This window comes from Acetivibrio saccincola, from assembly GCF_002844395.1.
Classification (GTDB): domain Bacteria; phylum Bacillota; class Clostridia; order Acetivibrionales; family Acetivibrionaceae; genus Herbivorax; species Herbivorax saccincola.
Genome location: NZ_CP025197.1, coordinates 2537550 through 2595220, shown reverse-complemented (window position 1 = coordinate 2595220; position 57671 = coordinate 2537550). Strand labels below are relative to the sequence as shown.

56 protein-coding genes, 2 tRNA genes and 1 pseudogene (1 of these 59 only partly in view) are annotated in these 57671 nt (G+C 34.9%); 51 read left to right on the top strand and 8 right to left on the bottom strand.

The window, feature by feature from the left end; all coding sequences use genetic code 11:
* From HVS_RS11665 to HVS_RS11620, 11 genes are all read left to right on the top strand, one after another.
* On the top strand, positions 1-1000 hold the 3' portion of the coding sequence (locus HVS_RS11665) for a substrate-binding domain-containing protein (RefSeq protein WP_101302579.1). 698 nt of this gene lie to the left of the window's left edge; the window shows 1000 of its 1698 coding nt (coding positions 699-1698); its start codon lies beyond the left edge, outside the window; it ends in the stop codon at positions 998-1000.
* 74 nt (positions 1001-1074) lie between these two features.
* Positions 1075-2130 (top strand): type IV pilus twitching motility protein PilT, encoded by a 1056-nt coding sequence (locus tag HVS_RS11660; RefSeq protein WP_169926545.1) that lies wholly within the window; start codon positions 1075-1077, stop codon positions 2128-2130.
* A 224-nt stretch (positions 2131-2354) separates the two neighbouring features.
* Positions 2355-3413 carry a type IV pilus twitching motility protein PilT gene (locus tag HVS_RS11655; RefSeq protein ID WP_101302576.1) on the top strand — a complete coding sequence of 353 codons (1059 nt, stop codon included), beginning with the start codon at positions 2355-2357 and terminating at the stop codon, positions 3411-3413.
* Positions 3414-3526: 113 nt separating this feature from the next.
* A complete protein-coding gene (locus HVS_RS16585; protein ID WP_157943025.1) occupies positions 3527-3703 on the top strand; it encodes a hypothetical protein in 177 nt (58 codons plus the stop codon).
* Between the two features lie 153 nt (positions 3704-3856).
* A complete protein-coding gene (locus HVS_RS11650; RefSeq protein WP_159063450.1) occupies positions 3857-4969 on the top strand; it encodes a S41 family peptidase in 1113 nt (370 codons plus the stop codon).
* A 74-nt stretch (positions 4970-5043) separates the two neighbouring features.
* On the top strand, positions 5044-5355 hold the full coding sequence (locus tag HVS_RS11645) for a late competence development ComFB family protein (protein WP_101302572.1): 312 nt from the start codon (positions 5044-5046) through the stop codon (positions 5353-5355).
* Positions 5356-5556: 201 nt separating this feature from the next.
* Positions 5557-6858, top strand: coding sequence for a phosphopyruvate hydratase (eno, locus tag HVS_RS11640; protein WP_101302569.1), 1302 nt, complete (start codon positions 5557-5559; stop codon positions 6856-6858).
* A gap of 145 nt (positions 6859-7003) precedes the next feature.
* Complete coding sequence (gene secG, locus HVS_RS11635) at positions 7004-7243, top strand: preprotein translocase subunit SecG (RefSeq protein WP_101302567.1); 240 nt, start codon at positions 7004-7006, stop codon at positions 7241-7243.
* Positions 7244-7458: 215 nt separating this feature from the next.
* Positions 7459-8010: an HDIG domain-containing metalloprotein gene (locus tag HVS_RS11630; protein ID WP_101302564.1), complete on the top strand. Its 552-nt coding sequence runs from the start codon at positions 7459-7461 to the stop codon at positions 8008-8010.
* 149 nt (positions 8011-8159) lie between these two features.
* Positions 8160-10403 (top strand): ribonuclease R, encoded by a 2244-nt coding sequence (rnr, locus tag HVS_RS11625; protein WP_101304260.1) that lies wholly within the window; start codon positions 8160-8162, stop codon positions 10401-10403.
* Positions 10360-10851, top strand: a complete 492-nt coding sequence (locus tag HVS_RS11620) for a 2-thiouracil desulfurase family protein (protein WP_101302562.1) — start codon at positions 10360-10362, stop codon at positions 10849-10851. The genes rnr and HVS_RS11620 overlap by 44 nt, the downstream gene beginning before the upstream one ends.
* 119 nt (positions 10852-10970) lie before the next feature.
* Here the strand turns inward: HVS_RS11620 and HVS_RS11615 are convergent, their stop codons facing one another.
* Positions 10971-11198 (bottom strand): HPr family phosphocarrier protein, encoded by a 228-nt coding sequence (locus tag HVS_RS11615; RefSeq protein WP_101302559.1) that lies wholly within the window; start codon positions 11196-11198, stop codon positions 10971-10973.
* Positions 11199-11388: 190 nt separating this feature from the next.
* Between HVS_RS11615 and mtaB the strand changes: the two genes are divergently transcribed.
* From mtaB to yhbY, 14 genes and pseudogenes are all read left to right on the top strand, one after another.
* Positions 11389-12699, top strand: coding sequence for a tRNA (N(6)-L-threonylcarbamoyladenosine(37)-C(2))-methylthiotransferase MtaB (mtaB, locus tag HVS_RS11610; protein ID WP_101302556.1), 1311 nt, complete (start codon positions 11389-11391; stop codon positions 12697-12699).
* Between the two features lie 156 nt (positions 12700-12855).
* The gene (locus HVS_RS11605) at positions 12856-13128 is read left to right on the top strand and encodes an IreB family regulatory phosphoprotein (protein ID WP_101304258.1); all 273 of its coding nucleotides are present in this window, start codon (positions 12856-12858) and stop codon (positions 13126-13128) included.
* Between the two features lie 75 nt (positions 13129-13203).
* Positions 13204-14151: an aldo/keto reductase gene (locus HVS_RS11600; RefSeq protein ID WP_101304256.1), complete on the top strand. Its 948-nt coding sequence runs from the start codon at positions 13204-13206 to the stop codon at positions 14149-14151.
* A 25-nt stretch (positions 14152-14176) separates the two neighbouring features.
* Positions 14177-14599 (top strand): Holliday junction resolvase RuvX, encoded by a 423-nt coding sequence (gene ruvX, locus HVS_RS11595; protein WP_101302553.1) that lies wholly within the window; start codon positions 14177-14179, stop codon positions 14597-14599.
* Positions 14600-14744: 145 nt separating this feature from the next.
* Positions 14745-15035, top strand: coding sequence for a DUF1292 domain-containing protein (locus HVS_RS11590; RefSeq protein WP_101302550.1), 291 nt, complete (start codon positions 14745-14747; stop codon positions 15033-15035).
* Between the two features lie 107 nt (positions 15036-15142).
* A complete protein-coding gene (locus tag HVS_RS11585; RefSeq protein ID WP_101302547.1) occupies positions 15143-16219 on the top strand; it encodes a DUF3048 domain-containing protein in 1077 nt (358 codons plus the stop codon).
* Positions 16220-16423: 204 nt separating this feature from the next.
* A complete protein-coding gene (locus HVS_RS11580; RefSeq protein ID WP_101302545.1) occupies positions 16424-18271 on the top strand; it encodes a TIGR03960 family B12-binding radical SAM protein in 1848 nt (615 codons plus the stop codon).
* On the top strand, positions 18258-19079 hold the full coding sequence (locus HVS_RS11575; RefSeq protein ID WP_101302543.1) for a TIGR03936 family radical SAM-associated protein: 822 nt from the start codon (positions 18258-18260) through the stop codon (positions 19077-19079). The genes HVS_RS11580 and HVS_RS11575 overlap by 14 nt, the downstream gene beginning before the upstream one ends.
* Before the next feature lie 22 nt (positions 19080-19101).
* Positions 19102-20597, top strand: a pseudogene (locus tag HVS_RS11570) (Rne/Rng family ribonuclease).
* 116 nt (positions 20598-20713) lie between these two features.
* The gene (rplU, locus tag HVS_RS11565) at positions 20714-21025 is read left to right on the top strand and encodes a 50S ribosomal protein L21 (RefSeq protein ID WP_101302541.1); all 312 of its coding nucleotides are present in this window, start codon (positions 20714-20716) and stop codon (positions 21023-21025) included.
* Positions 21026-21052: 27 nt separating this feature from the next.
* Positions 21053-21382, top strand: a complete 330-nt coding sequence (locus HVS_RS11560; protein ID WP_101302539.1) for a ribosomal-processing cysteine protease Prp — start codon at positions 21053-21055, stop codon at positions 21380-21382.
* A gap of 9 nt (positions 21383-21391) precedes the next feature.
* On the top strand, positions 21392-21670 hold the full coding sequence (gene rpmA, locus HVS_RS11555; protein WP_101304254.1) for a 50S ribosomal protein L27: 279 nt from the start codon (positions 21392-21394) through the stop codon (positions 21668-21670).
* A gap of 90 nt (positions 21671-21760) precedes the next feature.
* A complete protein-coding gene (gene obgE / locus HVS_RS11550; protein ID WP_101302537.1) occupies positions 21761-23035 on the top strand; it encodes a GTPase ObgE in 1275 nt (424 codons plus the stop codon).
* Positions 23036-23076: 41 nt separating this feature from the next.
* Positions 23077-23370, top strand: coding sequence for a ribosome assembly RNA-binding protein YhbY (yhbY, locus tag HVS_RS11545; RefSeq protein ID WP_101302535.1), 294 nt, complete (start codon positions 23077-23079; stop codon positions 23368-23370).
* Between the two features lie 16 nt (positions 23371-23386).
* Here the strand turns inward: yhbY and HVS_RS11540 are convergent, their stop codons facing one another.
* On the bottom strand, positions 23387-23923 hold the full coding sequence (locus HVS_RS11540; RefSeq protein ID WP_101302533.1) for a DUF4364 family protein: 537 nt from the start codon (positions 23921-23923) through the stop codon (positions 23387-23389).
* Between the two features lie 207 nt (positions 23924-24130).
* Here HVS_RS11540 and HVS_RS11535 point away from each other — a divergent pair, with 207 nt between their 5' ends.
* The 17 genes from HVS_RS11535 (at position 24131) to HVS_RS11460 (ending at position 40227) form a co-directional block, all read left to right on the top strand.
* Positions 24131-24814 (top strand): 4Fe-4S double cluster binding domain-containing protein, encoded by a 684-nt coding sequence (locus tag HVS_RS11535; RefSeq protein ID WP_101302530.1) that lies wholly within the window; start codon positions 24131-24133, stop codon positions 24812-24814.
* Positions 24815-24893: 79 nt separating this feature from the next.
* Positions 24894-26045 (top strand): polysaccharide deacetylase family protein, encoded by a 1152-nt coding sequence (locus HVS_RS11530; RefSeq protein WP_101302528.1) that lies wholly within the window; start codon positions 24894-24896, stop codon positions 26043-26045.
* A 367-nt stretch (positions 26046-26412) separates the two neighbouring features.
* On the top strand, positions 26413-26748 hold the full coding sequence (locus HVS_RS11525) for a hypothetical protein (protein WP_101302525.1): 336 nt from the start codon (positions 26413-26415) through the stop codon (positions 26746-26748).
* A 123-nt stretch (positions 26749-26871) separates the two neighbouring features.
* The gene (locus HVS_RS16580) at positions 26872-27033 is read left to right on the top strand and encodes a hypothetical protein (RefSeq protein WP_157943023.1); all 162 of its coding nucleotides are present in this window, start codon (positions 26872-26874) and stop codon (positions 27031-27033) included.
* Positions 27034-27243: 210 nt separating this feature from the next.
* Positions 27244-27732, top strand: coding sequence for a crossover junction endodeoxyribonuclease RuvC (gene ruvC, locus HVS_RS11520; RefSeq protein WP_101302523.1), 489 nt, complete (start codon positions 27244-27246; stop codon positions 27730-27732).
* A gap of 79 nt (positions 27733-27811) precedes the next feature.
* Complete coding sequence (gene ruvA, locus HVS_RS11515; protein ID WP_101302521.1) at positions 27812-28420, top strand: Holliday junction branch migration protein RuvA; 609 nt, start codon at positions 27812-27814, stop codon at positions 28418-28420.
* Positions 28421-28534: 114 nt separating this feature from the next.
* Positions 28535-29527: a Holliday junction branch migration DNA helicase RuvB gene (gene ruvB, locus HVS_RS11510; RefSeq protein ID WP_101302518.1), complete on the top strand. Its 993-nt coding sequence runs from the start codon at positions 28535-28537 to the stop codon at positions 29525-29527.
* Positions 29528-30234: 707 nt separating this feature from the next.
* The gene (gene pilM, locus HVS_RS11505) at positions 30235-31338 is read left to right on the top strand and encodes a type IV pilus assembly protein PilM (RefSeq protein ID WP_101302516.1); all 1104 of its coding nucleotides are present in this window, start codon (positions 30235-30237) and stop codon (positions 31336-31338) included.
* 298 nt (positions 31339-31636) lie between these two features.
* On the top strand, positions 31637-34507 hold the full coding sequence (locus HVS_RS11500) for an N-acetylmuramoyl-L-alanine amidase (RefSeq protein WP_101302514.1): 2871 nt from the start codon (positions 31637-31639) through the stop codon (positions 34505-34507).
* A 168-nt stretch (positions 34508-34675) separates the two neighbouring features.
* Positions 34676-35665, top strand: coding sequence for a UDP-glucose 4-epimerase GalE (gene galE / locus HVS_RS11495; protein WP_101302512.1), 990 nt, complete (start codon positions 34676-34678; stop codon positions 35663-35665).
* Positions 35666-35738: 73 nt separating this feature from the next.
* Complete coding sequence (locus tag HVS_RS11490) at positions 35739-36875, top strand: GerMN domain-containing protein (protein WP_101302509.1); 1137 nt, start codon at positions 35739-35741, stop codon at positions 36873-36875.
* Between the two features lie 21 nt (positions 36876-36896).
* The gene (gene rph, locus HVS_RS11485; RefSeq protein WP_101302507.1) at positions 36897-37688 is read left to right on the top strand and encodes a ribonuclease PH; all 792 of its coding nucleotides are present in this window, start codon (positions 36897-36899) and stop codon (positions 37686-37688) included.
* Complete coding sequence (locus HVS_RS11480) at positions 37645-38244, top strand: XTP/dITP diphosphatase (protein WP_101302505.1); 600 nt, start codon at positions 37645-37647, stop codon at positions 38242-38244. The genes rph and HVS_RS11480 overlap by 44 nt, the downstream gene beginning before the upstream one ends.
* Positions 38245-38392: 148 nt before the next feature.
* Positions 38393-38466, top strand: a tRNA-Gly gene (locus HVS_RS11475).
* A gap of 5 nt (positions 38467-38471) precedes the next feature.
* Positions 38472-38548 (top strand) — tRNA-Arg (locus HVS_RS11470).
* A 168-nt stretch (positions 38549-38716) separates the two neighbouring features.
* Positions 38717-38941: a hypothetical protein gene (locus tag HVS_RS11465; RefSeq protein ID WP_101302503.1), complete on the top strand. Its 225-nt coding sequence runs from the start codon at positions 38717-38719 to the stop codon at positions 38939-38941.
* A 599-nt stretch (positions 38942-39540) separates the two neighbouring features.
* Entirely contained in the window at positions 39541-40227 is a 687-nt protein-coding gene (locus tag HVS_RS11460) for a hypothetical protein (RefSeq protein WP_101302501.1), read from the top strand.
* 59 nt (positions 40228-40286) lie between these two features.
* On the opposite strand, the gene HVS_RS11455 is transcribed toward HVS_RS11460, so the two are convergent.
* The 4 genes from HVS_RS11455 to HVS_RS11440 all read right to left on the bottom strand — a co-directional run bounded on the left by HVS_RS11455 (position 40287) and on the right by HVS_RS11440 (position 44731).
* A complete protein-coding gene (locus HVS_RS11455) occupies positions 40287-42068 on the bottom strand; it encodes an NADH-dependent [FeFe] hydrogenase, group A6 (protein ID WP_101302499.1) in 1782 nt (593 codons plus the stop codon).
* A gap of 21 nt (positions 42069-42089) precedes the next feature.
* Positions 42090-43736: an NADH-quinone oxidoreductase subunit NuoF gene (gene nuoF / locus HVS_RS11450; protein ID WP_101302496.1), complete on the bottom strand. Its 1647-nt coding sequence runs from the start codon at positions 43734-43736 to the stop codon at positions 42090-42092.
* 62 nt (positions 43737-43798) lie between these two features.
* Complete coding sequence (locus HVS_RS11445; protein ID WP_101302493.1) at positions 43799-44191, bottom strand: (2Fe-2S) ferredoxin domain-containing protein; 393 nt, start codon at positions 44189-44191, stop codon at positions 43799-43801.
* 12 nt (positions 44192-44203) lie between these two features.
* Positions 44204-44731: an NADH-quinone oxidoreductase subunit NuoE family protein gene (locus tag HVS_RS11440; RefSeq protein WP_101302491.1), complete on the bottom strand. Its 528-nt coding sequence runs from the start codon at positions 44729-44731 to the stop codon at positions 44204-44206.
* Between the two features lie 603 nt (positions 44732-45334).
* Here HVS_RS11440 and HVS_RS17555 point away from each other — a divergent pair.
* The 4 genes from HVS_RS17555 (at position 45335) to HVS_RS11420 (ending at position 50231) form a co-directional block, all read left to right on the top strand.
* On the top strand, positions 45335-45466 hold the full coding sequence (locus tag HVS_RS17555) for a hypothetical protein (protein WP_268876591.1): 132 nt from the start codon (positions 45335-45337) through the stop codon (positions 45464-45466).
* A gap of 148 nt (positions 45467-45614) precedes the next feature.
* Complete coding sequence (locus HVS_RS11435; protein ID WP_242971551.1) at positions 45615-47363, top strand: methyl-accepting chemotaxis protein; 1749 nt, start codon at positions 45615-45617, stop codon at positions 47361-47363.
* A 514-nt stretch (positions 47364-47877) separates the two neighbouring features.
* A complete protein-coding gene (locus tag HVS_RS11425) occupies positions 47878-49956 on the top strand; it encodes a UvrD-helicase domain-containing protein (protein ID WP_235827699.1) in 2079 nt (692 codons plus the stop codon).
* 83 nt (positions 49957-50039) lie between these two features.
* Complete coding sequence (locus HVS_RS11420) at positions 50040-50231, top strand: DUF6199 family natural product biosynthesis protein (RefSeq protein ID WP_101302484.1); 192 nt, start codon at positions 50040-50042, stop codon at positions 50229-50231.
* Between the two features lie 121 nt (positions 50232-50352).
* Here the strand turns inward: HVS_RS11420 and HVS_RS11415 are convergent, their stop codons facing one another.
* Complete coding sequence (locus tag HVS_RS11415; RefSeq protein ID WP_101302482.1) at positions 50353-50919, bottom strand: hypothetical protein; 567 nt, start codon at positions 50917-50919, stop codon at positions 50353-50355.
* A 73-nt stretch (positions 50920-50992) separates the two neighbouring features.
* Positions 50993-51283: a hypothetical protein gene (locus HVS_RS11410; RefSeq protein ID WP_101302480.1), complete on the bottom strand. Its 291-nt coding sequence runs from the start codon at positions 51281-51283 to the stop codon at positions 50993-50995.
* 193 nt (positions 51284-51476) lie between these two features.
* On the opposite strand from HVS_RS11410, the gene HVS_RS11405 reads away from it, so the two are divergent.
* From HVS_RS11405 to HVS_RS11380, 5 genes are all read left to right on the top strand, one after another.
* Positions 51477-53780, top strand: a complete 2304-nt coding sequence (locus HVS_RS11405; RefSeq protein ID WP_101302478.1) for an ATP-dependent helicase — start codon at positions 51477-51479, stop codon at positions 53778-53780.
* The gene (locus HVS_RS11400; protein WP_101302476.1) at positions 53777-54607 is read left to right on the top strand and encodes a PD-(D/E)XK nuclease family protein; all 831 of its coding nucleotides are present in this window, start codon (positions 53777-53779) and stop codon (positions 54605-54607) included. The genes HVS_RS11405 and HVS_RS11400 overlap by 4 nt, the downstream gene beginning before the upstream one ends.
* Before the next feature lie 3 nt (positions 54608-54610).
* Complete coding sequence (recJ, locus tag HVS_RS16710) at positions 54611-56905, top strand: single-stranded-DNA-specific exonuclease RecJ (RefSeq protein ID WP_169926544.1); 2295 nt, start codon at positions 54611-54613, stop codon at positions 56903-56905.
* A gap of 161 nt (positions 56906-57066) precedes the next feature.
* Positions 57067-57285: a hypothetical protein gene (locus tag HVS_RS11385; protein ID WP_101302474.1), complete on the top strand. Its 219-nt coding sequence runs from the start codon at positions 57067-57069 to the stop codon at positions 57283-57285.
* A complete protein-coding gene (locus HVS_RS11380; protein ID WP_101302472.1) occupies positions 57266-57577 on the top strand; it encodes a YbjQ family protein in 312 nt (103 codons plus the stop codon). The genes HVS_RS11385 and HVS_RS11380 overlap by 20 nt, the downstream gene beginning before the upstream one ends.
* Positions 57578-57671: the final 94 nt, after the last annotated feature.

Below are 57671 nucleotides of genomic sequence, written 5' to 3'. Positions count from 1 at the left end.
CTCAATTAATTTAAAATTTACAAAGCCTTATATTACAACGGTAAGACAGCCCTTTGAAGAAATATGCAACCTTTCATTAAAAGCATTGCTTGATAAAATTGACGGCAAAGGGAAGGAAAAAGTTTATATAGTTCCTTCTGTTTTAGTAATAAGGGAAAGTTGCGGGTGTAAATCAGAAAAAAATCTAAGTGATATTTCCGATAATAATATATTAGATAATTACCTGAAATCATCTAATATAATGCTGGATGAAAATGTACAAACTTACTCATTAGAAGAGTTATACGATAGAATTACTAAACTTTTAAAACTGTGCAATTTAAACAGCCTTTTTATCTCAAAGTATGTGGGAGGTACAATTTTATATAAGGATGAATATTTATTTAATGTATCTTATGATATACCTGAAAAGTCTGAACTTTTATATGCTTTTTACAATGGGGAGAGGATTGATTGTATAAAAGAAGATATTAAATATTTTGATACTAAAGATGTGGTGCCTGATTCTTATATTCCTTTTGAAAAAAGATTCATTTATCTTTTAACACCTTTATTTTTTGACAGGGAACACTTAGGCATTATGTGTGTTGATGCCACAAATGCTAACCCACTTGAATTGCAGATGTTAAAAATACAGGTGAGCAATTCATTAAAAGGTGCCCTTATGCTTTTAGAAAGGGGAAATGTGAAAAGGTTGTTACCTGAAAATGAAAGTTTAGCTTTGTTGGGGCATTTGTTAGGAAATGTTTCTCACGACCTTATGACGCCTATTATGTCCATATCCGGTGCTGCCACAGTTTTAGAAGATTTGGTGGATGAATACAAAGACTCAATAGGCGACAGGGATGTAACTATTGAAGACCATCACGAAATATCTAACGAAATGAAAAAATGGATAAAGAGAATAAAAGATTTTAATTCACATATTTCAAAAGCCGTTTCCACAGTCAAAAACCAGGCAGTCCGACTGGGTTTAGATATTACAAATAAATTATCCTGACTATAAAATAATAAGCCCATTCTTCCGATAAAGTATAAAGGATGCTGAAATTCAAAAAGAAGGAGAATGCTGTTATGATTGAACTAAAGGAACTATTAAGAATGGGTGTTGAAAAAAAGGCATCGGATATACACATAACCGTCGGAAGAGCCCCTTCTTTTAGAATTAACGGAGAGATGGCACCAATTGATGCAGAGGAACTTACACCGGAGCAAACTAAACAGTATGCAAGGGAATGTCTGGGAAAAGAAAAATTTGATGAGCTTGTGGCGGAGGGAGAAGTAGACTGTTCAATGACAGTTCCCGGAGTTTCCAGATTCCGTGTAAATGCTTTTTACCAGCGAGGTTCCATAGCAATAGTCTTCAGGGTATTAGCTTCTGATATTCCTACAATTGATAGTCTAAACCTCCCGCCTATAATCAGGGAACTGTGCAAAACAAAGGAAGGTTTGATATTGGTTACAGGTCCTACAGGTAGTGGTAAGTCTACAACTATGGCAGCTATAATAAATGAAATAAACCGGAATAAATGCGGGCATATTTTAACGTTAGAAGACCCAATAGAATATATATTTAAACATGAAAAATGTATTGTAAACCAAAGGGAAATGGGTCAGGACAGCAAAACATATGCAAAAGCTTTGAGGGCATCCTTAAGGGAAGACCCGGATGTAATATTTATAGGTGAGATGAGGGATATAGAGTCCATCAGTATAGCTGTTACAGCGGCAGAAACAGGTCACCTTGTTTTATCAACCCTTCACACTTTAGGGGCGGCCAAGACACTAGACAGGCTTATAGACGTGTTTCCTGCAGACCAGCAACAGCAGATAAGGGTACAGGTTTCTGGTGCCTTAAAAGCAGTTATTTCCCAAAGGCTTATTCCTGATATTAACCGTAAAGGAAGGGTTGCAGCCTTTGAAATTATGATTGTTACACCGGCTATAAGCAATTTAATCAGGGAAGGAAAGATCACAGGTATTAATATGTGTATCCAGACAGGTTTTAACCAGGGCATGCAGTTAATGGACAAGCATATAGCAGATTTGTATAATGAAGGCAGAATTTCAAGAGACGATGCATATGCTTTTTGTGTGGACAAGGAAGCAATGAGAAGATATATAGGTTAGGTAGATAATATTAATTTTATTAATACACAAAAATTAATATACAAAATTTTAAAGCTCCATCTTCTATAAGGTGGAGCTTTTTATTATACTTATATGTGACAGCATATATAATACCATGTAGATTTATAAGTTTTATATATTTAATTTTTATTGACTAAATAACTATGAAATGCTATTATATGCATACTTACAGCCGGGGTGTATGAATTTGGGGGGTGGAAAATTTGATTGAGCTTGAGCAACTTTTAAGATTGGCAGTAAGGTACAATGCGTCAGATATGCATATTACAGTGGGACGGCCTCCAGCCTTCAGGATTAACGGACGGTTAAGGACAATTCCGGCGGATAAACTGACAGAAGAGGATACCCGGCGTTATGCCAAGGAATGCCTTAATAACGAAAAATACGAACAGCTTTTGTCTGAAGGTGAGGTTGATTATACAATATCTATTCCGGGTATTTCCAGATTCCGTGTAAATGCTTTTTTTCAAAAAGGCTGCATAGCAATGGCATTCAGGGTACTTCCATGTAGAATACCATCATTTGAAGAATTGGGATTTCCTCCTGTAATAAAAGATATATGCAAAATAAGAGAGGGAATGATACTTGTTACAGGTCCAACCGGAAGCGGCAAATCTACAACTATGGCATCTATAATAGATGAAATAAACTCCACAATGGATGGACATATATTAACATTAGAAGATCCCATTGAATTTATTTTCGAGCACAAAAAGTGTATTGTAAACCAAAGAGAAATAGGAAAGGACAGCAAATCATATGCAAATGCCCTGAGGGCATCGCTTAGGGAAGACCCGGATGTAATATTCATAGGGGAAATGAGAGATATTGAATCAATTAGTATAGCTGTAACTGCGGCGGAAACAGGCAATCTTGTTTTTTCCACACTGCACACCCTCGGGGGGGCAAAGACAATTGACAGGCTCATAGACGTGTTTCCATCAGATCAGCAGCAGCAGATAAGAACCCAGGTTGCGGGAGCACTAAAAGCCGTTATCTCCCAAAGGCTTATTCCTAAAAAAGATAATACCGGAAGGGTTGCAGCCATTGAGATTATGATTGTAACACCTGCTATAAGCAATTTAATTAGGGAGGGGAAGGTAGCTGGAATTAATTCCGCAATTCAGACAGGAGTAAGTCATGGAATGCAGCTTTTAGATAAATCCATAGCTGATCTTTACAAAAAGGGTAAAATTTCAAAAGAAAATGCTTATTTGTATTGCACAGATAAAGAAATGCTGAGGAGATTTTTAGGTGAGTAATTTCTTAAAAGATGAATAATTTGTTTGAAAGAATGTAAATATGGGTAGTTAAGTAATAAGACAAATAAAATCTGTTTTTAATTGTTTTTTAATAAAGCAGGGGAGTTGATAGCATGAAAAAATGGTGGCAGTGTCCAAAATGCAAAGAGTATAAAATGGTTGAGGAAAGCTTAAATTGTATAAGATGTTCTAACTGTGGAAGGTTTTTTGATGAAAATACAAATGAAATAAATGTAAATATATCTTTATATAATTTGACCCCTATAGACAGACACTGTGATTTGAATTAAAATTTATATCATTTAATATTTATATCATTTAAAAAAACAGGTTGCATAACCTGTTTTTTTAAATGAAATTATCAGATTATTTTATTATTTATGTCGGAATTATGATATAATTTTATAGAAAGTGTCGATAATTCTCAAATGGGGGAATATAATATGAAAATAAAAAAATACAAACTTAAAAAGCCTCTTAATACCATAAATGCGATTCTAATAGTAGTTTTAGGGATTCTTCTAGTGTTTTCCAGACAGTGGGCGGGGCTTGTTTTTTTTGCAGGTGTTTTTGTAAATTGTCTGTATTATCTTATATCAAATAAAAACAGCTCCATTAAAAACACAGTATACATTGTATGTGTTGTGATAATTGCCCAGGTTGCGTTGCTAGGTTTTTATGATTTTACAAGAAATATTCTCTATGCCAATGGTTCATATGTATACAAATCCGATGTGGAAGATATAATAAATTTTTTTGAAAATGAAAGTCTCAACAACTCTTTTGTAGAAAAGGACGAATACATCAATATGAAAGAAAATTTATTAAATAAAATATTAATTAAAAAAAGAGATGTGGAAGATTATTTAAATGAAGCAAAAATGCTAAGCAGGCAGAATGAAATGTACTTTTCTTATGTCAGCGGGATACAATATGAAAAAAAAGAAAAGGATGAATGTGAAGAAAACACAGGCTCTATTTTTGAAAAGCAAGGTCCTGAAGTGTTTGAATATATTAAATTACCTGAATTTGAAGAATGTAATTTAGAAGTATTAAAGGACAGGTTAGAAGAGAAAAAGAATGATATATTGATAATTGATTTAAGGGGCAACAAAGGGGGAAAAAGGGATGTATTGATAGATATAGCTTCATTATTTTTGCCGAAAGGCACAGAGGTTATGACTGTTCATGGAAAACATCAAAAAACAACTTATTTTTCAAAAGGCGGTCATTATAATTTTGACAAAATTTTATTTCTTGTGGACAAATCTACAGCTTCTTGTGCAGAAGTTCTGGCTCTTTCACTAAAAAATCATTATTCTGACAAAGTTAAGGTAATTGGAAGCAGGACGGTAGGGCAGGGAGTTGGCAAAAGCGTTAACAAATATCAAAAAAGCGGAATTGAAGTTGGTGTTGTAACTTCAACATGGACTGTGGGAGAAAAAGATGTTAATGCACTGTTTGACTATATAGAAAATGACAGCGGGGGAAGAAAGTTTGAAAGTGAGGATGATTACTTTAGTGCAGTGGTAACAATTTTGTCAGAAAAAGAATAGTGCAACTATAAAACGGAATTTATTTTTACCGATAAAAAAATATATAAAATAATTTATGATAGGAGATAATTAAAATGAGTGAATTCAGGGATATTTTATACACACATGCAGGATTTGAAAACCTTACAGAAAATGTTGTATTAAAAGAATTAGAGGAATATATACAAGATACCGAAAATATGGAAAGAAGAGGATTTTGTAAATGCTGGATTTGTTTAGCTGATGTTGCTGCAATTGTGCTTAATCAATTAAAACCCTGTTATTGTTCAAACTTCATTGACAAGGACGAAAATAATGAATATTTTACAAATTTAAGGATTAAGCTTAAAGAAATGATACAAAAAGCTTTTGAAACGGTAAAGAAAAACCCTCATCACTGCGGTTGATTTTATTTTGTAAACCATGTGCTAAAAGCAGTACAAAGCCTTTTTTCAGGCAATGTATAGAGGTAACGTTAATTAATTTTTGCTAAATAATACTTGAGTTATACAATAACAATATGTACAATATAGATATAAATGTTTTGAAACCATAAAACAAACTACTTTTGTTATCTAAAAGTTTACTACATGAAGGGAGAGAATTAAATGAAGCAATATTTAGAAATTGAAAGCGTTTTTGGGAGAGAAATACTTGACTCCAGAGGAAATCCTACTGTAGAGGTAGAGGTAATTGCAGAAGGTGGTTTTGTAGGAAGGGCTGCAGTTCCATCAGGAGCTTCAACAGGTGCTTTTGAAGCAGTGGAATTAAGAGACGGGGATAAAGACAGGTATCTTGGAAAAGGTGTATCAAAAGCAGTAGAAAACATTAACAACATTATTGCGCCTGAAGTTGAAGGAATGAATGTTTTTGATCAAGTTGCCATTGATAAATTAATGATTGAATTAGACGGTACACCCAATAAGTCCAAATTAGGTGCAAATGCAATATTAGGAGTTTCACTTGCTACTGCAAAAGCTGCAGCAGAAGCTCTTGGATTAAGTCTGTACCAATACATTGGCGGGGTTAACTCAAAAGTTCTTCCTGTTCCAATGATGAATATAATAAATGGCGGACAGCATGCAGACAACAGTGTTAATATCCAGGAATTCATGATAATGCCTGTTGGTGCAAAATCCTTCAAAAATGCACTTCAAATGTGTGCAGAAGTATTCCACAACTTAAAAAGTGTATTAAAAGATAAGGGATACAGTACAGCTGTTGGTGATGAAGGAGGTTTTGCTCCAAATCTTAAGACAGACGAAGAAGCTATCCAGGTTATATTAGAAGCAGTTGAAAAAGCAGGGTACAAGCCAGGGGATGACTTTAAAATAGCAATAGATGCTGCTGCAACAGAAATGTATCAGGAAGACGGGACTTATTTCTTCTGGAAGACAGGAATAAGAAAAACCAGAGATGAAATGGTGGATTTTTGGGCTGACCTGGTAGAAAAATATCCAATTATATCTTTAGAAGATGGATTAAATGAAGAAGATTGGGAAGGTTGGAAATTACTGACTGAAAGAATTGGAGATAAAGTTCAGCTTGTAGGGGACGACCTTTTTGTAACCAACACTGAAAGACTTAAAAAGGGAATTGACTTAGGTGTTGCAAACTCCATACTTATAAAAGTAAATCAGATAGGAACATTGACAGAAACATTAGATGCTATAGAAATGGCAAACCGTGCAGGATATACTGCTGTTGTTTCACACAGGTCAGGAGAAACAGAAGATGCAACTATAGCTGATATTGCTGTTGCAGTTAATGCAGGGCAAATTAAAACAGGAGCACCTTCAAGAAGTGATAGGGTTGCAAAATATAACCAGCTACTAAGAATAGAAGAGGAACTTGGAAATATATCCCAGTATCCTGGAATCAATGCATGGTTTAATTTAAAAAACAAATAATATAAAGTCCTGTATATCTATGGCTTTAGCGTTGAGGTGCCTGGCTTTGTTAAAAAAATAATTAAAAAAACGTTTTACTGCTTGTATTTATGCTGGTTATATGATATTATAGATATTGTTAATTTTTTAGGAGGTGTCCTCAACAATGCAAGTAGCGGTTTCTATCTTACACATATTGTTTTCGATATCAATTATCGTTATTGTATTGCTACAATCAGGTAAACAAGCAGGGCTGTCTGGTTCTATAGCAGGCGGCGCAGAAACGTTTTTTGGCAAAAACAAGGGCAGGACCATTGACGCACTGCTCAGTAAGTACACGGCAGTTGCAGCCATAGGATTTTTGATTACTTGTGTAGCTTTACAACTTATACTGAATTCTAAATAAAAAAAGGCTGTGGCTTTCCACAGTTTTTTTTTAATAATCTTGTACTTCCTATTTTATTTTAGTAATATGAAAAGAGGGTCTTTTAACTTTAATAAGTGATTATTACGGACAATAAACAGGTGAAACCGGCCGAATACTTATATGTAGATAGTGTACATAGATAATATAATTACGCTGCAATAAAAATTGAATAAAATAATGGAGGTTAAGTTTCAATGGAAAGAGAACAAGCGCTAAAAGAATTAAAGAGCAGATTAAAAAATGAAAATTTGATAAAACACTCATTGGCAGTTGAGGCAATAATGAAGGATTTAGCTTTCTATTTTAAAGAAGATATCGATAAATGGGGACTTGCAGGACTTTTGCATGATATTGACTATGATGAGACAGCTGATGACCCTTCAAGACACAGCGTTGTCGGGGCAGAAATACTTGAATCACTAAATGTAGAGAGCTCTATAATTTATGCAGTAAAAGCGCACAATGAAGTACATGGAATGGAAAGAAAGAGAAAAATGGACAAGGCATTGTATTGTGCCGACCCTGTTTCAGGACTGATAACTGCATCAGCGCTGATACTTCCTTCTAAGAAGTTAGAAGACGTGACGGTAGAATTTGTTTTAAAAAGAATGAATGAAAAGGGATTTGCTAAAGGAGCAAACAGGGAACAAATTAAATCATGTGAAGAATTAGGTCTCTCAGTGGAGGAGTTTGTCGAAATAGCTTTAAATGCAATGAAAAAAATTGCAGATGAGTTGGGACTTTAAAGAATGAAGGACGGGTTTTCAGTAAATAATAAAATAGAATTAAAAATAAAAAGAAAAAAGTGCATTTTGCACTCTTTTCTTTTAATCCTTAAAAAAGGAGGGTAAGGCTGTTTTTTTAGACAGCTAAGTTTTTTATGACAGACACTTTAATGGCGGATAGAAAAAGAAAAATAGTATCTTTTATGAGGGAAGATGCATATAAGCCCCTTTTATTTGAGGAGCTTGTTACAGTTCTTGATGTGCCTCAGGAAGATGTTGAAAAATTTGCAGAAGTTTTAGAAGAATTGGAATCTGAGGGTATAATTTTTAAAACAAAAAAAAACAGATACGGGGTTCCTGAAAGAATGAACCTTAGCGCCGGTACCTTTCAAGGCCATGAAAGAGGCTATGGCTTTGTAATTACCAATAACGGGGAAGAGGACATATTTATTCCTTCTGACAGTGTAAATGGTGCAATGCATAATGACATAGTTATAGCGAGAATTAATAAAAAGGCTGTAGGAGGCAGAAGGTCAGAAGGGGAAATAATCAGGATTGTAAAAAGGGCAAATAAAACTGTTGTGGGTACATTTGAAAGCAGCAGGAATTTTGGTTTTGTAATTCCTGATGACAAAAGGATTTTCGGGGATATATATATACCCAAAAGCGAGATAAACGGTGCAGTGTCGGGGCAAAAGGTAGAAGCTAAAATACTTGTGTGGCCTGAAAAGAGAAGAAATGCAGAAGGGACTATAATTGAAATAATTGGCGATAAAAATGAGCCAGGCACTGATATTTTATCAATTATTAGATCATTTAATTTAAAAGAAGAATTTCCAGGTGAAGTTATTAAAGAGGCAGAGTCTTTTGGTCAGACTGTTACAGATGAAATGAGAGAGGGAAGGCGTGATATAAGGGATTTGAGAATGATTACCATAGATGGGGAAGACGCCAAAGACTTTGATGATGCTGTTTCCATAGAGAGGCTTCCTGACGGGGATTTTATGCTGGGGGTTCACATTGCAGATGTAAGTCACTATGTAAAAGAGAACTCACACCTTGACAGGGAAGCTTTAAAAAGGGGAAACAGTGTTTATTTAGTTGACAGGGTGCTGCCCATGCTGCCTCCTGCTTTATCAAATGGTATATGTAGCTTAAATCCCAAGGAAGACAGGCTTGCCTTGTCAGTGATGATGAAGGTTAACCATGAAGGGACAGTGGTTGAACACGATATTTTTGAAAGTGTGATAAATTCAAATGAGAGAATGACATATACTGAAGTGTATAAAATTCTTGTTGAAGATGATAAAAATTTAAAAGAAAAATACAGCTACCTTTTAGAAGACCTTTATGCAATGGAAGAGCTGGCACAGGTGCTTAAGGAAAAAAGAATTAAGAGGGGTGCTATAGATTTTAATTTAGATGAAGCTAAGATTGTTCTTGATGAAAAAGGAGTGCCCATAGAGGTTAAAAAGGCGGAAAGAACCATTGCAAACAGTATTATTGAAGAATTTATGATTCTGTGCAATGAAACTGTTTCGGAGCATTTTTTCTGGACAAATACCCCCTTTCTTTACAGGATTCATGAAGAACCTGACCAGGAAAAAATAGAATCTTTTGCAGAGTTTGTATACAATTTAGGCTATACAGTAAAGGGACTTAGCAAAGCCCATCCAAAGGCTTTTCAGGAGCTTTTGGAGAAGGTAAAGGACACTAAAGAAGAAACCATAATAAGTACTGTAATGCTAAGGTCAATGCAAAAAGCTAAGTACAGCCATGTGAATTTTGGGCATTTCGGGCTGGCTGCAAAGTATTATTCTCACTTTACTGCACCCATCAGAAGGTATTCTGACTTGGTTATTCACAGGATTATAAAAGAGTTTTTAAAAGGTAAAATAAATGCCAAAAGAGAAGATGTATTAAGAGAAAAACTTCCTGATGTTGCAAGAATTTGCTCCGAAAGAGAAAGGGTAGCAGAGGAAGCGGAAAGAGAAACAGAAGTGCTTAAAAAAGTGGAATATATGAAAAAACATGAAGGGGATGTTTTTGAAGGGGTAATTTCCGGAGTTGCTTCTTTTGGTATGTTTGTTGAATTGGATAATACTGTAGAAGGTCTAGTAAGAATGAGCAGTATGGTAGATGACTACTATGTGTATAATGAAAAACAATACTCTCTCATTGGGGAGAGGACAAGAAAGATTTACAGAATAGGTAATGCCGTAAAAGTCCAGCTGGTTAAGTCAGATGTAGATGCAAGACAAATTGAATTTGTCCTTGTGGAAGATGGCAAAGAAGAAGCTGAAAAAGAGATGGCAGACACTAAAAGACCAAAACGCAAACGTAAAAAGATAGACGAGAAGGTGCTGCGTCATGTCCAGGGAAAAAAGAAAAAAAAGAAAAGAAGAGGCCGTTGATGCTATTTTGGTAAGTGCATGTTTAATGGGCATAAATTGTAAGCACAACGGGGAAAACAATTTAAATGAAAAAATTATAAAGCTTTGTGGCAAATATAAGCTTATACCGGTTTGTCCTGAGCAGTTAGGAGGATTTCCCACCCCAAGACCTAAGGCGGAAATAGTTTGTGAAGATTTGGCTAAAGGTGTTTTAAAAGTAGTCAGGGAAAATGGAGAGGATGTCACAAAGTACTTTGAAAATGGTGCTGAGGAAGTTTTAAAAATTGCAAATTTAATGAATATCAAAAAGGCTGTTTTAAAGGAAAAAAGCCCCTCTTGCGGTGTTTATAAAATATATGACGGGTCTTTCTCGGGAAAACTCATAGATGGAAGCGGCGTGACAACCAAACTTTTAAAAGAAAATGGAATAGAAGTTTTTAATGAATATGCTTTGGAAAAATTTCTTTAGAACGAAAATTTTAGATTGAAGTGCTGAAGAAATGGTAAAAGGAGAGGCCAATTCACCTCTCCTTGTATTAGCTTCGTTCATAAACGTTATGCAAAATAATAATGCTATACCAATTAATGTTATGCTAAAAAATCTTTGATGTCGTTTTCAAATTCTTCGCATGAATCGGTATGAACATCCACCCTGATTGGTTTGCTTAGGTCTAGGCTGAAAATACCCATAATTGACTTTGCATCTACAACGTATCTTCCTGAAGTTAGATCGATATCGAAATCATATTTATTAACTATATTTACAAAATCCTTAACGTCTGTAATGGATTTTAGATTGATATTAAATGATTTCATAAAAAACTCCTCCTTTATGTGTTCTATTTTATATATTTTATCCTGTTTAGTGTTGCAAGTCAATCAGGAAGTTGCTAAAATTTTCTTAAGTTTTTTATATGATTTGCAAGAAACAGTGTTATAAATAAAAGTTATAATAAAAATATGAGAAAATATTAATTCTAAGTTTTAAAAAAAGAGAGGAAGAATGATGAAGAAAGTTGCCTTTTACACTCTTGGATGCAAGGTAAACCAATATGAGACCCAGGCTCTTATAAATATTTTTAAAGATGCAGGGTATGAAATAGTAGATTTTAGTGAAACAGCAGATATATATTTGATAAATACCTGTACTGTTACCAGCCTTAGTGACAGAAAATCAAGACAGATGATTAGGCGAGCAAAGAAGTTAAACAGTGATTCAATTGTGGTGGTGACAGGATGCTATGCCCAGACTGCTTCAGAGGAAGTAAGTCAGATAGAAGGTGTAAATTTAGTTGTGGGCACAAAGGATAGATCTAAAATAATACAATATATAAATGAAATTGAGGACAAGAAGAAAAAAATAAATGCAGTGGGAGACATAATGAAACAGAAAACCTTTGAGGAATTGGGATTCGGTATATATAAAGAACGGGCCAGAGCTTTTATTAAAGTGCAGGAAGGCTGCAATCAGTTTTGTTCCTACTGTATCATTCCATATGCCAGAGGTCCCATAAGAAGCAGAAGCGAGGAAAATGTTATAAAAGAGGTAAAAAAACTTGTAGACTCCGGCTACAAGGAAATAGTGCTGACGGGAATACATATTGGATCCTATGGGAAGGACACAAATACCACATCATTAATTGAGCTAATAAAAAAAGTGCATGAGATAGATGGTATAGAGAGAATAAGACTTGGTTCCATAGAACCTAATTATATATCTAATGAATTTGTAAAAACTATAAAGCACCTTAAAAAAATGTGTCCTCACTACCATATTTCCCTGCAAAGCGGTTGTGATGAAACATTAAAGAGAATGAACAGAAAATACACCACTTTAGAATATAAGAATTCTGTTTACAATTTAAGAAAAGAAATTGAAGATGTAGCAATATCTACAGATGTTATGGTTGGTTTTCCGGGGGAGACTGAAGAAGAATTTCAAAAGACATATAATTTTATCGATGAAATCTCCTTTTCGGGCATGCATGTATTTAAATATTCGCCAAGGAAGGGAACTCCTGCAGCGTCCTTTGAGGGACAAATACCTGCATCTGAAAAAGAGAAAAGAAGCAATATATTAATAGAACTTTCAAAGAGAAAGACATTAGAGTTTAATAAAAAGTTTATAGGAAGGGCTATGCCTGTATTAATTGAGCAGGAGGTAAATGGCAGAAAAGGCTATGTTGAAGGTTTTACGCCAAATTATATCAAAGTAATATGTGAAGGGGACAAAAATCTAAAGGGTGAGATTGTAAATGTTTCCCTTAAAGAGGCAGTGGATGATTTCATTATAGGAAGAGTATTAGACAGGGATTAATTAAGGCAGAGGGAATATAGCAAAGCTAAAACCACTTAATTAAAAATATTATGTATTGCATAATTTATCCTGTTGTATTACTATATATATGAGGGGTTATTACTTTAGACGCTTTGTCGTTAAGGTCCCTTAGAGCGGGACAGGAGAGTGATTATTGTGCAAAATAGCGAAACCATGATGTTTAATGTGGACAAAGAAAAAATCAATGAGGCAAGGGAACTTCTTTTTACTGTGTATAAGGCATTAAAAGAGAAGGGCTATAATCCTATTAATCAAATTGTAGGTTATATTCTATCAGGGGATCCAACCTACATAACTAACCATATGGATGCCAGAAGCATTATCCGGAGACTTGAAAGGGATGAAATATTAGAAGAAATTTTAAGGTTTTACTTAGAAGGTTCTGTTGACAAAGACTCCAAAGATTAAAAGGGGTTTTTGTCAGTTTCTTATTTTTTTTTGTGCTTTTTATGTGAAAAATTTTTATCAGGCTGGTGTGGTTTCTTGCAATATGTTAATCTTGGTAATACAGGAATAAATGTTTCAAGGCTTTGCTTTGGAGGGTTAATTATAGGACCCCTGCAGGCTGACCTTTCCCCTTGTCAAGGTGCCCAAATTATATTAAAAGCAATTGAGCTTGGTGTAAATTTTATAGATACTGCTGAACTTTACGGTACATATCCCCATATAAGAGAAGCCCTTAAAAAAACAAACAAAGATATTGTTATTGCAACTAAGTCCTATGCATACTCAAAAGAGGGAGCAATGGAAAGTGTGGAAAAAGCCCGCAGGGAAATGGACATTGATGTTATAGATATATTTTTACTTCATGAACAGGAAAGCAGGTTAACTTTAAAAGGGCACAGGGACGCATTGGAGTACTATCTTTCCATGAAAGAAAAGGGAATAATAAAGGCTGTAGGAGTGTCCACGCATAATGTGGAAGTGGTGGAGGCGTGCTGTGATATGCCTGAAATAGAGGTGATTCATCCTATTGTAAACAAAACCGGCATAGGAATAGGGGATGGCACCATTGATGAAATGCTTAAGGCTGTAGAAAAGGCATTTAACATGGGCAAGGGGATTTACAGCATGAAGCCTTTAGGTGGGGGGAATTTAATAGGCTCTTATGAGGAAGCTTTAAAATTTGTGCTGGACCTTCCCTATATACATTCTATAGCACTAGGCATGCAGTCTGTTGATGAAGTTATTATGAATATATGCATGTTTAAAAATGAAAAGGTACCGGGACATATAAAAGAATCTCTTCAAAAAAAACAAAGACATCTTCACATTGACTGGTGGTGTACCGGTTGTGGTAAATGTGTCAGAAGGTGCAAGCAAGGAGCACTTTATATAGATGACGGGAAAGCTAAAGTATGTGAGGAAAAATGTGTACTGTGCAGTTATTGTGCAAGTGTTTGTCCTGAGTTTGCTATTAAAGTGTGTTAAAAAGGGCAATGTGGAGGAATAAAACATGAGAATAATGGGAATTGACTATGGTGACAGCAGGATAGGAATTGCAATTAGCGATGCCCTTATGTATACAGCCCAGGGCATTGAAACCATTAAATGGAGCCGTGGAATTGAGGAACCTTTAAAAAGGATTTCTGAGCTGGTTGAAGAATATAAAGTAAATAAGATTGTCCTTGGGTTTCCTAAAAACATGAATGGTACGGTAGGACCTAGAGGTGAAAAAACTATAGAATTTGCCCGGCTTCTGGAGGAAAGCATTGAAGGAATAGAAGTTATTCTGTGGGATGAAAGGCTAACAACTGTAGCTGCTAATAGAGCTATGCGGGAGATAGGAGTTAAAAAAAATAATAAAAAAAAGCTGGTGGATCAAATTGCAGCTGTATATATTCTCCAAGGGTATTTAGACAGTCAGGCAAGAGGGTGAATTTTTTTTGTTAAAATGTGCTTTAAGTGAATTCAGGTGAATATCTATAGGTTTTGTTGGAAAATAATAATTAATATACTGATTAAACCTGTAGATTATCTAATACAATTTATGCTTAATTAACAAAGAGATGGAGGTAATTACAATGACAGAAGAAAGAGATGATTTGGTGGTTTTGGTAGATGAAAATGGAGAAGAAGTGGAATTTGAATGTTTAGACACCTTTGAGTTTAATGGAAGCGAATATGTTGTTCTTTTACCTTATGGAGAAGAAGATGATGGAACCGGTGTGGCGGAAGTTGTAATATTAAAAATTGACCATGGTAAAGACGGAGATGACAGTCTTTTGACAATTGACGATGATGATGAATTAGATGCTGTTTTTGAACACTTTAAAGTCAGAATGGAGGAAGAATTTGAAATTTTGGATAATTAAAAAATAAAAGGGGGGGAGTATCCCCCTTGAACTCTTTTATCTTATAAAATTTAAATGTAAAGTTTATGTTCATATATGTTTATATAATAAAATAGCGGGGTGTTTGTGTGAGGGAATTATCATTTATAAAAAAGAAAATTTTAATTTCTTTTTTGCTTTTATTATTATTTTTATTTGCTTGCAAAAGCGCCGAAGAGCCGGATTTAGAAGTTACAAATGATGAAACACCAACCCCTTTAGTTGTAGAAGAAAATTTAGAAGAAGAAATTATAGAGGAAGAGCCGAAAGAAGAGGAGGATTTAGCACTTAAATATTTCAAAATTCCTTCTAAAGGGACAAGACCATATGCAGTTATGATAGACAATGCAGGTCCTAGGGTTTTGCCCCAGGGCGGACTCCATTTAGCCCAGGTTGTCTATGAAATAATAGTTGAAGGCGGGGAAACCAGGTTTATGCCTGTTTTTTGGGATCAGGAGCCTTCTATGATCGGACCTGTCAGAAGTTCCAGGCATTATTTTTTAGACTATACCATGGAACATGATGCTATTTATGTCCACATTGGCTGGAGTCCTATGGCTCAAAGAGATATTTCTAAATTTGGCATTAACAATATAAACGGAGTATGGGGGGTCTTTTGGGACATAACAGATGACCCGTACAATTGGCAGGACAGCTACACATCCATGGAAAAGATCAAAAACTATGTAGAAAAAGTGGGATTTAGGACTACCACAGACAAAGAGCATGTGTTTTCATACTCTGATGAACCTGTTTTATTGGAAAATGGTAAAAAGGCAGAGAAAATCAATTTAAAATATTCTTGGGTAATGTCAGCCGGTTATGAATATGATGAGAAAAAGGGAGTTTATTTCAGATTCAGGAAAGATGAACCGCATATGGAAAGGGTAACGGAAGAACAGCTTTTTGCTAAAAACATTATTATCCAGCTGGTTAGAAATTACCCCATACAAGGTGACGATGCCGGAAGGCAGGAAGTGGATACCGTTGGCAGCGGGAGCGGTTACTATATAACAAATGGAAAATACATTGAAATAACATGGTCAAAACCAGGCAGGACGGAAAAAACCCAGTATTTTGACAAAGAGGGAAACAGGATTTTACTTAATCCGGGGCAGACATGGGTGCAGGTTTTTCCCACCAATGGAAGCCTGGAAATAGAATAAAGTATAAATTATATATGTAGTTGGTATTGATAAATAATATTATTTTAGTTATCATAATATATATGTTATAAAAGTTTTAAAAATAGTGGATTTTAATGTATTTTTGTATTTTATAGATAAAATTGATTTTAAGAAAATAAAAAAATCAATATAAAGATTTGCATACAATAGTTTATAAAATTTTTTTAAATACAGGAGGTTTATTTGAAAGTAAAAATCAGTGATAAAATATTACAAAGCGTTGAAAAACCATCAAGATATACAGGGAATGAGTGGAATAGCGTTTACAAAGATTTAGATAATGTATCAATCAGGTTTGCCTTTTGCTTTCCTGATGTTTATGAAATTGGCATGTCTCATTTAGGCATGCGGATACTTTACCATGTCTTAAATGAGAGGAAGGATACATTTTGCGAAAGGGTTTTTGCCCCATGGGTTGATATGGAGCAAAAAATGAGGGAAAGTAATATTCCCCTTTTTACCCTTGAAACTCATTCATCAGTGAATTCTTTTGATTTCATTGGTTTTACTCTCCAATATGAAATGAGTTATACAAACGTCATAAACATGCTGGATCTTTCAGGAATACCTGTACTTAAAAGTGAGAGGACTAAGGAGCATCCTTTTGTGTGTGCCGGAGGACCTTGTGCCTACAATGCCGAACCTTTGGCAGATTTTATAGATTTTTTTATGTTAGGCGAAGGTGAAGAAGTTATAAATGAAGTTATGGATGCTTATGTAAACTGGAAGGGTTCCGGGGAGAGTAAAGAAAGCTTTTTAGAGATGATTGCTAATATAGAGGGAATATATGTACCTGGGTTTTATAATGTGGAGTATAATGATGACGGCACTATAAGAGCAATTAGCCCCAAGGCAGACAGGTACCCTGAAAAAATAAAAAAAAGGATAATAAAAGATCTGGACAAGGTTTCCTTTCCGGATAAAATAATTGTTCCTTTTACCGATATAGTCCACGACAGGATAATGCTGGAATTATTTAGAGGATGCATAAGAGGATGCAGGTTTTGCCAGGCGGGCTATATCTACAGACCTGTAAGGGAGAGAACTTCAGGTAAATTATTGGAACTGGCGGAAAAACTTCAGGAGAGTACCGGATATGAGGAAATTTCCCTGGTATCTTTAAGTACCAGTGATTATTCTCATTTAAGGGATTTATGTACAGGCTTGATGGATAAAATGGAGCCCAAAAAAGTCAATCTTTCCCTTCCGTCCCTGAGGGTGGATTCTTTTTCAATGGAGCTTATGGAAAAGGCTCAAAAGGTAAGAAAAAGCGGGCTGACATTTGCTCCTGAAGCAGGAAGCCAAAGGCTTAGAGATGTAATTAATAAAGGGGTAACGGAAGAGGATTTGTTAAACTCTGCAGCCATTGCTTTTGCAGGGGGATGGAGCACCGTGAAGCTGTACTTTATGATAGGTCTTCCTACAGAGACGATGGAGGACATAGACGGTATAGCCGAGCTTTCTAAAAAAGTTGTGGATGTTTACATGAAAACGCCAAAAGATAAAAGAGGAAAGGGACTTAGTGTAAATGTAAGTACATCATCCTTTGTACCTAAACCTTTTACACCTTTTCAATGGGAGGCACAGGACAGTATTGAAACACTAAAGGAAAAGCAACAGTACTTAATGGAAAAGTTAAAGGGTAAGTATATAAAATACAGCTGGCATGACCCGTATATAAGCTTTTTAGAAGCTGTATTGGCAAGAGGGGACAGAAGGCTTGGAAAAGTACTTTATGCTGCATTTAAAAAAGGGTGTAAATTTGACAGCTGGGGGGAACATTTTAAATTTGACAGCTGGATTGAAGCTTTTGACCAATGCGGTATAGATCCCCATTTTTATGCAAACAGAAAAAGGACTTTTGATGAGATTTTCCCATGGGATCACATAGATGTGGGTGTGACAAAAAAGTTTTTAAAAAGAGAAAATGAAAAAGCCTACTTTGAAGTGATCACTCCTAACTGCAGGGTTAAATGTACAGGGTGCGGGGCTTTGGTTTTTGATGGAGGTATTTGCAATGAACTGCATTAGGGCAAAATTTATACGCGGTGAGGAAGTTAAATATATTTCCCATCTGGATTTGATGAAAGTGTTTGAAAGAGCTTTAAGAAGATCCGGTATTCCGGTACTTTATTCAAAAGGTTTTAACCCTCACCCCCAGTTGGTTTTCGGCTTGCCCTTATCAGTAGGGGTGACAAGTGAGGCGGAGTATTTAGACTTAGAAATTGAAGAACCTTTAAACCCTCAAGAGTTTATTGACAGGCTAAATAGCTGTCTTCCTGAAGGAATAGTCCTTATAGATGCAAAAGAAAGAAAGACAAAAGAAAATATTATGGCCTCTGTTGTTGCTGCATCATATAAAATTTTAGTTGCCTCAGAGCTTAATTATCAAGAGGCCAGGGATTTAATAGAAAAATTTATGCAGCTAAAAGAGATAGTTGTAAAAAAACAAACCAAAAGAAAAATTAAAGATGTTGATATAAAACCGATGATTTATGATATTGACATCAAAATAACAGATACTAAAATATTTACTGGAAGAACAGATAAAGAAATTAAAAGGGAAGAGTATCCGGATAATCTTTTGTGTAAAAACACCTGGATTTTAAAATATATTGAGGTCAATTATGAAGATTATATAAATCACAAAAGCTCTAAAAACAATATTTTTTGTTTTTCAACACTGCTTAGTGCAGGAAGCCCTGGAAATTTAAAACCGGTGCTTTTGGTAGAAGCACTGAATGAAATTTTAAATAGTGATTTTGATATTATAAAAATACATCGGACTGGTCTTTTTACAGGTAGTAAAGGCAAGCTTATAAATCCATTAGATGAATAATTGCAATATGAGGTGGTCAAAAATGGTTAGTGAAATTATAGTGGATGTGGGATTGAATGAGAGAAGGGTTGCTCTTTTAGAGGATAGGGAATTGGTGGAAATATTTATTGAGCGGAATGACTGCGAAAGATTGGTAGGCAACATTTACAGAGGAAGAGTAAGCAGTGTTTTACCTGGAATGCAGGCTGCTTTTATAGATATTGGCTACGAGAAAAATGCCTTTTTATATGTTAGGGACGCAATCCCACAAAAAGAATTTAGTGAGGATGATGAAGAGTTTTACGGTGATGTGAAGAATTGCAACATTGAAGATATACTAAGACCAGGGCAGGAAATAACAGTACAGGTTAAAAAGGAGCCTATAAGCACAAAAGGTCCTAGGGTTACAACACATATAACCCTTCCGGGAAGGCAGCTGGTGTTGCTTCCTAATGCAGACTATATAGGTATTTCCAGAAGGATAGAAGATGAAGAAGAAAGGGCAAAACTCAGAAAAATAGCTGAAAAAATAAAGCCTAAGAATATGGGGCTTATTGTACGGACAGTTTCAGAAGGAAAAAGGGAAGAAGACTTTAAAAATGACATAAACTTTTTAGTTAAACTTTGGAATAAAATAAAACAAAAAGAACAGTCAGGACCTGTCCCACGATGCATTCACAGGGATGTAAATGTAATTTACAGAACTATAAGAGATATTTTTACGTGGAATATAGACAGGTTTGTTATTAATGACAGAAAGGAATACTATAAAGTACTTGAATGGGTTGAAATGATTTCGCCGGCCTTAAAGCTCAGGGTTGAGTATTTTAATAAAAATATAGATTTATTTGAAAGCTAGGTATTGATGAAATGCTTTCAAAGGCACTGGCAAAGAAAATATGGCTTAAATGCGGTGGGTATTTGATTATTGAACGTACAGAAGCACTGACGGTTATTGATGTAAATACAGGGAAATATGTGGGGGTAAACAATCTTGAAGAAACTGTTTTAAGGACCAACAAAGAGGCTGCAAAAGAAATTGCAAAACAAATAAGGCTTAGGGATATCGGGGGAATAATTATAATTGACTTTATAGATATGAGTGTACCTGAGCATAAAACAGAAGTAATGAATGTTTTAGAGGAAGCATTAAAAAAAGACAGAGTAAAAACCACTGTAGTTGATATGACAAAATTAGGACTTATAGAGATGACAAGGAAGAATATAAGAGAGGGATTTGAGTCACTTGTGACGCAGCCCTGCCCTTATTGTGAAGGAAGAGGGAAGATTCTTTCATCAGAATCTGTTGCAAGGAATGTTGAAAAGAAAATAAGAAAGTATTTTGCCCAGACAATAGCCTCTGCAATTGAGGTGGAGGTACATCCTTCAGTGGCGGAAGTGCTTCTGGGTAAAAATGACGGAAACCTTTTCAGAATTGAAAATGCCTTTAATAAAAGAATTGTAATAAAGGCTTCAGAGGATGTGAAGCATGAAGATATATTTATAAAAGAAATTGACCCGGATAACTTATTGACATAGTCATCCGGTTGTGTTAAAATGCAATGGTGACCGTGCGAAAAAGGTTTCAAAACGCAGAGCAATGTTTTTAACTGCTACCTTTTATCGGCGAGACTGGAGGATAGGGAGGTGTTTTTATGTATGCTATAATAGAAAACGGCGGAAAGCAGTACAAAGTTCAAGAAGGAGATGTGGTTTTTTTAGACAGACTGGCTGGAGAAGAAGGAACATCTGTGACTTTTGACAAAGTACTTGCTGTTTCAGACGGGGATAAAATGAATTTTGGTGCTCCATTTGTGAAGAATGCGACAGTTACCGGTCAGATACTATCCCATGGCAAAGACAAGAAAATAATAGTTTTCAAATTTAAAGCTAAAAAAGGCTACAGGAAAAAGCAAGGTCATAGACAGCCTCATACAAAAGTAAAAATTGAAAAAATTAATGCATAAGCTTTAAATTAATGCATGGGTTAGAAAATGATTAAAATAAATATAAAGAGGGACAAAGAGGACAATATTCAAAGGTTTATAGTGAAAGGTCATGCCGGTTTTTCAGAATACGGCAGTGATATTGTTTGCGCTGGAGTATCTGCAATAGCATATACCGCAGTGGGGGCCATGAAAAACATGGTGGGGAAATGCAATTATGTAGAAAAAGACGGCTATATGGAATGTACAGTTCCAGAAGGTATTTCTGATGAAAAGAAGAAAATTGCCAATATTATTTTAGAGGCAGCAGTGATAGGATTTAAGCAAATAGAGTTTTCATATAGGGAATACGTTTCGGTATCAGATAAGGAGGTGTAACTGATGATTATGATGAATGTAAATTTACAATTATTTGCCCAGAAAAAAGGGGTAGGTAGTTCAAAAAACGGACGTGACAGTGAAGCAAAAAGACTTGGTGTAAAAAGAGGAGACGGACAGTTCGTTAAAGCCGGTAATATATTGGTAAGACAGCGGGGAACAAAAATTCATCCAGGTGAAAATGTTGGCAAAGGTAGTGATGATACACTATTTGCACTTACTGACGGAAAAGTTAAGTTCTCCAGACTAGGCAAAAAGAGAAAACAGGTAAGTGTTATACCAGCATAATAGAAATTTAAAATCCCGGTGTTAAACCGGGATTTAATTTTTATATATGAGAAATACTATAACTAATTAGCTATATGGAGTTGAGAGGCTTTGTTTATAGATAGTGCAAAAATAAAAATTAAAGCAGGAAATGGCGGAAATGGTGCCGTGTCATTCCGCAGGGAGAAATATGTGGCCAAAGGCGGACCTGACGGCGGGGACGGCGGCAGGGGCGGAAATATTGTTTTTGTTGTAGATCCAGGTCTTAGGACTTTGCAGGATTTTAGATACAAAAGAAAATACAGGGCAGAAGACGGACAAAACGGAGGAAAGGCCAACCGGACCGGGAAAGATGGTGAGGATCTTGTAATAAGGGTGCCTCCGGGAACTTTGGTAAAAGAAGAAAAGACAGGCAGAATAATTGCAGACATGGTGAAGCCTTGGGAAAAAGTTGTTATTGCAAAAGGCGGCAGAGGCGGGGCAGGCAATCAGCGTTTTGCTACTCCTACAAGGCAGGTTCCCAATTTTGCCAAACCAGGGCAGGAGGGAGAAGAGCTTTCTGTTATTTTAGAACTAAAACTTTTGGCAGATGTGGGGCTTATCGGTTTTCCCAATGTGGGGAAATCTACAATTTTATCTGTTGTTACTTCCGCCGCACCTAAAATTGCAGACTACCATTTTACCACAATAACTCCAAACTTAGGAGTTGTTGACCTGGGAGAAGATAGTTTTGTTTTGGCAGATATTCCTGGAATAATAGAGGGTGCCCATCAGGGTGTGGGATTAGGACACGAATTTTTAAGACATATTGAAAGGACAAAGCTATTAATTCATGTTGTTGATATATCCGGCTCTGAGGGAAGGGATCCTCTAGAGGATTTTGAAATTATAAATAAAGAGCTGAAAGAGTACAATGAACCACTGTTTAAAAGGCCTCAGATAGTTGCTGCCAACAAAATAGACATTACAGAAGATTTTGAGAAAAAATTAACGGAATTTAAAAATGTTATTGAGCCAAAGGGATATAAGGTATTTCCTATATCTGCTGCTACATCAAAGGGAGTTAAAGAGCTTATGAGGTATGCGGCAAACATGCTTAAGGAATTGCCTGAAACGGTGATAGTAAAGCCTGAAGAAAAATTTGTATATGAGGCTGAAAATGAGGAAGATGATTTTAAGGTATATAAAGAGAACGATGTTTATGTTGTTGAAGGAAAGTGGGTAGAAAGGCTCATTGCTTCAGTTAATTTTAATGATTATGAATCTTTACAGTATTTCCAAAGAAGCATGAAGAGGAAGGGAATAATTGATGCATTAGAAGCAGAGGGAATAAATGAAGGGGATACTGTAAGGGTAGAGGATATTGAATTTGAGTATTATAAATAATAAGAAAGATAAATAATAAGTAAAAAAAGGAAGTGGATTTTATGCTAACCGGCAAGCAGAGAAGTTATTTAAAAGGTTTAGCCAACAGGATTGAGCCTATATTCCAGGTGGGAAAAGGCAGTATTAATGATAATATGATAAAGCAGTTTAATGATGCGTTAGAAGCAAGGGAATTAATTAAAGTAAATGTTTTAAAAAATTCCCCGGGAGAGGTTCGGGAAATTTGCGAAGAAGTTGCGCGGATGACAAAATCAGAAATTGTGCAAGTTATAGGGAATAAATTTGTTTTATACAGGGAGTCAAAAGAAAACAAAGTTATAGATATAAACCATTGAATGGTTTTTATATTAGTTAATCCCGGGGTTTTATGAGACTTTCTATTATTTCACTATATATTGTCTGGGAGTGTTTTTGCCAGTTTTTGCAAATATCTTTGGCATCACTTTTTGTTCCCACTGATATTTTTAAATCTATAAGGCTGAAAGTATCCTCCCGGATTTGGCAGGTTACAGTAAATTCATTTTCATTTTCAGGGGTAAAATCTGCCTTAATAAATGTTTCGTTGCGTATATTTTTACGCACGTTACTAATATAATTATTAATAATTAATTTTATACCTTTTGGTATGTGATTTACAAAATAGTCCAAAGCTTGCTTTCCGGAAGGTGTAATGGTATAATATGTTTTGTTATCTGTGATTTTTGGGGATATAAATTTAAGACTGCACAATTCATCTAAAAATTGCTGGAATATAAAGTAGTTCATAAGTTTGTTTTCCATGACTATTTTAGTAAGTTGGAGATTGCTTACAGGCATATTTAATTTATCAAGTATGTAAAGAAGAATGAGTTTATTTTCAGCAAGTTCCCTGTTGCTAGCTATAGACATAAATGTACGCTCCTTTCAAAATTAGCAAAAACATATATTTACAGTATTTTTTCAGCTATAAATTTATATGAGTATAATGTGTATTATAACATATTTCCTGTTACTTTTTATAGCACTTTTATTTTATACGAAAATGGAAATATAAATTTAAATATGTTATTATGTTTTTAGTTTAATTATGCTATATAATAAAAGAGGTGGTACTTGTTGGAGTTTCATAAAGAGCTTGGCAACAAGTTAATAGAGTGGGGGGCAAGTTTTGTAGGCTTTTCAAATGTGGAAAAAAAGCTTCCGGAAAATTTAAAAAAGTTAAAATATGCCATTACAATAGGTGTGAGGCTGTCGGACTTTATAATAGAACAGATAGAGGATAAGCCTACGTATACTTATTTTCACCACTACAGGACGGTAAATACACTAATAGATCAAATAACCCTTAAAGGTCAGCTTTTTATACAGGATAGGGGATATAAAGCCCTGGGTGTACCTGCATCCCAGACAGTCAACGATGTGGAGGATGCGTATTCGGGGATTTTTCCTCACAAAACAGCTGCGGTAATGGCGGGGCTTGGATGGATTGGGAAAAGCGGTCTTTTTATAAGTAATCAATATGGACCAAGGGTAAGGCTTGGGACTATTTTGACAGACATTAGTGTACCTGCTGTAAATAACATACAAAAACCCCTCTGTGGCTCTTGCAAAGAGTGTGTGGTAAACTGTCCTGCCATGGCAATTACCGGTGCTTTGTGGGAAGAAGGCTGTGAGAGAAGTTTGATTATTGATGCTAAGGCATGTAGTGATTATATGAAGGAAAAATTCAAGCATATAGGAAGGGGTTCTGTATGCGGGATATGTATAAAAGTTTGTCCTAAAGGTTTAAATTACATTTGAATTGTAACAAGTATAAATTATAATAAATATATAAATATTGATTTTTTAAAATTAATACAAAGGATAAGGAGAAATGGATATGTCTACACTATTTAAAACAAAAAAAACGTTAGTTATACTACTTAGTTTATTATTGCTGATAACATTTACAGGATGCAAAGGCGGCAAAGTTGGAGACAATAATGACAATACTGGTGGCAGTACCATATCTGAAGGTGATACAGATATAACTGATGAAAAGGGTGAAAATACACCAGAACCAACGCCGGAGCCTACACCGGAGCCAACGCCGGAACCAACACCAATTAATGTTGAAGATGTTAAGCCTAATGAAGCAGGAAAAATTATGATAGTAATGTTTCATAATTTTGTAGAGACCTTTACTCCTACAAGTTATGATAATGGCGAATATACCACTACATTTGACGAGTTTGAAAAACTTCTTCATGAGCTTTATGAAAGAGACTACAGATTAATTAGTATGAATGACTATTTAAATAACAATATTTCAGTTCCTGCAGGATGTATACCCATGGTTTTTACTTTTGATGACGGTACCAGCGGTCAGTTTAACTTAGTGGAGGAAAACGGTGAGCTTGTGGCAAATAAAAAGTCTGCAGTGGGTATAATTGAGGAATTTAACAAAACCCACCCTGACTTCGGGGTAAAAGGGACTTTTTATCTGAATTTAGGGAATAATACTTTTGAAGGGGAAGGTACTTTAGAAGAGAGACTTCAATATTTAATTGATAAAGGTTTTGAAATAGGCAACCATACTTATACACATGCAAATTTAAAAAATTTAAAAACTGCTGATGAAATACAAGAGCAAATTGGTAAAAACCAAAAGATAGTGTCCCAGCTGGTTGATGGCTACAAAATGACCACTTTTTCACTGCCTTTTGGAATCTGGCCGGACAAGGAATTGAGACAATATGTGTATAATGGGGTTTATGAAGGCGTTGAATATGAAAACAAAGGAATATTGGAAGTGGGATGGTCACCGGCTCTTTCACCTGTCAGCAAAAATCTTGATCTTACTTCCATTCAGAGGGTGAGGGCATCAGGAATTAATCCGGTGGATGCAGACTTAGCTTGGTGGCTAAAGAATCTTTCAAGGGAAGAACAATATGTAAGTGACGGAAATCCCGATACCATAACAGTACCTGAAAATTTAGCAGAAAATGTAGATTTAGACAAACTTAATGGTAAAGAGCTTATAACATATTAAAATTTTCTTGTATTTGCATTAAAAGAGAAAATGTATTATAATCATATATGAACACTTCTTTAATAAAGGGGTTTGTTTTTGCCTGCTTTATTAAAGAGACATCTTGCTTTATAAGATGTTTTTTAAAACACCATAATGTATATTAGTTGTACCTATAGTGAGCCTGCTATAGGTTCAGCGTTCTAAAAACAGTTTGACAAGGATACTGATTATTGTGGGGAGCATTCTACAATATACAGTTCTTAAAAGCAAAAAGCCTTTTTTCATCAAAAACAGGAAAGGGAAAAGTTAATTTAGGTAGAATGATTTAGACATTCTGCCTTTAAACATATTTAAAATAATATTATAGTAGGGAGAGTGTTTTTTAATGGCTAAAGCTGCTTCTAATAAAAGTCCTGAAAAAAGAAAGAGAAAAGTTCAAACGGACGAAGATGTTAAAAGAAAAGCCGTAAAGCTGGTTGTTTCTCATATGAAGAAAAAAGTGGCTAAAGATTTTCTTGGCTCACAGCATATTAACGAATGGATTGAAGAAATGGATGAATTGTTAAAAAAACCAGAATTCGAACTTGTTGAATATATTCAAATGAGAAAAAAGTTAAATGATGTCATTGAGAGAATTCTCGATGAGGAAATGAGATACAAGCTGAGAGATTCTTGGTATAGCTTTGGCAGGGCACTGGACAAAAAGGCAAAGCAACAGTAATTAAAGAATTGAATAAACCTTCTGGTTACTTTGAACCTTCTAAATACTGTGGAAAATATTGTACAACATATGGGAAATAATGTATCATATATTTATTAAGAAAACATTGTGAGGTAAGGGACCATGGCATTAGAAAGAAGGTTCAAAGACCCGTACACAAAGCTTATGAACATGATAAAGAGAGATTTACTCAAAAACTTTGGGGAAAAGGGAATTCAAATCTCAAACATCAATGTAGTATTAGGAAAGAACAAATTAAAAGTGAAGATGTCCATGAGGCAGTGACGGCGTTTAAGGGAAGCTTTTAAAAGGCTTCCCTTAAAATATATTTTCTTTATTTATTGTATCTATACAAATACATCCTTAAGTATGTTAGAATATATTTTAGTTTATTAAATATCATTTTAAATGTGAATATTTTGATTGCTATTTTATGCTATGGTATTTTATGCTTAAGGCATAATTGAAATGTTATAACAGGAGATGAAAATTTAAATGGTGATAATGGGAATTGACCCTGGGATTGCCATAGTAGGGTACGGGGTTGTAAAGTATGAAGGCAATAAATTTACACCAATGGATTACGGGGCAATCAGGACTGACAGTTCTACAGGTCTTTCACAAAGGTTACTCTATATTTATAACAGGCTTGAAGAAATCATTGAAAAATATAAACCGGATGCCATTTCTATAGAGGAACTTTTTTTTAATAAAAATATAAAGACAGCCCTTACTGTGGGGCATGGTAGGGGGGTTGCAGTACTTGCAGCGGCCAGGGCAAATATAGAGGTATTTGAATACACCCCCCTTCAGGTAAAACAATCGGTGGTAGGCTATGGAAGGGCAGAAAAAACGCAGGTACAGCATATGATAAAAGTAATTTTAAATCTTAAAAAAACACCTAAGCCTGATGATGTGGCAGATGCTCTAGCAGTGGCCATTTGCCACGGGAATTCCTGCAAAATGATAAATTTAGTACCCTAAAAGAGCTCTGTTTTATTTATTTCTAAATTTTATTTATTTCTATTCTGATGGATTCTAATATTTTGATTGGAGGATTTCAATGTACGCATATATAAGAGGGAAGCTTGAGTATAAAAGCAATGATTCTGTAGTTATAGAGGCCAGTGGTGTGGGGTATGCAATTACCGTCCCCTTGTCAACCATTGAAAATATAGGATCTGTAGGGGAAGAAGTGAAGGTTTACACAAGTCTTCATGTAAGGGAAGATGTTATGGCACTGTACGGTTTTGGTACACGGGAAGAGCTGAATATGTTTGAACTGTTAAAAACGGTATCAGGAATAGGTCCAAAAGTGGCTATCTCTGTGCTGTCTTCAATTTCTCCTTCAAAGTTTGCACTTGCTGTAATTACAGATGATATAAAAACTCTTACCCAAGTCCAGGGGATAGGTAAAAAAACTGCTCAGAGGATAATATTAGAGCTAAAAGATAAAATTAAAAAAGAACAATTAACACCCTTATCTGTAAATCAGGATGAAATTCATGATACAGGTGAAAAAAGTTCAAAAAGGTCCGAAGCAGTGAATGCCTTAATGGTTTTGGGATATACAGCCAGTGAAGCTGAGAGGGCGGTTTTGGCAGTTTATTCTGAAGAAATGGATTTGGAACTAATAATAAAAAATGCATTAAAAAGCTTGGAAAAAAAATAAAGAGAAAAAGTAAAAAAAAGCTAAAGAAAAATAATAAAAGGGGAAATAAAGTAAGACGAAAAAAGATAAAGTCTAAAGTGATGAAAGATGACAAATTTGGAGGTAGAAAAAAAGATGGAGGACAGGCTTATTGATTGTAAGTTAACGCCGGAAGATGTTGAGGAGACAAATCTCAGACCCAGAAAACTTGAGGAGTATATTGGACAGACAAAGGTAAAAGAAAATCTTATGGTATTTATAGAGGCTGCAAAAAAGAGAAATGAAGCATTGGATCATGTACTTTTATATGGACCGCCAGGTCTTGGGAAGACAACTCTTGCAAGCATAATTGCCTCTGAACTTGGGGTTAATATACGCATAACTTCGGGTCCTGCCATTGAAAGACCTGGGGATTTGGCGGCTATACTTACCAATTTGGGGGATTATGATGTATTGTTTATTGATGAAATTCACAGATTAAACAGAAGTGTGGAAGAGATATTGTATCCTGCCATGGAAGATTATGCCCTTGATATAATTATCGGAAAGGGACCTAGTGCCCGTTCCATAAGGCTTGATCTCCCCAAATTTACTTTAATTGGTGCAACTACCCGGGCAGGAATGCTTACGCACCCTTTGCGGGACAGGTTTGGGGTGATAAACAGGCTTGATATGTACAGCCCGGAAGAACTTAATCTTATAATCCAAAGATCTGCAAATATTCTAAACATAGGAATAGATGAAGAAGCTTCCTATGAAATAGCAAAGCGTTCAAGGGGAACCCCTAGGATTTCAAACAGACTTTTAAAAAGAGTAAGGGATTTTGCCCAGGTAAAAGGGGACGGGTTTATTACAAAGAAAATAACACAGGATAGTCTTGAAGCTTTAGGGGTAGATCAAATAGGACTGGATGAAGTGGACAGAAATTTACTGCTTAGTATAATAAATAAATTTTCAGGAGGTCCCGTAGGTTTAGATACCTTGGCGGCAACTATAGGGGAGGAGCCGGAGACGATAGAAGATGTATATGAGCCTTTTCTTATACAAAATGGTTTTATAAATAAAACACCAAGGGGAAGAATGGCAACAAAATTAGCATATGAACATTTTGGATTAAAGTATGAATAATTTTTTGGTGCTTTTAAAATATTTAATGTATATTTAAATAATTTTAAATAGTTAATGTATAATTGTTAAAAAGGATAAGTATAATGTATTGGGTAATATTTTTAAAATTTAAATATAAATTTTTTTTTAAAAATTAAAAAAATTTATAAAAAAGCTGGATTTTTTATATAAAAGTTTGTATTATATATGTAGACATAATTTTTTCCTTAACATAAATACATCGCAGTTTTTTATCTACCAAATATAAGAATGAGCAAATGCATCTTATGTTTATTTCCAGTGCTAGTTTTTGTTCTTTCTTAAATTAGAAAATGATGATATAATGAAGGTGGACATATAGTTTTTTATCATGCAGGGTTTATGTTTATTATGCGGGTCATGTAAACAGGAAAATATGTAGTATTTTTATACGGGAAATATATAAGAATTATATATATATAAATTTATATAAGAATTATATATATAAATTCATATATAAAGATTTATATATAAAGGCTTATATATAAATAAATTTAACCATTTAACCCGGCAGTAGTACTTGGATAATTAATACAAAATTATTGATTTTTTTTCATAATTGTGTTAATGTATAATTAAGATTATTGGAATTAATTAAAGTTATTAATTAAAGTAAATTTAAGATTAATTAAGATTAGAAGTAAGCGATGTAGTGTGTAGTTTATTATGTGTAAGGGAGTTAGTGATGTATGTTGTTTCCATTTTTCAAAAACAATTATCTCAGCATTGATGTAGGGTTTAGAAATATCAAAGTTGTAGAAGTGGCAGTGAACAGAAATAATGAGGTTTATATTAAAAACTTTGGTATTGCACCTACACCATTGAACTGTATTAAAAACGGCGTAATAAAAAATGTAGATGCTGTATCAAGTGAGATAAGTAGAATAATACGGGAAAACAAAATGAAAGTTAAAAAATCTAAGATTGTCATGTCTGGAACAAGTATAATATCCAGAGTCTTTCTTGTTGAAAAAGTTAAAGGGAAAGATTTTGATACTATTGTTATGGACACTATTACAGACAAAATGCCTATCAACCCGAATGAACACAAAATAGACTACAAAATATTACAAGAGCTTAATGAGAATGGGAAAGAAATGGTAAAGGTATTTGTTACCGCTGTTAGGAAAAACATAATAAACAGTTACATAGACGTATTGTTCGAACTAGGCTTAAAACCAATCTCCGTTGACATCCCTGCTAACAGTACTGCCAAGTTTTTCAATAGAGATATAAAAGTTAATATTGATAATGTTAAATTCATGAATCCAAACAGAAAAGATCTCAATAAAGACGCTTTTGCAGTTATAGACTTTGGTTCAGAGACTACCATAATAAATATTTTGAGAAATAAGATATTAGAGTTTAATAAAGTAATACTTACAGGCAGCACAAATTTAGACGATGCAATTGCAAAAAATGCTCATAAATCCATAATTGAAGCAGAGAGATTAAAAAAGGCATACGGTATCAGTATTCCACCTCCCCATACTACAAATGAAGAACATGTAAAGGTATATAAAATTCTCAAAGAAGTGGTTGATAAACTATTAAACCAGATATATATGTGTTTGACTTTCTACGAAGCCAGATGTTATGGGGTAAAAGTCGGGAAAATTTTTATAATTGGCGGCGGCTCAATGCTTAAAGGATTAAGTGACTATATGGAGCAGGTATTGCAGATACCTGTATATCCGGTAGGACTATTAGATATAGATGGAATAGACATTAATAAAAATCTAAATAGTGAAAAGTTAAACTTCCTGGTAAATGCTGTTGGAATAACATTATGATAATATCCAGCGCTTATTTTTTACACATTATATTTTAATACGTATAAGATTTTGATAAATGAAATTGTTATAAAAAGTCTGACTTAGTCAGGCTTTTTTGTTGTGCATGCATTTTTAAAACATTACATTACAACTCCTTTACAACTTTATTAAAAACTAAATATACTACAGGAAAATTTAAAATCACGTCGAATTATGATAAATAAGGGAGAGTATAGTGATTTCAAAGAAATATTGACTTTTTAATAACTTTACAAGAGATAATTTTACAAAAGATAACAATCAGGAGGTTGGATTTATGTCTAAAAAAATATTCTTTGCTTATTTAATAAGCATAGTTTTAATTTTAACTCCTTTAAGGGCTTTTGCAAAAGAACTGTATTTAACTTATGACGGAGCAGTACATAAATACGTAGGAAATATTTACAGTTTAAAAGTAAACGGTGAAATAGTTGATTCTGACATACCTCCTATAATAATGAATGACCGTTCTTTAGTACCTGTGAGGGCAATATTTGAAAGTCTTGGTGCAGAAGTTCATTGGGACAGCAAAGAGAGAAAGGTTTTAGTGTCATACAGGGGTTCTGATGTTGAATTAACTATAGACAGTCACATTGCCATTGTAAATGGCAAAGAGACAGAGATGGAAGTACCTGCAAAGATAATAAATGACAGGACTATGGTTCCGTTGCGCTTTGTAGGGGAACAATTAAATATGAATGTGGGATTTGATAATGACAAAAAGGAAATTTCAATTGACAGCTACGATTTAGAAAATCTTGCAAATTTACAGAATGTAAAGCATATAAGAATTAATGAAAATGACAGAGTGACAATGTCTCTGGACAAAAATACAGATTATAGGATTTTGAGAGCTTCAAACCCTGAAAGAATAGTAGTTGATTTTCCCAACACTAAAATTTCCGGTTCAAAGGCAAATATAAAGCCAAACAGCAAATTAATAGGCTCAATATATTCTGAGCAGTTTGATGTTGGAACAGCCAGGGTGGTTTTAGATTTAATAGGGAATTCCCAGTATTCAGTGATGGAAAATGAGGAAAATTTGATACTAAATGTTACTCCTTATGAAGACAGGCATTTAGGTGAAAAAAACAAACTGAACATACTTTATATAAATGAGTCTGATTATGAATTGATACTAATACCTATAGAAAGCTACAAAGGATATAATGACTTTGTTTTAGAATCACCGGACAGGATTGTAATAGATATACCAAATGCTGTTGTAGATGAAAGCCTTGCAAGAACAGAGATAAATGGTACAATTGTTCAATCTGTAAGATGTGGTGAACCGGAAAAGAATATAGGCAGGGTTGTTATAGATACAATAAAAAAGCCTTACTATAAAATTATAGAAGATGACGGCCGGCTTGTAGTGTGTGTATCAGGCACTCCTATTACAGGAGAGTTGGCACTGAATATTCCTCCTGCAACCAGGGATGGGGGCAAGGAAAATGATGGTAAAAACTTTTTGATGGTTAACCATTATAACAGGGGCAATTATGAAGAAATCGAATTTAATGTAAATAAATACGAAAACTACAGTATTTATAAAGAAATAGAAAATAACAGGATTATAGTTGAAATCCCGGATGCACTGGCACCTGTAAAAGAGCAGGTTATTGAGGTGAAAAATGATTTAATTGAAGATATAAGTTATGTATCCTACAGTGATAAAGTTGCCAGGGCTTTTATCAATCTTAATGGTGCCTCTTTATATACGGTAAGTGAAGAAACCGGAAGATTTGTTTTGAAAATTACCTATCCTGACGGGGGCAGGTTAGAAGAAGATAAAGAAGAGGATGTGGAAAAAGAAGCAGGTGAAAATGTAGAGGAAGATGCAGGAAAAGATATAAAAGACGAAGGAAAGGATACGGAGGAAGATACAGAAGAGGACAAAGTTTGGGAATTTGATGAAAATGAAAAATCCTATTTGACAAACAGGGTAAGCGTGGTTTATGAAAGGGATCAAGGATACAATAAAGTTATGATAGGGTTTAGCAAAGGCTATGAAGATTATAGCGTATCGAAGCTTTCAAATCCTGAAAGGATTGTGATAGACATACCCAATGCATCTGCAGATAAGGATCAGAAGACAATCAGTGTTAACAGCAATTATATAAACACCATAAGGTATGCACAGTTTGAAGAGGGAATTGCAAGAGTAGTCATTGAAGTGCCTGCAGGTGTACAATACCGGGTTGAAGAGCTAAAGACAAGGCTGGATGTATATGTTACAAAGGCAAATATTAAAAATGTAAGCTATTATGGCAATATGGACAGGGTGCATTTTATACTGCAGGGGGCTAAACTTACAGAAGGCGGAAGTAATTTAAAGAGATTATACACCGGAAAGTATGATTTAAACGGCAAAAGATATACAATAACCTTCCCAAGCCATTTAGCTGACATTGGTACAGGTACTATAATTATAAAAGACGGCATTGTGGACAGCGTTAAAATAACAAAAGATACAACAAATAATCAGACAAGTATAGAATTTAACACCGAAGAAAAATATCATTTTGAAATAATTTATAGAGGAGATGTAAACAACACAGCTATCAATTTGTTAAAGCCTGCTTCAAAAGAAGACAGACTGGTTGTTATAGATGCCGGACATGGTGGAAGGGAGCCTGGTGCTGTACATGGCGGAATAGAAGAAAAGGATTTAAATTTAGATATAGCACTAAGATTAAATAAACTGTTAAAGGAACAAGGTGTTAAAACTTTCATGATTAGGGAAGATGACAGGTATGTGGGTTTATATGAAAGGGCTTATATTGCAAACAGCCTCAATGCTGCGTTGTTTTTAAGCATACACAACAATGCCTTTTATTCCAGCCACAAGGGTACAGAGACACTGTATTTCCCGCCAAAAGCCGGGGATACAGGATTTACCGGTAAAAGATTTGCAGAAATTATCCAGCATCATGTTGTAACCACTTTAAACACAAATAACAGAAAAATAATTGAAAGACCAAATCTTGTGGTGCTAAAGGCAACAACCATGCCGGCTGCGCTGGCGGAGATTGCTTTTATGACCAACCCTGATGATATGGCAAGATTAAAAACACCAGAATTCAGGCAAAAAGCAGCAGAGGCTCTTTGTAAGGCGGTATTACAGGCGTTGGATGAAATGGATTAATTTACACTCATAAAAAAGAGGCATTTAAGCCTCTTTTTTGTGGTAAAATTTAAGGATAAAAACATATTATCAGATTAAAAAGTATAATTTAAAAAATATTATAGTTGTGTTATTATATATTTTATATTAATCAATGTAATAAAATATTAATAGAAAGGTTGTGTTATTGTGGCTGTATTAGTTACAGGCGGGGCAGGGTATATAGGAAGTCATACTGTTTTAGAACTAATTGAAAAAAATGAAGAAGTTATAGTGGTGGATAATTTAGAAAAAGGCCACAAAAAAGCGGTATTAGGAGGCAAATTAATAGTTGGCGATTTAAGAGATATGGATTTTATAAGGAGTGTTTTTAAAAATAACAATATAGAGGCGGTTATACATTTTGCCGCTTATATTGAAGTGGGTGAAAGCGTTAAGGATCCATTAAAATATTACAACAATAATGTTGTTGCCACCTTAAACCTTTTAACTGCCATGAAAGAAGCAGGGGTGGATAAAATTGTATTTTCATCAACTGCAGCAACATATGGTGAACCTGAGAATATCCCGATACAGGAAACAGATAAGACATTTCCAACAAACCCTTACGGAGAGACGAAATTAGCCGTTGAGAAAGCGTTAAAATGGGCTGATAAAGCCTATGGAATAAAACACATTATATTAAGGTATTTTAATGCCAGCGGAGCCCATGAAAGCGGCAAAATAGGCGAGGACCACAATCCGGAGACTCATCTTATTCCATTGGTTATTCAGGTGGCATTGGGAAAAAGAGAATCAATTAAAATATTTGGAAATGATTATAATACCCCGGATGGAACATGTGTAAGGGACTATATTCATGTTTCAGACCTTGCACAAGCACATGTTTTAGCCCTTGAGAAGCTTAGAAAAGACGGTGAAAGCGATGTTTATAATTTAGGAAACGGGAAAGGCTTTTCAGTAAAAGAAGTGATAAATGTTGTAAGAAAAGTTACCGGACATTCCATAAAAGCCGATGATTCTCCAAGAAGACCGGGGGATCCTGCAGTTTTGGTAGCATCTTCAGAAAAAATTAAAAGGGAATTAGGATGGGTACCTAAAATGAATGACTTGGAGAAAATAGTGGAAACAGCATGGAACTGGCACAAAAATAATATTAATGGATTTGACGATAAATAAAAATTATATTATCCTCATTATTTGTCTATACTTACAGTAGAATACATTTTAATACGTAAGGAGTAGATAATTAATGAGAAAATTTATAAGTATTATTGTTTTTACAGCGTTAATTTTTTTAAATGCATGTGAGATACCGGTGGATAATATTACAGATAATGGTAAGGAATTTGAATACATAGGAGAAGAGGATGAAATATTTGATACATATGTTTCTCCATATTCTGACTTAGAGGAAGATGAGTATGCAGAAATGGAAGAAGAAAGAGAAGATGAGGACGGGGAAGAGGATAAGGAAGAAAAAAATCATGAAGAAATTCAAGATCAGGAATTAAGTGAGTATGAAAATGAATATGTGAGAATAACAGCCTACTACAGGGACAGTGACAATACTGTTGTGCCGGTTACTAGAAAAATCAAAAGGCAGGAGGGCATAGCCAGGGCTGTTGTAGAGAGTATGATTAAAAATGATGAAAACGACGATGCCCTAAAGCCTTATAAATTATGTGCTTTGTTACCTGAAGGTACTGAGATTTTAGGAATGAATATAAAAGATAGTACTGTAATTGTAGATTTTAATGAAAAGTTTTTAGAGTATGAGGATAAAACCGAGGAAGTAAATGCCATTTCTTCCATTGTGTACTCTTTAACAGAATTTAATAATATAAATGATGTTAAAATACTTGTGGAAGGAAGAGAAAAAGATATACTTAAATATGGAACTGATATTTCCGGCCTTTTAAACAGAAAGAATGTTTTGATTAATTCAAAAAGACTTAATGTTGAAGATAAAGTGGAAAAAGTTGATGTGTATTTGTATAAAAATGAAGGCGGGGAAATTGATTATTTAGTTCCAATGTCTTTTGAATATATAGGATTATCAAGAGAGGAAATATGCAGTGAAATTGTAAGGCTTCTTGGGAGAAATTATGATGACAAAAAGATGTTTTCCTGCCTGCCTCCGGGTGTTAGTCTAATAGACAGCAAATTAGAAGAAAACACCCTTATATTGAATTTTAACGGTGAGATTAGGAATTATGGCGGGTCTTCCAGGGAAGAAGCAATATTAAACCAAATTTTATATAGTATGAAACAATTTGAAGGTGTTGAAAAAGTAAAGATAATAATTGAAGGAAAAGAAGGGAAGCTTCCTGAAGGAACAGATACTTCAAGGGGTATCCCAATTTTAAACAAAATAAATGAAGTATAATGTTATAGAAAGGTTGGGGAAATATTGAGAGTTGATGGAAGAGGTCAAAGTGATTTAAGACCGGTTAAAATTACAAGGAATTTTACCAAACATGCAGAAGGTTCAGTTTTAATTGAAATGGGGGATACAAGGGTTATATGTACTGCTACAGTTGATGACAAGGTGCCTCCGTTTAAGAAAAATACCGGAGAAGGCTGGGTCACAGCAGAATATTCCATGCTTCCCAGGGCAACGGCCTGCAGGAACCCGAGGGATATTAACAAACTGAGGCTTTCAGGCAGAAGCCATGAAATACAGAGGCTTATAGGAAGGTCTCTAAGGTCTGTTGTAAACTTTAATATCCTTGGGGAAAGGGTTATAATTATAGACTGTGATGTAATACAGGCTGACGGGGGAACCAGAACAGCAGCCATAACCGGTGGTTTTGTAGCTTTGGTTGATGCGTGTAAAAAGCTTAAAGATGAAGGATTAATAGAAAAAATACCTATAACGGATTTTTTAGCGGCTGTAAGTGTGGGCATTGTTGAGGACACTGAAATGCTGGATTTATGTTTTGAGGAAGATTCAGCCGCCCAGACTGACATGAATGTGGTGATGACTGAAAAGGGTGAGTTTATAGAAGTTCAGGCTACAGCTGAAGAAAATCCCTTTAAAAAAGAACAGCTGGATAAGCTTTTAGCTTTGGCTGAAAAGGGTATAAAGGAGCTGATAGCCATTCAAAAAGAGGCATTAGGAAATATATCAAGTGAGGTAGGGGGAGTTAGTAAAGATGAAAAAATTTGTTGTGGCGACCAAGAACCAGGGGAAGCTTAAAGAGATACAGGAAATATTGGCTAAACTTCCCTTTAGGGTAGTGTCTATGGTGGATGAAGGTATAACAGAGGATATTGAGGAAAACGGCACTACTTTTGAGGAAAATGCACTGATAAAGGCCAGGGAAGTACATAAAATGACCGGTGAAATAGTTATGGCAGATGATTCAGGTCTTGAGGTGGATTATTTAGACGGGGCTCCGGGTGTTTATTCCTCCAGGTTTGCAGGAGAAAATGCAAGTGATGAGGACAGGAATAATAAATTACTGGAACTTTTAAAAGATGTGGCCTATGAAGACAGAAAAGCAAGGTTTGTATGCGTTATTGCTGTGGTATTGCCTGATGGTGATGAATTTACCGTAAGAGGTACCTGTGAAGGGTATATAGGTTTTAAACCGGAAGGGAAAAACGGATTTGGATATGACCCGTTATTTTATGTACCGGAATTTAATATGACCACGGCACAAATGGAACCGGAGCAGAAGCATAAAATAAGCCATAGGGGAAAGGCATTGAGATTGATGGCAGAGGAGCTCAAAAAAAGAATTCAAATTTAGAATATTTATAAAATTCTTAAATCTAGATATAAAGTAAGAGTAAGTAGTAAAAAAATTTATAAAAAATTAAAAAATGCAGTTGACAAATTGATTTAATGCTTGTATAATATAAAAAGTCAGCGCAAAGCTGGACAAAACTTAATATATTGCGGGTGTAGTTCAATGGTAGAACATCAGCCTTCCAAGCTGACTGCGAGGGTTCGATTCCCTTCACCCGCTCCACTTATCTGCCCGTAGCTCAGCTGGATAGAGCAACGGACTTCTAATCCGTAGGTCGGACGTTCGAATCGTCTCGGGCAGGCCAATAATAAGTTAGGTAAAACTCGGTTTATAAGGCCGAGTTTTTTGTATGTATATTTGTTTATTCTTTAAAGTAATTATAATTATAAAAAGAAAAAATTCAAATTTATAGGTTGATATGGTATAATGGGATAGTATAAAAAATTTTAATTTAGTTATAAGGGGGATAGACTTGGAGATAATAATAATTTTTCTTTTTCTGTGTTTTACAGTTAAATTTATTGCATTTCTGATGGCTCCTAACATCAGCAAAACCAAATTTATACGAAAAGCAAATAATGTTGATGTTTCAGAAGTTCAAGGGTATAAGCATAAAATGTCTGCTGTACCGTATTTAAATCGCTTACCTGAGGTTATATTTTGTATAGAATCTGATAATAGCCTTTGTGCTCCTTAAGGTTGAGAATATTGTAGATATAGCTTATTTCATTTTTCTGATTGTTTATTTGGTGTATTTGTTTATAAGGTTGGTTATTCATTACCCTCGTATTTACATCAGCTTTAGGGAGAATACGGTATATTATTGTAATGGAAAAAGATTAACTTCTTTTCAAATTGATGATATTGATAGTATTTCATTTCATAAGTACGACAAAACTGAAAAGCTTAATTTATTATTTAGACGTAGATGGGGACTTGGTTATAGATTGCGATATAGATATATTGTTTTATCTTTCAGGACCAAAGTTTTAGAATGCCAAAGGTTAAACTTTATAAACGAATTGTTTAACTTGTCTGTCCGTTTAAAAGGTTTACAACCATATACTTATGAGCTGGAACTTGATATATTCAATTTTGAGTATCCCCATGAAGTTTTTGCTCTGCTGAGCCAAAATGTGTATGTACCAGTATATTAGTAGCCGGGATGAGGGTATTTTTTTTATTAAAGAACGGATAATTTTTTTTGGTTAGCTAGGAAAGTAAAAACTTCAATTATATAGATAAATGTGGTATTATGAGAAAAAATGATTTAATTTTAAGAGGGGGGGTATAGACATGGAGTTTGCAGCGATAACATTTATTGGTGTTTTATTGATTAAATTATTTTTATTTTTAGTATCTCCTAATTTAAGCATAAATAAATTTTTGAAAAAGGCTGATGAAGTGGATATTTCATCTGTTAGGGAGTGTTCCTATGGGATGTCTGCTTTTCCCTGCTTAAATCGTTTAACTGATATTATGATTTATATGTTATTGCCAATGGGTGCTATGTTTGATGGAGATACGGATATAGCGCTGGCCTATCTTATCTTATTTTCTCCGCTAATAGTGCATTCACTTATAAGGATGATTGTTCATTATCCATGCGCATATATTAAGTTTAGCGGAAATACGGTGTATTATTGTAATGGGAAAAGAACTACTTCTTTTAAAATTGATGATATTGAAAGTATTTTATTTCGAAAATATGACAAAAGCAGTAATTATAGGCGGCGCTATGATGGCCGAAGATATGAACCTCCAAGATTTCGCTATCAATATGCAATTTTATGTTTCCGTACACTGGTTTTAGAATGTCAGAGGTTGAATTTTGTAAATGAAATAAATCAATTTTTTTCTTCATATAAGAATCAAAAACGGTATAATTATCAGTTGGAGTTTGATATATTCAATTTTGAGTGTTCCCATGAAATTTTTGCCCTGCTGAGCCAAAATGTCTATGTTCCGATTCCAGTAGAATAGTTACCAAGACAAGAGAATTTTCTCATTGTCTTGGCTAATAATTTTTTAAATAAAATTCCTTATATCCTTTCCCTCTCTTCATAGTGAGTGTGAAGAAGTCTATGGGCAGTTTTGCCAAAAGGATTACCTAAATATTCTTCATAGAGCTTAAGTATTTCTGCATTTTCATGGGATTTTCTATACCTTTTACTGCGGTCTTCCCTGTATATAGCTTCTTGTCTTTTTTTAACTATTTCAAAGTTGCCATGATGATACGGTTGGCCGCCTCCTGCAATGCATCCTCCGGGACAGGCCATAATTTCAATTACATCATATTGGCTTTTTCCTTCCCGTATTTCCTCCAACAGGGTGCGGGCATTTCCAAGTCCACTTGCAATTCCTATTTTAAGTTCTCTGTCCCCTATCTGCACAGTAGCTTTTCTAAGGCCGTCACTGCCTCTTAACTGGTGGAATTCAACATTTTCAAGTTCTTTTCCTGTAATCCACTCATAGGCTGTACGTATTGCTGCTTCCACCACTCCGCCGGTAGTTCCAAATATTACAGAGGCACCTGTTGTTTCCCCTAAAGGTCTGTCAAACTGGCTTTCAGGTAAATCTTCAAATTTAATGCCGGCTTCCTTTATCATCAGCCCAAGTTCCCTTGTTGTAACCACAATGTCAACATTGTTGTGATTGTCCTTGGTAAGCTCGGGACGTTTGGCTTCAGCTTTTTTTGCTATACATGGCATTACAGACACCACTACAATATTGTCAGGGTCAATTTTATTTTTTTCTGCATAATATGTTTTGGCAATGGTGCCAAACATTATATGGGGAGACTTGCATGTGGACGGGACTTCTAAAAGCTCAGGAAACTGGTGCTCTATAAATTTAATCCATGCAGGGCAGCAGCTGGTGAGCATTGGAAGGGTTTTGTTATTTTGTATACGGTAAATAAGTTCCGAAGCTTCCTCCATTATGGTAAGATCAGCCCCGAAATCGGTATCAAAAACAGCATCAAATCCCATTCTTTTAAGTGCTGTTACCATTTTTCCCGTTACAATGGTACCGGGTTCCATACCAAATAACTCGCCTAAAGCAACCCGTATTGCAGGAGCAGTCTGGACGACTACATGTTTGTTAGGGTCATTTAAAGCTTCCCATACTTTGTCTATATGATTTACTTCAGTAAGGGCTGCCGTAGGGCAAACCTGGACGCATTGTCCGCAGTAGGTGCAGGATGATTCAACCATAGGTATATTAAATGCAGGACCTACAAAGGAATTAAAACCCCTGCCTATGCCTGACAGTATCCCGCAGGTTTGGACTTCATTGCACATGGTTTCACAGCGCCTGCAGTAGATACATTTATTGGAATCTTTTACTATGGCGTCACTGGACATATCCTTTGGATAGTTCATCCGTTCCCCTTCCCAGCGTATTTCTCTTACACCCAGTTCTGCCGCTAAAGACTGGAGCTCACAGTTTGTATTTTTAGGGCATGTAAAGCATTCATTTGGATGGTTGGATAGTAGAAGTTCCACCGCCATTCTTCTTGCAGTTATAGCCCTTAACGTATCGGTGCGCACCGCCATTCCGTCGGTTATTTTTGTTACACATGAGGGTACCAGCTTATTTCTGTTGCTTGTTGAATCTACAAGTTCAACCATGCACACCCGGCAGGAGGCTGTTTGGTTTACCATTTTTATATCATGTAAATCCAAGTGGCATAAAGTAGGTATTTTTACCCCGGCCCGGCCGGCAGCTTCCAGTATAGTGATGCCTTCAGGAAATTGCAGTTCCTGGTCATTTATCGTAACTTTTAACATTTTTTTATTGTTTGTATTTTGGTTTTTGAGCATTATTCCACCTCCCTTTTAGCCTTAAGATTTAATTGCTGTTTTATTTTCTGCTTTATACTTTCCTTCTCCCTGCGGAGTGTCTATATCTTTTATAAAGGCCAGATACTCATCCCAAAAGTACTTCATTGTGCTTATAACAGGGTTTGGTGCTGTTTGTCCAAGGCCGCAAAGGGAACTGTCTTTAATCATGTATGCCAGCTGTTTCATGGCGTCCAGGTCAGCCATGGTGGCTTTTCCGTCGGTTATTTTATTTAACATTTCATAAAGGCGTTTTGTCCCAATCCGGCAGGGTGTACATCTTCCGCAGGACTCGTCCATGGTAAACTCAAGGTAGAATTTTGCAATGTCTACCATATTATCCGTCTCATCCATAACAATCATTCCCCCGGATCCCATCATTGAACCAATACTTGCCAGGCTGTCATAGTCAATGGGGGTATCCAGTTCATTTTCTGTAATAACACCACCTGAAGGGCCACCTGTTTGAACGGCTTTAAATTTTTTTCCTCCCTGTATTCCTCCGCCGATATCATAAATGATTTCCCTTAAAGTAATTCCCATTGGAACTTCCACAAGTCCCACATTATTAATCTTTCCTGCTAAGGCAAAAACCTTTGTTCCTTTGCTGTTTTCAGTACCAATGGAACAAAACCAGTCTGCACCCTTTGCTATAATTGGTGGGATGTTTGAGAGGGTTTCAACATTGTTTACACAGGTAGGGTACCCCCAATACCCTTCTTCGGCAGGGTATGGCGGTTTGTAATTAGGTTCTCCCCTTTTGCCTTCACATGAATTTATAAGGGCGGTTTCTTCACCGCATACAAAGGCGCCGGCACCGTATTTTATATCAATGTCAAAACTAAAATCCGAGTCAAAAATATTTTTTCCTAAAAGACCCAGCTCTCTTGCTTGTGTTAATGCTGTTTTAAGGCGTTTTATTGCAAGGGGGTACTCGGCACGGATGTAAATAATTCCTTTTTCTGCACCAATTGCATAGCCCCCTATTGCCATTGCTTCTATTACACTATGGGGATCGCCTTCTAAAATGCTTCTATCCATAAAGGCTCCCGGATCCCCTTCATCGGCATTGCATACAATAAATTTCACAGGGTTTTTTTGTTTTTTTGCTATTTCCCATTTTATGCCTGTAGGAAATCCACCGCCGCCACGGCCCCGGAGTTTTGATTTTTTAATTGTTTCTATTACTTTATCCCTGGACATCTTTGTTATAGCTTTACCTAATGCTTCATATCCTCCTAAAGCTATGTATTCATAGATGTCCTCAGGATTTATAAGCCCGCAGTTTCTCAATGCTATACGCAGTTGTTTTTTATAAAAGGGTATATTTTCTTGAATATCAATTTTTTTCTTTTCAAAAGGCTCTTTATACAGAAGTCTTTCAACCTTCCTGCCTTTTATGATATGCTCATCTATAATATCTTTGGCGTCTTTTGGATTGACACGGACATAAAACACATTTTCAGGTTCTATTTTTACTATTGGTCCCTGTTCACAGAAGCCAAAGCAGCCGGTTTTAATAACTTTTGCCTCTTTTTCATAGCCCCTGGCTTTAAGTATGAGTTCTAGGTTTCTTTGCACCTTTTCAGATTCGCTTGCCAAACAGCCTGTACCACCGCAGACAAGAATATTTGTGCGGGTTATTGACATTTTTAGCCTCCTTTATATCAATGTTTTTTCTTTTGAATTAAAATTTTACAAAAAACTACAAATTATATTCTTTCAAAATCCACTTTAAGTACTAAATTTTCCACAGGTTTTCCCTGTTTTATATGACTGTTTACTATTTGTGGTACTTTGTCTTTTTTTATATTTCCATATAGTACAGGTGCATGTCCTGGTATATTTACCTGTACAATAGGTTCTGAGTGGCAGTACCCAATGCATCCCACTGCTATAATTTTTACATTGTCAATTTTATTTATAGATATTTCCTCTGCAAAGGCATTAAGGGTTTCTCTTGCACCGGAGGAGATGCCACAGGTTGCCATTCCAATAAGTATTTCAATTTTATCCTCTTTGCCTTCGCCGGTATTTCTTAAACGTATTTTATTCTCATGCTCTTTGCGTATTTTTTCAAGTTCCTCCAATGATTTTATTTTCATACTACACCTTCCTTAATTTTTAGTTTCTTTATTTCTGTAGGACTTTAAAATATTATCTAAGTCTTCTTCTTTTACGCGCCCATATACTTTGTCATCCACCATAACAACAGGGGCAAGTCCACATGCTCCAACGCACCTTACGTCTTTTAGGGTAAATACCCCGTCTTCTGTAACTTCGTTGGACTCAATACCTAGTTTTTCTTTTAGTCTTTCAAGAATTTTATCTGCCCCCCTTACATAGCAGGCGGTTCCCATGCACACACTGATGGTGTGTTTTCCTCTTGGTTTTGTAGTAAAGTACGAGTAGAAGCTTACCACTCCAAAAACTTCTGCACCCGGAATTCCCAGCTTTCTTGCTACATAAAGCTGCACATCCCTTGGAAGGTAACCAAATATTTCTTGGGCTTTGTGAAGTATTTCAACTAATGCTCCTTTGGTGGTTTTTAATCCATCAATAAATGTTTCAAGCTCATTAAATTTTTCTTCAGGAAAGTTTTCGCCTACAGGCTTAGTTACGCTAATGGTCTGGGGTTTTGTCAAAATCCTCACCATCCCTTTTTAATTTTAAAATGCTAAAGCATTAAAATTGTAGTCCTATATAATATTTCCTTATTAGTACAGTTTATTACTAAAGCACATTAAAATATAAAAATATTAAACTCATACACAAGAAAGCATTAAGACCTTTACACATTTACCACAAAAGGGAATATCAGGTGATGTTTTTCGCATTTTTTAAAAAATAAAGAAGGAAATTTGACATTGGCGTAGAATATATTATTATAAGATAGTGAAAAAAATAACAAGGTGAATAAATATTTAAAACTCATTTCATAGCGAAGGTGAATAGATGATTAGAATTCTTTTCGTAACATAAACACTTATTAAAATTTAAATGCCAAATGTATCCCAGGTAAGAAAAATTAAAAAAGTCTAATTATTATTGTATTTAGAAGTTATGCAAACCGTTAGCTAAGGTGTGATATTGGTTTCGTTTGCTAAAATCATGTTATTTTATGGACTTAAAAGATTAATATATTAAAAAACCAATATCTTACCAGGAATTATAATGTTTATTGGGCAGGGCAGTGACTTTGTCACTGATATAATAAATAAAACCGCTGCACAAGGAGGTGAAATGGGATGTCTGAAACGCTGCAAACCAAATCATTGGTTCAGCAGAAGGAAACTTATAAGAATAAGTTTTTGACATTTACCATTGGAAAGGAGTCTTATGTAATGGAAATCATGTACGTTAGAAAAATAAAAAAATGAGGAATTTTTGCAGCGCAATATAAAAAATCAAGGAGGATTATATGATGAGCTGGTTTTATAATTTAAAAATATCGGCAAAACTTATTATTGGATTTTTACTAGTTGCAGAGTGATTGCAGGGATAGTTGGCATTGTTGGCTTGGTAAATGTGAATAATATGAGTGAGGCAGATGTGCTTTTGTATGAAGATAATACATTGGGTATCCAGCATATAAGCGATGCTGCTTTGCAGTTTTTAAGGATGAGATTTAATGCCAGCAGGCTTCTTTTGTTTGAAGGTGATAAAAAAGGTCAGGATGAAAGTATAGAAAAAATTAAGAATAACAAAACAAATGCAGAAGAATACTTTAAAATGTATGAAGGAGTAATTACAGATGCTGCAGACCAGAAGGTCTATGAAGAGTTAAAATCAAAATGGGAAAAATATAATACTTTAATTCAAGAAGAAATTGAACTTGTGCTATCCGGGCAAACGGCGGAGGCAAAGGAATTATTGCTTACAGAAGTAGCCAGCGCCGGAGACTCATTACGTGAATCCTTTGAAAGTTTGATCCACTATAATTCAGAAAGTGCAAAAGAAAGGATAGAGCAAAACACAAAAATTGCCAGAACTGCTGCAACCACCATGATTTTTGTAGCAATTATTGGAATAATATTAGCGATTTTCTTAGGAATGTTTATATCCCGTAGCATAAGCATACCTATAAATGAAATGGTTGATGCTGCAGAGAAACTTGCAGTAGGGGATGTAGAAGTGGATATTGAAGCTAAAACTAAAGATGAAGTTGGAAGTTTAGCGCAATCTTTTAGAAAAATGATTGAGAATATCCGTGAGCAAGCTTATGCAGTGGAAAAAATTGCAGCCGGTGATTTGACGGTGGAATTAAAAATTAAATCTGACAAGGATATACTTGGAATGAAGCTAAACGAAATGATTGAAAAAAACAATGAACTTCTTGGAAGTATTAATGCTGCGGCAGAACAGGTAGCAAGCAGTGCAAGACAGATATCAGATTCAAGTGTACAGCTTTCAGAAAGTTCTGCAGAACAGGCAAGTACAGTAGAAGAGCTAACTTCATCTCTTGAAGAAGTGTCTACGCAGACAAGACATAATGCGGAAAATGCAAATGAAGCAAATGTGCTGGCAGAGACTATCAGAGAAAATGCGCAACAGGGAAGTGAACAGATGGCTGATATGCTTAAAGCAATGGAAGAGATAAATAGTTCTTCTTCTGATATATCCAGAATTATAAAGGTAATTGATGAAATAGCCTTTCAGACTAATATTCTAGCACTAAATGCAGCAGTTGAAGCAGCAAGGGCAGGACAGCATGGCAAAGGTTTTGCTGTTGTAGCAGAAGAAGTTCGAAATCTTGCCGCAAGGTCTGCTAATGCAGCAAAGGAAACTACCGAGCTTATTGAAGGCTCAATTAAGAGAACTGAAAATGGCACAAAAATAGCTAAAGAAACAGCAGAATCCCTTAACAAAATAGTGGAAGGCGTTAAAAAGGCAGCTGCTTTAATTAGTGATATAGACGTTGCTTCTAATGAACAAGCTGCAGCCATTGAGCAGATAAATCAAGGAATTATACAAGTGTCACAAGTTATACAGGCTAATTCCGCTACATCTGAAGAAAGTGCAGCTGCAAGTGAAGAACTTAGCAGCCAGGCTGATCTCTTAAGAGATTCTGTACGTAGATATAAGTTGAAAAATACTGCTTCTTCATCCATTAGATACAATGAAATAAGTCCTGAGATTATAAAGATGATCAAAGAAAATGCTGAAAGCAAAAAACAAAATACTGTTGAGAGTATGAAAGAAGAAAACCCAATAGGCATGTTGGATATCAACTGGGATTATAAGGAAAAATCAAAAAATAATAATTTAAAAAGTTAATTGACGGCACATAAAAGACACACGGAGAAAAAGGAGTATAAAACATATTATACTCCTTTTCCTCTTTTATTTATATTTCAGAGGAAGGTGTGCAATTACTTCAGTATTTGATATAGGTAAAAATGTGGGAGCTTTTTTTATTGATATAAAAGTTCCCATTAGCAATATAAACAAAATTGTAAGCACAAGAAAAACAATTGAGCGTACAATATGTTTTTTTTGAATGGTTATAAAGTAAACAGATTTCATATGAAAAACCTTCCTTTTTAGATAAATCATTTTATAATATCTATTCATATAAATTTTAAAATAGAATTAAAATTTAAGATGAATTTTAAAATACTTGAATAAAAAAACAATAACAGGTTAATACTTTAATTGACCTCACTAATTGACCTCACTAAAATACATTTTAACCCCCTAATTAAATGCCCTTAGTCTAGTTACTGGGGCATTTATTTTTTCTTTCATTAACACTTCTATAATGGTATAATATACAAAGGACTTAAGGTTATTGGAGGGATATATCATTATACTCAGTGATTTGGCAAAAAGGGTAATAACTTTGCCTCAGGAAAATTCTAAAGTGATTTTAAAAGGTCCTACCGGAAGCGGCAAATCCACTTTACTATTGGAAAGGTACAAATACATGGTATCAGAACTTAAAATCCCCAGTGAAAAGATACTCATACTCCTTTTAAACAGAACCCAGTCATTAGAGTGGAGAACAAAAACGGTGCTTGAGCATTCCGGAGCTATTTTAAGGACTTCTTACTATGGGTTTATACAGGAGGAAATTAAAACCTATTACCCTCTTTTATTAAAAAATTGCCATGAAATAAAAAATAAAAATGTAAAACCGGTGTTTTTGACCTTTGAGGCAGCCCAGTTTTTAGTGTCTATAGTTATTGAGTGGAGAAGACAAAACAAAGGGGCTTTTGAAGGTGTAACCTCTTTTACAGACCGGCTTGCAATTGACCTTACATCAAACCTGGTAAGGGCTGCTATTTCAGATATTCCATATGATGAGATAGGAAAGAGGCTGTATTCTGCTTTGGAAAAAAAAGATGAACTAAAAAGAAATATATATATTGAAGCGGACGATATTTTAAAAAGATATAGAAAACGCTGTATGGAGCTTGGAATATTTGACTTTGGAATGGCTGTAGAACTTTACAATAAATACCTTCTAAAAAATCCTGTATATAAAGAACAGTTATTTAAAAGAATTGAACATCTTATTGTGGACAATATAGAAGAATGTGTTCCTACAGAAGTTGATTTTATAAATATGCTTTTGCCAAATCTTAAAACATGTCTTTTAGGATACAATCATGAGGGTGGTTACGGGGAAGCTTTTGGCAGCAATCATGAATACACAAAAAGAGAGCTGATAGACAAATTAGATACCATTGAATTACAGGAATGTTATACATGTAAGGAGTTTATGACTGAGTTTTCAAATATGTTGTTTGACAATATAAAGAACGGAAAAACCAACAAATTCAAATCAAGACCTGAAATTGAAAGGGTTCCTCCTTTTGAACTTAGAAGTGAGATGCTTGAAAATATAGGAGAGAGAATAATACATCTTATTGAAGAAGAAGGCTACAATCCCTCAGATATAGTTGTCATTTCCAACTATGCAGACCCGGTTACAGAGTTTGTTATAGCAAGGGCTTTAGAGAAGAGAGGGTATGAAATAAAAAATCTTTCAAGAAAGAGCAGGGTTATAGACAATCCCTTTACACAAGGTTTAATAACTTTAGCCCAGCTGTGTCACCCTGCATACGGTTTTATGCCGGGAAGGGATGATGTTAAATCCCTTATAAGAGTGCTTTTAAAAATTGATCCTGTAAGAAGCTCTATACTTGCAGGAGAGGTATTAAGCCAAAGACCCTTTGCCCGTTTTCCTGATATAGAGTTTCCGGGGCTTGTGGAGAGAGTGGGCTATTATAATGTTGAAAAATATGAATGTATTAAAAATTGGATAGAAGAATACAGGAAAAGAGAAGAGCCTCTTAAGATACATGAATTTTTTCAAAGGGTTTTTTTGGAGATACTTATTTCAGAGGAAATGTCACAAAATGACATTCTTGAAGCCAAAAAGCTTATTGACAGTGCCCAGTCTTTTGTAGATGTGGTTTCAAGATTTAATAGAAATGCCAGCAAGGATTTTTTAGATGTGGTAAGAAGAGGGATAAAGTCAGCAGAAAGCATATTTGAACTTGAAGAAAAGCTTAGCGGTAATTTTGTTCTTTTATCAACGCCGGTAGCCTATCTTGCAAGTTCTCTACAAAGCAAAGTGACTATTATTACAAGTCTTAGCAGCAGCAACTGGACGCCAAGGAGCATAAAGGAAATAACAAATTTGCATGTACTTACAAAGACGTGGAATCCTGAGGATATTTATACAGAAGATATTGAAGAAGAAAATCAAAAACGCTACCTGGCGGTTTTAATGAGGTCAATATTAAAAAGATGTGGTGAAAAGCTTATAACTTTTGAATCTGTACTGTCTGCCAACGGATATGAAAATGACGGCATACTGTCAGAATATTTTGATGAGATTATTGTATCAGGCGGAAAATAGTTTTAAATTGCAAATTGTACTTATATAAGGTTATAATAGCTTAAGGAAAATAAATTTTTAAGTGATAAAGAGAGGGTGATAAAGTGTTATTGGGAATTTTACTTATACTATTTGGATTTTTTATGATATTTCTTCCTAAAATTTTGTCTAAGGCTTCAGAGAAGATGGAACATTATAAATTTGAAGAACCGTCTATGGCTAAGGCAATAGTAACATATGTAGGCGGTGTTATTTGTATTGTTGTAGGAATTTTAAATATAATATTTCAAAAATAAGTTATATTAAGAATCCACCTATTACTTGCAAGTGGATTCTTACAATATATCGTGTTAATTTTTGAATTGCAGTTATTTATTGCATTACAGCATTGTTGTTTAATTGCCTTGCCGGCGGTACTTAAAGTTTATCTTTTTCTAAAACGTGAAGTGTATATTTATTTGAATTTTCTTCGTATGTTATGTAATAGAGATTTCCGCTGCTTTGTCCCCATGCGGATGAAATGCAGTATGCATCCTCTGATGAGGACAAAGTTTTGCTTGTTTTATTTTTTAAATCATATAGTTTTAAATCCACAGGTGACGTGCCTGTCTGATAAGTAAACTTACTGCCGTCCGGGGAGGGTGAAATGTTGCACATTGTATCTTTTTCATATATTTCTGTCTCCTCCAGGATGTTTCCTTCTTTGTCAAGTATCACAAGAACCTGGTTTGTGTTTTTAAGTTCTTTGTATGAACACAGGATACCAATATTGTGCCCAAAGTATGCAAGACCGTTGTATACCCATGCACCGCTGGGAGTAAAGGGTAGTTCTGTTTTACGGTAAGTTTCATTTTTTAAGTCTATTTCCATTAAAATATTTGTTTCAGTTTTACCGGTTTGTTCACTTAAGTTGCCGCATAATACAAGTATTTTATCGGATTTATAAGAAATGAGGGAAACATACTCGTCAATTTCTATGTCCATGTCTTCTAATAAATCGCCGCTTTCATTTTTATCTATATGGTAATATTTTAATTTTCCCTTTTCATTTGCGCTGTTAGTGTTGTAAAAAACAGTATTTCCGCTGTCTGATAAAAAAAGCTTGGTAGTTTCTGGTATATTCTTCTAAAGTAATTTCATATTCATTGTCCTTTGTACATAATAAATAGCTACCGCTCATATTAAACAGAAGTTTATCGTTAGAACTTATTAAATCCAGGTATTCTTTGTTTTTTGTTATTTCAACTTGCTTAACATAATGGGCATCCTGTGAAGTATTTGAAGCATTATTACATGAAACGAGACTCATTAGGGCAATTATCAAACCAATTATAATGATTTTTTTCATTATTTGCGACCTCTTTTCCTTTTCTGCAAATTATCAAAATGTAGCTTTACAAACATTATAAACAATATATTAATAAATTGTCAATTTTTTTAAAAAAGTTTTATGAATGTTGCAAAATACCTCATGTTATTTTCATGTTATAATGTATACAGACGGATGCATGTATTTTAAAACAGGGCTTTGGAGGGGGACTATGGGACTTAGAAAAGGTCAAAAAGAGCTGGTGGAGCAGTACCGGGGCGGATATTGTGCAATACCTGCCATCCCCGGAGGGGGGAAAACATATTCCCTTACCCAGTGGGCGGTTGAGATGATAAGTAAGGGCTTACACAGACCGGGAAAGATACTTATTGTTACATATATGAACAGTGCCGTTAATAATTTTAAGCAAAGAATTGCGGCAGAACTTCAAAAAAGAGGAATTTTAGGGACAAAGGATTATTTTGTATCCACAATACACGGCCTTTGCCTTCAGATAATAAAAGAAAAACCTGACCTTGTCATTACCAATGAGGAGTTTGAAGTAATAGACGGTGTTGAAAAAATACATTTGATTTCAAGTGCCATTGATGAATGGAAAAGGCATAATGACAGGGAATTTAAATTGTATTTAGACATAGATGGTATATCTGCAGGAAAAGGACAGGAAATTTATAAAAATTGGCACGACAGACTCTGCAATATTATGCTTTCTGCCATAAGCAATTTTAAAGTACGGGGGATAACTTCAAGGGATGCAAGGAAATTATGCAAAAACATTCCAAAAGACTCTATACTGAACTGGGCATGCCGGATATATGAAATATATGACAGAAAGCTTAAAATAGGCGGGTATTTAGATTTTGATGATATGCTTTATAATGCAAAAAAAATGCTTATGGAAGACAGGCATCTTTTAGAAAAATACCAAAGAACATATTCTTTTGTATGTGAAGATGAAGCTCAGGATTCTAATTACATTCAAAGTGAAATATTAAAAATGATAGCAAATGGCAATCTTCTAAGGGTAGGGGACAGTAATCAGGCTATATGCAGTACCTTTAGCAACAGTGATTTCACCCTTTTTAAAAGCTTTTGTGAAGACCCTTCCACAACTGTGTATAGAATTACCCAGTCCAGCAGAAATACAAAGGATATAATTGATTTGGCAAACTATTTTGTAAGGTATGTAAGAGAAAGCCATCCTGTTTCAGACTGCCGGGAAAGTCTTCTTCCCCAGTACATAGAACCAGTTGATGAAAATGATGATATGCCAAATCCTAAAACAGACGAATACGGAATAAAAGCTGCCATATTTGATTCATGGGAAGAAGAGGCCGGGGCTGTTGTAAACAGGGCTTCTTATATGCAAAAAAAACATCCGGATAAAACCATTGCAATTTTAGTGCCCAGTACCTGGAGAATGAAAATAATTTTAGATATGTTAGATGACAGAAAAATACCTTATGAGCACCTTGAAAATACATCAAGTGAAAAAAATGAGGCCATCAGAAAACTTGGGCGGGTTATAGATTTTATTGCCATGCCTGAAAGCGGTGAAAAGCTTTTTAATATGCTGGATGAGTGTTTTCTGCCTGACTCCTATGATGAGGATATTGGAAGCATTGAAGACCTAGGGGAGGCCGGAGTGACAGGGGAAACAAAAGAAAAAGAAGAGTTGGAAGAAGAAAAAAACGTTGATGGAAGTAAAAAAGCAGACCAAAAGAAAATTCTTAAGAATTTTTTAAAAAGATACCCTGTGGAAAAACTTCTCTACCCGATGGCAGGGGAGATTGAAATTTCGGAAATACCAAAGGAGCTTTTAAAAAGTGATATATGGGCGGATTTTACAGAGAATATGGAAACAATAAGGGAACTTTTAGAATTTCCCGGCACCATTGTGGAAAAACTTATTTTATTTATATCTGAAAAACTAAAATTTGGAAGAGAGGAGAGGGCAATAGCCCAGAAGGTTGCAGGGGATGTGAGATATCTTATGAACCAGGATCCCCGCTGGAAGCTTAGCGACCTTGCATTGGAACTTTTAAATCCTAAAAACAGGTTTAACTTTTTTGCAGGGGTGGTATGGGAATTAAAAGGCTATGAACCAAAGCCGGGACAGGTTACCCTGGCAACTTATCATAAATCAAAGGGTCTTGAGTGGGATATAGTGTTTTTAACCGGCATTAATAACTGGGAATTCCCTGTAACATTAGAGGATAAATTTGTAGGAGAATATTGGTTTTTAAAGGATGAGTTTAAAAACCCCCAGGCTATACTAAAATCAGAAATGGAAAGAGTTTTAAAAAAAGGGGACGGAAAAGACCGGGCATTAAAATCAAAAATTGAGACAATTTCAGAAAGGGCAAGGCTTTTATATGTGGGAATTACCCGGGCAAAGAAGTATTTGTTTTTGTCATCACACCAATATAATGTGGGAAAGAGAAATGAAGTGCTTCCCTCAAATTATATATTAGAACTTAAAAAATACATAGAGGAGGTGGAGGGTAAAAGATGAAGGATTTAAGGTTTGCAGACTATTTTTTATTTACCCAGCACTCCCTTACAACATTTGAAAAATGTCCTTTGAAGTTTAAAAAAAGGTATTTGGAAAATTTAAAATGGGACAATTATTTAGGAGAAGAAATCAGAAAAAGGCTTGAAATGGGAAACAACTTTCATCTTATGGCATACAGGTATTTTCAAGGTATAGACCCGGGGATTACAGAGGACGTGGAAGGATATGAGGAACTGGATAGCTGGATTACTTCTCTTATGAGAAACTTTAAAAAGGATGAGAAAAAAAGGTATCTTCCGGAGTATAAACTCAGAATGTCCAAAGGAATTTTAAGGCTTGAGGCAAATTATGATTTGATTATTATAGACGGGGACAATGTTGAAATATGGGACTGGAAAACACGTGTTAAAGATAGGGAGAATACTAAAAGAGACGAGAACTTTCAGAGAATAAGGCTTGAAAGAAGTCTTCAGACGGTGGTTTATCTCTATGTTTTAAAAGAGGGAATAAAGCTTTTGACACAAAAAGAAATACCATGGGAAAATATAAGTATGTACTACTGGCAGCCTGAGCCAAAAAAAATGCTGGCAGAAATAAACTACAGCGATAAAATGCACTTAGACTTTGAAAGACAGCTAAAGGACAAAATTCAAAGAATATTAGAGTACGATTACTCAAATTTTGATAAAACTTTATACAAAAAAAGCTGTACATACTGTGAATTTAATTGGTTTTGTAATAATGAAAAAATTGATTATAAGAAGATGGAAGAGCATGAAGACTTTTTAGATGAGCTAGCGTGGGATGATATTGAGGAGTTGATTTAAAAAGTGGATGTTAAGATAAATATATTAAATGAAAGGGTCAAAATTCCCATAGAGCTTATAGAAGCCTGCGGGGGAGATGAGCTTATTGCAAGGATATTTTATAACAGAGGATATAAAGATCCTGATACCGTTAAAATAATGCTAAATGATGAATACTATAAGCCTACCCTGCCGGATGAGTTTCCGGGCATGGAAAAGGCGGTAAGAAGGATTTTAAAGGCGATAGATTCCAAAGAACTGATTTGTATTTACGGGGACTATGATGTGGACGGTGTTACAAGTACCGTTACCCTTGTGGAATGTCTTAGAAACTACACAGATTCGGTAATTTACCATGTCCCGGACAGGTTTACCGAAGGGTACGGAATGAATGAGGAAGTTGTAAGAAGCCTTTATGAAAAAGGGGTATCCCTTATAATAACCTGTGACTGCGGTATTTCCAATGTAAATGAGATAAGTTTGGCAAAAGAGCTTAAAATGGATGTTATACTAACTGACCACCACAGTATTCCTGATGAAACTCCCGATGCATATGTTATATTAAATCCCAAACTTTTAGAAGAAGGACACAGGGCAAGAAATATTTCAGGCTGTGCCATGGCATATTTTTTGTGCTTGGCTGTTTTAAAAGAAAAGGGAGAAGAATATATCGGGGATGGATTTTTAGACCTTTTGGCACTGTCACTTATTGCAGATGTGGTAAGTCTTAACGGTGAAAACAGATACCTTTTAAAAAAGTCGCTGCCGGCTTTGATTAATACAAAAAGGGCAGGTCTTAGTGAGCTTTTTAAAATAGCCGGCAAAAACGGCAGTATAGACAATGAAGAGGATATTGCATTTCAAATTGCACCAAGAATAAATGCAGCAGGAAGAATGGATACCGCCAAATTGCCTGTTGAGCTGCTTTTGTGTAAGGAGCAGGATTTGGCAAGAGAAATGGCAGAAAAAATTGATGTTTTAAATAGTGAAAGAAAAAGAATCCAGCAGAAAATAATTGATGAAGCAATAGAAATGGTGGAAACACAGAAAAAGAACAAGACGGTTTTGGTGCTTTATGGGGAGTTCTGGCATCATGGAATAATCGGAATAGCAGCAGGGAGAATTTGTCAGCTGTATAAAAAACCTGCAATACTGCTTTCAATTAAAGATGACGGAAGTACAGTGGTGGGTTCAGCCAGGTCAATAGAAGAAATAAATATATATGAGCTTATAAAAGAGTGCAGCGGGAAGCTTTTAAAATTTGGCGGACACTCCCAGGCAGCAGGTCTTTCATTAAAGAAAGAAAACCTTGAGGATTTTGTAAGGGAAATTGAAACAGCGGCAGAAAAAAGATACTTTATAAAGGATACAATAATAGCAAATGTGGATATGGAGCTTTCCTTTAATGAAATATCAGATGATTTTATTACAAGGATTCAAAGTGCAGGTCCTTATGGGGAAGGCTTTAGGTTTCCTGAGTTTTATTCTTCAAATATAAGGGTTGTAAGTGACAGAAAGACTGAAAAAAATCATCATATTATGGTTTTAGAAGATGAAAACAAAATAAGAATACCGGCGGTTAAGTGGTTTGGAGATGAGGAGTCTTTAGAGGGAAAGGTTTTTGACATTACTTATAAAGTGGGGACAAATACCTATAGAGGAAATAACAGCATTCAGCTTACAATAGGCCATATGGTTGAAAATTTAAGTGTAAAAAAGATACTTTTTGAAGGAAATATTATAGATGAGAGAAAGACAGCCATAAATACCCTTTTACTAAAGTATAAAGATGCACAAATTTTTTATGAAGGTCTAAAATCCCGCTGCCCTATAGACGATACAGTAAACAGGTTTAATATAAAGCCCAAAAAAGATATTGTTTTTATTTCACCCCCGGCAAACACGGCAGTATTCAGGGAAGTTATAGCTTTAGCCGACCCGGAAAATATAATTATCAATTTTACCCTTTCGCCGGATTATTTGTTTAAAGGATTTTTAATGAATTTTTTAGGAGTAATAAAATATACTATTAAAAACAAGGGTGGCAGGGAATACATTGAGGTTTTTTCCCAGAAACTTTGTGTGGAGGAGGGTATTATAAAAGCCAGCCTTAAATATCTTAAGGCAAAGGGTTTTATAAATTATATATTAAGTGAAGACCACAGCAAAGTATTTATATTTCAAGGCAGTGGGAAAGAGAGAAAAACAAATATTGCTTTTCTAGAAAAAAGCCTGAAAAACGCCCTTATGGAAAAGAATGCATACAAAGAATTTATATTAAAAATGGATAAAGAAAAATTTAAAGAATACTTAAAATAATATTTATAAACATTTTTTACAACGTTTTATAACAATATAAATTAACTATTAACTCTACTATAAATACATGATATAATTATCTTAAAGAAATGTTTTTAGCAATACTTTCTAGAATTTAGCGTAGGAGGCAAAGGACATAATTAAATAAAGAGGTTAAAAAAATGAAAAATATTATTATTACTCTGATAATAACTTTATCCTTAATTGCATTGGTTTTATCATTTAGTTTACCAGTAATTGTTAACGACATTTTTCCGGTGGAAATAAGGGTTGTTACAGGTATAGTAACCTTTGTTCTCATAATTTTTATTATTAGGGTGTTAGTTGAAAGAATAGCTGAAATAAAGGAGGAAGATAAAGATGATCTTAGTAAATACTGATTATATTCCCGGAAAAGAGTTTGAAGTTTTAAGTATTGTTAAAGGTTCTACAGTTCAGACAAGGCATGTTGGAAAAGATATTATGAGCGGGCTTAAAAATTTAGTAGGAGGTGAGTTAAAGACTTACGTTGAAATGATTGAGCATGCAAGGGCGCTAGCAACAAAGAGAATGGTGGAGGAGGCAGAAAAATTAGGAGCAGATGCAGTTATCAATATAAGGTATTCTACATGTGGTATAATGCAGGGAGCAGCGGAAATTCTAGTATACGGCACTGCTGTTAAATTCAAATAATATAAAGCTATGACAATTTAGTATTTTAAAACCAACATTTTCAAAGTACATCTCTGACTGCTGCTAATATTGTATTTGATTTTTATTTTATTAT

Excerpts from the sequence above, each read along its gene's own strand:
- mtaB (WP_101302556.1), top strand. The coding sequence starts at position 11,389 with ATGAAGAAAGTTGCCTTTTACACTCTTGGATGCAAGGTAAACCAATAT.
- HVS_RS11650 (WP_159063450.1), top strand. The coding sequence starts at position 3,857 with ATGAAAATAAAAAAATACAAACTTAAAAAGCCTCTTAATACCATAAAT.
- HVS_RS11615 (WP_101302559.1), bottom strand. The coding sequence starts at position 11,198 with ATGAAATCATTTAATATCAATCTAAAATCCATTACAGACGTTAAGGAT.
- HVS_RS16585 (WP_157943025.1), top strand. The coding sequence starts at position 3,527 with ATGAAAAAATGGTGGCAGTGTCCAAAATGCAAAGAGTATAAAATGGTT.
- HVS_RS11660 (WP_169926545.1), top strand. The coding sequence starts at position 1,075 with ATGATTGAACTAAAGGAACTATTAAGAATGGGTGTTGAAAAAAAGGCA.
- HVS_RS11560 (WP_101302539.1), top strand. The coding sequence starts at position 21,053 with ATGATTAAAATAAATATAAAGAGGGACAAAGAGGACAATATTCAAAGG.
- HVS_RS11415 (WP_101302482.1), bottom strand. The coding sequence starts at position 50,919 with ATGGACATAGAAATTGACGAGTATGTTTCCCTCATTTCTTATAAATCC.
- ruvB (WP_101302518.1), top strand. The coding sequence starts at position 28,535 with ATGGAGGACAGGCTTATTGATTGTAAGTTAACGCCGGAAGATGTTGAG.
- HVS_RS11540 (WP_101302533.1), bottom strand. The coding sequence starts at position 23,923 with ATGTCTATAGCTAGCAACAGGGAACTTGCTGAAAATAAACTCATTCTT.
- HVS_RS11380 (WP_101302472.1), top strand. The coding sequence starts at position 57,266 with ATGATCTTAGTAAATACTGATTATATTCCCGGAAAAGAGTTTGAAGTT.
- HVS_RS11525 (WP_101302525.1), top strand. The coding sequence starts at position 26,413 with ATGGCTAAAGCTGCTTCTAATAAAAGTCCTGAAAAAAGAAAGAGAAAA.
- secG (WP_101302567.1), top strand. The coding sequence starts at position 7,004 with ATGCAAGTAGCGGTTTCTATCTTACACATATTGTTTTCGATATCAATT.
- HVS_RS11500 (WP_101302514.1), top strand. The coding sequence starts at position 31,637 with ATGTCTAAAAAAATATTCTTTGCTTATTTAATAAGCATAGTTTTAATT.
- yhbY (WP_101302535.1), top strand. The coding sequence starts at position 23,077 with ATGCTAACCGGCAAGCAGAGAAGTTATTTAAAAGGTTTAGCCAACAGG.
- HVS_RS11530 (WP_101302528.1), top strand. The coding sequence starts at position 24,894 with ATGTCTACACTATTTAAAACAAAAAAAACGTTAGTTATACTACTTAGT.
- HVS_RS11400 (WP_101302476.1), top strand. The coding sequence starts at position 53,777 with ATGAAGGATTTAAGGTTTGCAGACTATTTTTTATTTACCCAGCACTCC.
- ruvA (WP_101302521.1), top strand. The coding sequence starts at position 27,812 with ATGTACGCATATATAAGAGGGAAGCTTGAGTATAAAAGCAATGATTCT.
- HVS_RS11455 (WP_101302499.1), bottom strand. The coding sequence starts at position 42,068 with ATGCTCAAAAACCAAAATACAAACAATAAAAAAATGTTAAAAGTTACG.
- HVS_RS11630 (WP_101302564.1), top strand. The coding sequence starts at position 7,459 with ATGGAAAGAGAACAAGCGCTAAAAGAATTAAAGAGCAGATTAAAAAAT.
- eno (WP_101302569.1), top strand. The coding sequence starts at position 5,557 with ATGAAGCAATATTTAGAAATTGAAAGCGTTTTTGGGAGAGAAATACTT.
- ruvX (WP_101302553.1), top strand. The coding sequence starts at position 14,177 with ATGAGAATAATGGGAATTGACTATGGTGACAGCAGGATAGGAATTGCA.
- HVS_RS11410 (WP_101302480.1), bottom strand. The coding sequence starts at position 51,283 with ATGAAAAAAATCATTATAATTGGTTTGATAATTGCCCTAATGAGTCTC.
- HVS_RS11445 (WP_101302493.1), bottom strand. The coding sequence starts at position 44,191 with ATGAAAATAAAATCATTGGAGGAACTTGAAAAAATACGCAAAGAGCAT.
- nuoF (WP_101302496.1), bottom strand. The coding sequence starts at position 43,736 with ATGTCAATAACCCGCACAAATATTCTTGTCTGCGGTGGTACAGGCTGT.
- rplU (WP_101302541.1), top strand. The coding sequence starts at position 20,714 with ATGTATGCTATAATAGAAAACGGCGGAAAGCAGTACAAAGTTCAAGAA.
- HVS_RS11645 (WP_101302572.1), top strand. The coding sequence starts at position 5,044 with ATGAGTGAATTCAGGGATATTTTATACACACATGCAGGATTTGAAAAC.
- ruvC (WP_101302523.1), top strand. The coding sequence starts at position 27,244 with ATGGTGATAATGGGAATTGACCCTGGGATTGCCATAGTAGGGTACGGG.
- HVS_RS11590 (WP_101302550.1), top strand. The coding sequence starts at position 14,745 with ATGACAGAAGAAAGAGATGATTTGGTGGTTTTGGTAGATGAAAATGGA.
- rnr (WP_101304260.1), top strand. The coding sequence starts at position 8,160 with ATGGCGGATAGAAAAAGAAAAATAGTATCTTTTATGAGGGAAGATGCA.
- HVS_RS16580 (WP_157943023.1), top strand. The coding sequence starts at position 26,872 with ATGGCATTAGAAAGAAGGTTCAAAGACCCGTACACAAAGCTTATGAAC.
- HVS_RS11460 (WP_101302501.1), top strand. The coding sequence starts at position 39,541 with ATGGAGTTTGCAGCGATAACATTTATTGGTGTTTTATTGATTAAATTA.
- HVS_RS11405 (WP_101302478.1), top strand. The coding sequence starts at position 51,477 with ATGGGACTTAGAAAAGGTCAAAAAGAGCTGGTGGAGCAGTACCGGGGC.
- HVS_RS11620 (WP_101302562.1), top strand. The coding sequence starts at position 10,360 with ATGTCCAGGGAAAAAAGAAAAAAAAGAAAAGAAGAGGCCGTTGATGCT.
- HVS_RS17555 (WP_268876591.1), top strand. The coding sequence starts at position 45,335 with ATGTCTGAAACGCTGCAAACCAAATCATTGGTTCAGCAGAAGGAAACT.
- pilM (WP_101302516.1), top strand. The coding sequence starts at position 30,235 with ATGTTGTTTCCATTTTTCAAAAACAATTATCTCAGCATTGATGTAGGG.
- HVS_RS11480 (WP_101302505.1), top strand. The coding sequence starts at position 37,645 with ATGAAAAAATTTGTTGTGGCGACCAAGAACCAGGGGAAGCTTAAAGAG.
- HVS_RS11490 (WP_101302509.1), top strand. The coding sequence starts at position 35,739 with ATGAGAAAATTTATAAGTATTATTGTTTTTACAGCGTTAATTTTTTTA.
- HVS_RS11575 (WP_101302543.1), top strand. The coding sequence starts at position 18,258 with ATGAACTGCATTAGGGCAAAATTTATACGCGGTGAGGAAGTTAAATAT.
- HVS_RS11385 (WP_101302474.1), top strand. The coding sequence starts at position 57,067 with ATGAAAAATATTATTATTACTCTGATAATAACTTTATCCTTAATTGCA.
- rpmA (WP_101304254.1), top strand. The coding sequence starts at position 21,392 with ATGATGAATGTAAATTTACAATTATTTGCCCAGAAAAAAGGGGTAGGT.